The 57,671-nt window shown below is 42.1% G+C and carries 48 protein-coding genes and 2 riboswitches; of the genes, 12 read left to right on the plus strand and 36 right to left on the minus strand.

Annotated elements, in window-relative coordinates; genetic code table 11:
- Positions 1-257 (plus strand): hypothetical protein (locus tag CLNEO_RS12840; RefSeq protein WP_157723585.1); only part of this gene is annotated, 257 nt, incomplete at its 5' end.
- A gap of 256 nt (positions 258-513) precedes the next feature.
- Here CLNEO_RS12840 and CLNEO_RS12845 read toward each other — a convergent pair.
- The 5 genes from CLNEO_RS12845 to CLNEO_RS12865 all read right to left on the minus strand — a co-directional run bounded on the left by CLNEO_RS12845 (position 514) and on the right by CLNEO_RS12865 (position 5,498).
- Positions 514-939, minus strand: coding sequence for an adenine nucleotide alpha hydrolase family protein (locus CLNEO_RS12845; RefSeq protein ID WP_066089822.1), 426 nt, complete (start codon positions 937-939; stop codon positions 514-516).
- 104 nt (positions 940-1,043) lie between these two features.
- A complete protein-coding gene (locus CLNEO_RS12850) occupies positions 1,044-2,642 on the minus strand; it encodes a CTP synthase (RefSeq protein ID WP_066089825.1) in 1,599 nt (532 codons plus the stop codon).
- A 416-nt stretch (positions 2,643-3,058) separates the two neighbouring features.
- Entirely contained in the window at positions 3,059-3,502 is a 444-nt protein-coding gene (locus CLNEO_RS12855; RefSeq protein ID WP_066089828.1) for a hypothetical protein, read from the minus strand.
- A 27-nt stretch (positions 3,503-3,529) separates the two neighbouring features.
- Positions 3,530-4,333 (minus strand): peptidylprolyl isomerase, encoded by an 804-nt coding sequence (locus tag CLNEO_RS12860; RefSeq protein WP_083532015.1) that lies wholly within the window; start codon positions 4,331-4,333, stop codon positions 3,530-3,532.
- Positions 4,334-4,439: 106 nt separating this feature from the next.
- A complete protein-coding gene (locus CLNEO_RS12865) occupies positions 4,440-5,498 on the minus strand; it encodes an undecaprenyldiphospho-muramoylpentapeptide beta-N-acetylglucosaminyltransferase (RefSeq protein WP_066089831.1) in 1,059 nt (352 codons plus the stop codon).
- Positions 5,499-5,647: 149 nt separating this feature from the next.
- Between CLNEO_RS12865 and CLNEO_RS12870 the strand changes: the two genes are divergently transcribed.
- The 3 genes from CLNEO_RS12870 to CLNEO_RS16805 all read left to right on the plus strand — a co-directional run bounded on the left by CLNEO_RS12870 (position 5,648) and on the right by CLNEO_RS16805 (position 7,427).
- Entirely contained in the window at positions 5,648-6,160 is a 513-nt protein-coding gene (locus tag CLNEO_RS12870; RefSeq protein ID WP_066089834.1) for a hypothetical protein, read from the plus strand.
- A gap of 62 nt (positions 6,161-6,222) precedes the next feature.
- Complete coding sequence (locus CLNEO_RS12875; RefSeq protein ID WP_066089837.1) at positions 6,223-6,633, plus strand: HIT family protein; 411 nt, start codon at positions 6,223-6,225, stop codon at positions 6,631-6,633.
- A 329-nt stretch (positions 6,634-6,962) separates the two neighbouring features.
- Positions 6,963-7,427 carry a lysoplasmalogenase family protein gene (locus CLNEO_RS16805; protein WP_408605487.1) on the plus strand — a complete coding sequence of 155 codons (465 nt, stop codon included), beginning with the start codon at positions 6,963-6,965 and terminating at the stop codon, positions 7,425-7,427.
- On the opposite strand, the gene CLNEO_RS12880 is transcribed toward CLNEO_RS16805, so the two are convergent.
- Together CLNEO_RS12880 and cls are read right to left on the minus strand one after the other, a co-directional pair.
- Positions 7,333-8,124: an acyl-[acyl-carrier-protein] thioesterase gene (locus tag CLNEO_RS12880; protein ID WP_066089840.1), complete on the minus strand. Its 792-nt coding sequence runs from the start codon at positions 8,122-8,124 to the stop codon at positions 7,333-7,335. The two genes, CLNEO_RS16805 and CLNEO_RS12880, sit on opposite strands and share 95 nt — an antisense overlap.
- Positions 8,125-8,143: 19 nt before the next feature.
- Positions 8,144-9,616: a cardiolipin synthase gene (gene cls, locus CLNEO_RS12885; protein WP_066089843.1), complete on the minus strand. Its 1,473-nt coding sequence runs from the start codon at positions 9,614-9,616 to the stop codon at positions 8,144-8,146.
- 199 nt (positions 9,617-9,815) lie between these two features.
- On the opposite strand from cls, the gene CLNEO_RS12890 reads away from it, so the two are divergent.
- Positions 9,816-10,268: a hypothetical protein gene (locus CLNEO_RS12890; RefSeq protein WP_066089846.1), complete on the plus strand. Its 453-nt coding sequence runs from the start codon at positions 9,816-9,818 to the stop codon at positions 10,266-10,268.
- Between the two features lie 413 nt (positions 10,269-10,681).
- On the opposite strand, the gene CLNEO_RS12895 is transcribed toward CLNEO_RS12890, so the two are convergent.
- The 8 genes from CLNEO_RS12895 to CLNEO_RS12930 all read right to left on the minus strand — a co-directional run bounded on the left by CLNEO_RS12895 (position 10,682) and on the right by CLNEO_RS12930 (position 20,751).
- Positions 10,682-11,149, minus strand: a complete 468-nt coding sequence (locus CLNEO_RS12895; RefSeq protein ID WP_242864209.1) for a TspO/MBR family protein — start codon at positions 11,147-11,149, stop codon at positions 10,682-10,684.
- A 279-nt stretch (positions 11,150-11,428) separates the two neighbouring features.
- On the minus strand, positions 11,429-12,451 hold the full coding sequence (gene add, locus CLNEO_RS12900; protein ID WP_066090053.1) for an adenosine deaminase: 1,023 nt from the start codon (positions 12,449-12,451) through the stop codon (positions 11,429-11,431).
- A gap of 198 nt (positions 12,452-12,649) precedes the next feature.
- A complete protein-coding gene (locus CLNEO_RS12905) occupies positions 12,650-14,137 on the minus strand; it encodes a DUF1846 domain-containing protein (RefSeq protein ID WP_334292159.1) in 1,488 nt (495 codons plus the stop codon).
- 184 nt (positions 14,138-14,321) lie between these two features.
- Positions 14,322-15,029 (minus strand): ComF family protein, encoded by a 708-nt coding sequence (locus CLNEO_RS12910; protein WP_066089854.1) that lies wholly within the window; start codon positions 15,027-15,029, stop codon positions 14,322-14,324.
- The gene (gene recD2 / locus CLNEO_RS12915; RefSeq protein WP_066089857.1) at positions 15,026-17,278 is read right to left on the minus strand and encodes an SF1B family DNA helicase RecD2; all 2,253 of its coding nucleotides are present in this window, start codon (positions 17,276-17,278) and stop codon (positions 15,026-15,028) included. Before recD2 ends, CLNEO_RS12910 begins: the two co-directional genes overlap by 4 nt.
- 433 nt (positions 17,279-17,711) lie before the next feature.
- Complete coding sequence (gene metK / locus CLNEO_RS12920) at positions 17,712-18,890, minus strand: methionine adenosyltransferase (protein WP_066089859.1); 1,179 nt, start codon at positions 18,888-18,890, stop codon at positions 17,712-17,714.
- Between the two features lie 164 nt (positions 18,891-19,054).
- A riboswitch (SAM riboswitch) is annotated at positions 19,055-19,156 on the minus strand.
- 339 nt (positions 19,157-19,495) lie between these two features.
- Positions 19,496-20,011, minus strand: coding sequence for a DNA-deoxyinosine glycosylase (locus CLNEO_RS12925; protein WP_066089862.1), 516 nt, complete (start codon positions 20,009-20,011; stop codon positions 19,496-19,498).
- On the minus strand, positions 20,008-20,751 hold the full coding sequence (locus tag CLNEO_RS12930; protein WP_066089865.1) for a DNA alkylation repair protein: 744 nt from the start codon (positions 20,749-20,751) through the stop codon (positions 20,008-20,010). Before CLNEO_RS12930 ends, CLNEO_RS12925 begins: the two co-directional genes overlap by 4 nt.
- A gap of 462 nt (positions 20,752-21,213) precedes the next feature.
- Between CLNEO_RS12930 and CLNEO_RS12935 the strand changes: the two genes are divergently transcribed.
- Positions 21,214-21,597: a metal-dependent transcriptional regulator gene (locus CLNEO_RS12935; RefSeq protein WP_066089868.1), complete on the plus strand. Its 384-nt coding sequence runs from the start codon at positions 21,214-21,216 to the stop codon at positions 21,595-21,597.
- Between the two features lie 673 nt (positions 21,598-22,270).
- On the opposite strand, the gene CLNEO_RS12940 is transcribed toward CLNEO_RS12935, so the two are convergent.
- Positions 22,271-23,743, minus strand: coding sequence for a polysaccharide deacetylase family protein (locus CLNEO_RS12940; RefSeq protein ID WP_066089871.1), 1,473 nt, complete (start codon positions 23,741-23,743; stop codon positions 22,271-22,273).
- Positions 23,744-23,767: 24 nt separating this feature from the next.
- Entirely contained in the window at positions 23,768-24,535 is a 768-nt protein-coding gene (locus CLNEO_RS12945; RefSeq protein WP_066089874.1) for an EFR1 family ferrodoxin, read from the minus strand.
- 184 nt (positions 24,536-24,719) lie between these two features.
- Between CLNEO_RS12945 and CLNEO_RS12950 the strand changes: the two genes are divergently transcribed.
- Both CLNEO_RS12950 and uraA read left to right on the plus strand, forming a co-directional pair.
- Positions 24,720-25,145, plus strand: a complete 426-nt coding sequence (locus CLNEO_RS12950) for a GTP pyrophosphokinase (protein ID WP_201032936.1) — start codon at positions 24,720-24,722, stop codon at positions 25,143-25,145.
- A 560-nt stretch (positions 25,146-25,705) separates the two neighbouring features.
- On the plus strand, positions 25,706-26,962 hold the full coding sequence (gene uraA / locus CLNEO_RS12955) for a uracil permease (RefSeq protein ID WP_066090060.1): 1,257 nt from the start codon (positions 25,706-25,708) through the stop codon (positions 26,960-26,962).
- A 219-nt stretch (positions 26,963-27,181) separates the two neighbouring features.
- Here the strand turns inward: uraA and CLNEO_RS12960 are convergent, their stop codons facing one another.
- Positions 27,182-27,655, minus strand: coding sequence for a pyridoxamine 5'-phosphate oxidase family protein (locus CLNEO_RS12960; RefSeq protein ID WP_066089877.1), 474 nt, complete (start codon positions 27,653-27,655; stop codon positions 27,182-27,184).
- A gap of 178 nt (positions 27,656-27,833) precedes the next feature.
- On the opposite strand from CLNEO_RS12960, the gene CLNEO_RS12965 reads away from it, so the two are divergent.
- A complete protein-coding gene (locus CLNEO_RS12965; protein WP_066089881.1) occupies positions 27,834-30,353 on the plus strand; it encodes a heavy metal translocating P-type ATPase in 2,520 nt (839 codons plus the stop codon).
- Positions 30,354-30,583: 230 nt separating this feature from the next.
- Here CLNEO_RS12965 and dusB read toward each other — a convergent pair whose 3' ends face one another.
- The 18 genes from dusB to ispE form a co-directional block, all read right to left on the minus strand.
- Positions 30,584-31,552, minus strand: coding sequence for a tRNA dihydrouridine synthase DusB (dusB, locus tag CLNEO_RS12970; RefSeq protein WP_066089884.1), 969 nt, complete (start codon positions 31,550-31,552; stop codon positions 30,584-30,586).
- A gap of 398 nt (positions 31,553-31,950) precedes the next feature.
- Entirely contained in the window at positions 31,951-32,718 is a 768-nt protein-coding gene (locus tag CLNEO_RS12980; RefSeq protein ID WP_066089888.1) for a type III pantothenate kinase, read from the minus strand.
- On the minus strand, positions 32,706-33,506 hold the full coding sequence (locus tag CLNEO_RS12985; RefSeq protein ID WP_066089891.1) for a type III pantothenate kinase: 801 nt from the start codon (positions 33,504-33,506) through the stop codon (positions 32,706-32,708). The genes CLNEO_RS12980 and CLNEO_RS12985 overlap by 13 nt, the downstream gene beginning before the upstream one ends.
- Positions 33,507-33,567: 61 nt before the next feature.
- The gene (locus CLNEO_RS12990; RefSeq protein ID WP_242864210.1) at positions 33,568-34,212 is read right to left on the minus strand and encodes an ECF transporter S component; all 645 of its coding nucleotides are present in this window, start codon (positions 34,210-34,212) and stop codon (positions 33,568-33,570) included.
- A 242-nt stretch (positions 34,213-34,454) separates the two neighbouring features.
- On the minus strand, positions 34,455-34,802 hold the full coding sequence (locus tag CLNEO_RS12995; RefSeq protein ID WP_066089894.1) for a DUF6145 family protein: 348 nt from the start codon (positions 34,800-34,802) through the stop codon (positions 34,455-34,457).
- Positions 34,795-35,775: a biotin--[acetyl-CoA-carboxylase] ligase gene (locus CLNEO_RS13000; RefSeq protein WP_066089897.1), complete on the minus strand. Its 981-nt coding sequence runs from the start codon at positions 35,773-35,775 to the stop codon at positions 34,795-34,797. The genes CLNEO_RS12995 and CLNEO_RS13000 overlap by 8 nt, the downstream gene beginning before the upstream one ends.
- Positions 35,776-35,825: 50 nt before the next feature.
- On the minus strand, positions 35,826-36,227 hold the full coding sequence (locus CLNEO_RS13005) for a thioesterase family protein (RefSeq protein ID WP_066089901.1): 402 nt from the start codon (positions 36,225-36,227) through the stop codon (positions 35,826-35,828).
- The gene (gene ftsH, locus CLNEO_RS13010; protein ID WP_066089903.1) at positions 36,227-38,152 is read right to left on the minus strand and encodes an ATP-dependent zinc metalloprotease FtsH; all 1,926 of its coding nucleotides are present in this window, start codon (positions 38,150-38,152) and stop codon (positions 36,227-36,229) included. The genes CLNEO_RS13005 and ftsH overlap by 1 nt, the downstream gene beginning before the upstream one ends.
- A 366-nt stretch (positions 38,153-38,518) precedes the next feature.
- Positions 38,519-39,049, minus strand: a complete 531-nt coding sequence (hpt, locus tag CLNEO_RS13015) for a hypoxanthine phosphoribosyltransferase (RefSeq protein ID WP_066089906.1) — start codon at positions 39,047-39,049, stop codon at positions 38,519-38,521.
- Positions 39,046-40,410, minus strand: a complete 1,365-nt coding sequence (gene tilS / locus CLNEO_RS13020; protein ID WP_066089910.1) for a tRNA lysidine(34) synthetase TilS — start codon at positions 40,408-40,410, stop codon at positions 39,046-39,048. Before tilS ends, hpt begins: the two co-directional genes overlap by 4 nt.
- A 284-nt stretch (positions 40,411-40,694) precedes the next feature.
- The gene (gene spoIIE / locus CLNEO_RS13025; RefSeq protein ID WP_066089913.1) at positions 40,695-43,097 is read right to left on the minus strand and encodes a stage II sporulation protein E; all 2,403 of its coding nucleotides are present in this window, start codon (positions 43,095-43,097) and stop codon (positions 40,695-40,697) included.
- A 270-nt stretch (positions 43,098-43,367) separates the two neighbouring features.
- Entirely contained in the window at positions 43,368-46,025 is a 2,658-nt protein-coding gene (locus CLNEO_RS13030; protein ID WP_066089916.1) for an S-layer homology domain-containing protein, read from the minus strand.
- A gap of 146 nt (positions 46,026-46,171) precedes the next feature.
- Positions 46,172-47,431, minus strand: coding sequence for an amidohydrolase (locus CLNEO_RS13035; RefSeq protein WP_066089920.1), 1,260 nt, complete (start codon positions 47,429-47,431; stop codon positions 46,172-46,174).
- A 10-nt stretch (positions 47,432-47,441) separates the two neighbouring features.
- The gene (locus tag CLNEO_RS13040) at positions 47,442-48,251 is read right to left on the minus strand and encodes an MBL fold metallo-hydrolase (protein WP_066089923.1); all 810 of its coding nucleotides are present in this window, start codon (positions 48,249-48,251) and stop codon (positions 47,442-47,444) included.
- Positions 48,252-48,734: 483 nt separating this feature from the next.
- Positions 48,735-50,099, minus strand: coding sequence for a glucose-6-phosphate isomerase (locus CLNEO_RS13045; RefSeq protein ID WP_083532023.1), 1,365 nt, complete (start codon positions 50,097-50,099; stop codon positions 48,735-48,737).
- Between the two features lie 30 nt (positions 50,100-50,129).
- A complete protein-coding gene (locus CLNEO_RS13050) occupies positions 50,130-51,230 on the minus strand; it encodes a G5 domain-containing protein (protein ID WP_066089926.1) in 1,101 nt (366 codons plus the stop codon).
- Positions 51,231-51,910: 680 nt separating this feature from the next.
- Positions 51,911-52,585 carry a GntR family transcriptional regulator gene (locus CLNEO_RS13055; RefSeq protein ID WP_066089929.1) on the minus strand — a complete coding sequence of 225 codons (675 nt, stop codon included), beginning with the start codon at positions 52,583-52,585 and terminating at the stop codon, positions 51,911-51,913.
- Positions 52,560-53,480, minus strand: a complete 921-nt coding sequence (gene ispE / locus CLNEO_RS13060; RefSeq protein ID WP_066089932.1) for a 4-(cytidine 5'-diphospho)-2-C-methyl-D-erythritol kinase — start codon at positions 53,478-53,480, stop codon at positions 52,560-52,562. Before ispE ends, CLNEO_RS13055 begins: the two co-directional genes overlap by 26 nt.
- A 239-nt stretch (positions 53,481-53,719) precedes the next feature.
- A riboswitch (FMN riboswitch) is annotated at positions 53,720-53,832 on the plus strand.
- A gap of 306 nt (positions 53,833-54,138) precedes the next feature.
- On the opposite strand from ispE, the gene ribD reads away from it, so the two are divergent.
- The 3 genes from ribD to CLNEO_RS13080 all read left to right on the plus strand — a co-directional run bounded on the left by ribD (position 54,139) and on the right by CLNEO_RS13080 (position 57,459).
- Entirely contained in the window at positions 54,139-55,239 is a 1,101-nt protein-coding gene (gene ribD / locus CLNEO_RS13065) for a bifunctional diaminohydroxyphosphoribosylaminopyrimidine deaminase/5-amino-6-(5-phosphoribosylamino)uracil reductase RibD (RefSeq protein WP_066090069.1), read from the plus strand.
- A 361-nt stretch (positions 55,240-55,600) separates the two neighbouring features.
- Complete coding sequence (gene ribE / locus CLNEO_RS13075; RefSeq protein WP_066089938.1) at positions 55,601-56,242, plus strand: riboflavin synthase; 642 nt, start codon at positions 55,601-55,603, stop codon at positions 56,240-56,242.
- 11 nt (positions 56,243-56,253) lie between these two features.
- Positions 56,254-57,459 carry a bifunctional 3,4-dihydroxy-2-butanone-4-phosphate synthase/GTP cyclohydrolase II gene (locus CLNEO_RS13080; RefSeq protein ID WP_066089941.1) on the plus strand — a complete coding sequence of 402 codons (1,206 nt, stop codon included), beginning with the start codon at positions 56,254-56,256 and terminating at the stop codon, positions 57,457-57,459.
- The last annotated feature ends 212 nt before the right edge of the window (positions 57,460-57,671 follow it).

The raw sequence follows: 57,671 nt of genomic DNA on the forward strand, positions 1-57,671 counted from the left end.
CACTGCCCAAGACAGGGCAGACAGCAAGCTGGCTTTTGCGTAGCAAAAGTGATGACCACTCACTGCCAAAGACAGGGCAGACAGCAAGCTGGCTTTTGCGTAGCAAAAGTGATGACCACTCACTGCCAAAGACAGGGCAGACAGCAAGCTGGCTTTTGCGTAGCAAAAGTGATGACCACTCACTGCCCAAGACAGGGCAGACAGCAAGCTGGCTTTTGCGTAGCAAAAGTGATGACCAAACCCTTGTGGGTGTTTGAGGGCAAAACCCTCAAGATTTTGACTTTGTCTTCAGACCTTCAAATACCAATTTTGTAAGGCTGAAGGGGTTGGAAAACGAAGAGTTTTCCAAAATCAATTCCGCAGGAGGGACTTTGCCCATCCGAGGAGAATAGTGAGTTTCAAGACCTTTGGGTCGCAGGAACTCATCTATTGAACCTCTGTCTACTTGAAAAAAGCTTAAAGGAACTGAGCTTTTTTCAAAGGGAGCCGATTTTAACGGCTCCCTTTTTGTTTTTATATGATCATACGATGAAGCTGTATCTCTTCTTTTACCACCACATGCAGCCTAACTGTCTCAGGGATAACCTCAACAATACGATCCCATTCACCAAGGGCCTTTTCCTCCTTGCTTAGAGGTGCCTCACCCAAAATCACACGGGTGATTTCTTCCTTCTCAATAAAGCCGCCTACGCAACCTGCTACGTCATTATCACATTGTACATGTATACACGCGCCTAGTCTGCTGCCGTAATCAATCAACTCCTGTAATCGTTTTAAAGTGTCCTTTCCGTCAAACACGCTGGTTCCCTTTTGAACATGCAAAATATGTAATTCTCCGTCATTTGCCAATGCCAACGAAAAGCCATAGTCAATTAATCTTAAGGCATTCTTTTGTGCGGTAGCCAGTACCAATACCTTTTCTTTTTTTTCTGTAATCATTGGAACTCCTCCTTATAGTATAGAGTATTTCCCCTTTTATAATTTCATTCTAACAGAAAAATCTTAGAATACGGCAAGAATTTGTTTAAATCTTTCTTACAATTCTATCTCTTTGTTTCCAAGGATGCGCCCACAAAATCCCTAAATAAAGGATGTGGTCTATTTGGTCTTGACTTAAACTCAGGATGGAACTGCACGCCAACAAACCAACGGTTATTTTGGTTTTCAATCATTTCAACCAATCTGCCGTCGGGCGAAAGCCCCGTGATAGAAAGCCCAGCTTGTGTCAAAGCATCCCTGTAGGTATTATTAAACTCAAAGCGATGACGGTGTCTTTCCCAAATAATGGGCTCTCCGTAGGCCTTTCTTGCAAAAGTATTTTCCCCAATATGGCATTCGTAAGCACCAAGGCGCATGGTTCCACCTAGGTTTTTGATATCCTTTTGATCAGGCATCCAATGAATCACAGGGTGAGTTGTTTTTTCATCCACCTCTGTAGTATTGGCTGTTTTCCAGTCTAAAACATTTCTTGCAAACTCAATGACCGCACATTGCATACCTAAGCAAATGCCAAAGAAGGGAATGTCCTTTTCTCTTGCGTAGTGGATTGCCTCCATCTTTCCTTCAAGCCCTCTGGTGCCAAAGCCGCCGGGAACCAAAATCCCCTGGCAGGTGCCTAAAACCTCATCCACATTTTCCGCCGTTAATTCCTCTGAATCAATCCAATTAATGTTTACCTTGGCTCGGTGATAAATGCCCCCATGGTGCAAGGCCTCCGCAACGGAAAGATACGCGTCTTGCAGCTCCACATATTTTCCCACCAAAGCAATGGAAACCTCCTCTTTGGGATGGCGCTCCTTCTCCAGCATATCCATCCAGTCCTCCAGCTCCATCTTTTTTTCAACCATGCCAAGCTTGCGACAGGCAATTTTTTCCAATCCCTCCTTCATCAGCATCAAGGGCACCTCATAAAGGCTGTCGGCATCAAGATTTTCAATGATACAATCCTCATCCACATTGCAAAACAGGGCAAGCTTATCCTTCATATCCTGGCTGATGGGGCGCTCCGTACGGCAAACAATAATATCCGGCTGAATTCCAATGGAAAGCAGCTCCTTTACGGAATGCTGGGTAGGCTTCGTTTTCATTTCCTTCCCCTTGGATAAATAAGGGATTAGCGTAACGTGGATATAGAGACATTTTTCCCGTCCCAATTCTCTGCCAACCTGACGAATGGCTTCCAAAAAGGGCGTGCTTTCCATGTCACCTACAGTACCGCCGATTTCCGTAATAACCACATCCGCACCCTCTCCTGCGGCATACACACGGCCCTTAATTTCATTGGTAATATGAGGGATCATCTGCACCGTAGCCCCTAAATATTCTCCACGTCGTTCCTTTTGCAAAACAGACCAGTAAATTTTCCCAGTGGTTACGTTGTTGGTCACCTTTAAATTTTCGTCAATGAATCTCTCATAATGGCCCAAGTCCAAATCCGTTTCGCCGCCATCTTCGGTAACAAATACCTCGCCATGCTGATAAGGGCTCATGGTTCCCGGATCCACGTTAATATAAGGGTCAAATTTTTGAATCCGAACACTATAGCCCATTGATTTCAAAAGTCGGCCTAAAGATGCTGCTGTAATGCCTTTTCCTAAACCCGAAACCACACCACCTGTTACAAACACATACCTTGTTTCCATCGTCTCTCTCCTTTTTTTGTGCCAATCCTCAACGTCTTAGACCATAAAAAATCCTTTTTAAAGCTTTTTCAAAGTCTTATAGTTATAAATATTAATAACCACATTTTGCAAAGTGGTCAAACTGTCGAAAAACCTATTTTATAAAACAGAATCCGCAGGATGAGCCTTGCTCATTCCAGGACAATAGGGCGTTTCAAGACCTTTTAGTCACAGGAACCCATCTATTTGTCCTCTGCTAACTTGAAAAAAGCTTGAAGAAACCGAACTTTTTTCAAAGTGGTCAAATGATCAAATAAAAAACATTCACCTAAACCTTTTCTTTCTATAAAAAAGGCTGAATCCAAATAATTCCTTCAACAAAAAGAGAGACTGCAAGCCTGGTTTTATCCCTTCTTGCAGTCTCCTTTGACTCCAATTTATTCTGTTGCATTGCCTTCATTTGAATCCTGGCCACTTTCCTTGGCTCCTTCTTCAATTTCAACAACAGGCAACCCATTCTCATAGGAAAAAACCGCAGTTGTGTTATTTTCTAAAGCAACACCTTGCCAAATTCCCTCTGTTCCATCCAAAAATTTCATTTCAACCTGCCAGCCGTTCTCTGCTTTTGGCAGTTCACCGCGAAAAGACACAGGCATTACATAATTTTGCTTCCAAACCTCTTCCTGGAGCAAATTATCCGACCAGTCAGCTTCCTCGTCGGGACGTACTCTTAATATTCCAACATCTTCTCCTGTCTGGTTCACAAAGTCAATGGAAATATTTTCTTCATTGGCAACAGGTCCATTTTCGGCCTCACTACAGGCAGTCAACCCCAATATTATACCAAACAACACTGCCCCAAGCCACAGTTTCTTTTTCATCGCTTCTTCTCCTTGCTGTAAAACTACTTAACCTTGTGACTCATAATTTACGATTTCCACTTTTTCTATCACAACATCCTGCAAAGGCTTCTTGCTTTCAGCATCCACCTCAGTGGCAGCAATTTTATCTACCACATCCATCCCCTCAAATACCTGCCCGAATATAGTATAAGGCTTGCCAAAAATATTTTCAAGCTCAATACTACCGCCATGCTCGGTATAATAATCCAAAACAGCATCGGGAAATAGGTCGTTTAAAGTATAAAATTTTTCCCCTAAGGTAATGCCCACATCCTCATTTCCGTCCCTTGTTTGGCGAATGGCATCAACACCCTGTTCCGTTACTTGCTTATTTTGCACAATAAAAAACTGACTGCCATTGGTATCGGGGCCGCTGTTTGCCATTGCCAAAGCACCACGGTAAAAATGGAGGTTTGGGGATATTTCATCCTCAAAAGCCTCTCCCCAACTGCTTTTGCCGCCTCTTCCTGTTCCTGTAGGATCTCCGCCTTGAATCATAAATCCTTCAATCACTCGATGAAAAATCACACTGTCATAATAACCGGACTTGACCAGTGTTTTAAAATTTTCCACAGCCTTTGGTGCCTCTTGGGGATAAAACTGTAGCTTGATTACCCCTTCCGATGTGGTGATTACCGCAACCTCGTCACCCTCCTTAGGCATCTGTGCCTGTAAAAAGGTGTCAGAATCCTGAGCATTATTATCATTTGCATCCTGTACTTTATTTGTTTCCTTTGCATCCTTTGCAGAACAGCCTGCTGTAAAAAGCAGCAATGCTACCGCAAAAACGAAAGCAGCATATTTTTTCATGTCGTATCCTCCTCGTTATTTACCGTTACCATTGTTTCCACAAATCACATTTTAGCATTTTATATTTTTTATCGATATGTGTCAATTTATTTTTCTTAATTATTTATTAAAACTTGCGAATTTGTGTCAAAACACCTTGTGTTCCGTCGGACAAACCACTTTTTTCCATTTTTTGGATATATTTTTCCCTGTTTTTATAAAGAGAATTAATGTTTTCCAATAAAGCCATTGGTGTCATTTCCTCCTCCGGAAGCACTCGGGCAAAGCCCTGTTTTGCAAAAGAGGCGGCATTTAAAATCTGATCTCCTCTGCTCGCATTTTTGGAAAGTGGAATCAGCAAATGAGGTTTTTTTAACGCCAAAAATTCGCAAATTGAGTTGCTCCCCGCACGAGATACGATGATATCTGAGGCTGCAAATAAATCCGCCAGTCCGCTGGAAACATACTCAAACTGCTTGTAACCCCTCTGCTGCAAAAGGTTCTGCTCCAAGTTGCCTTTTCCACAAAGATGAATAATATGGAAATTTTGTAAAAGCTGCGGCAGCTGTGCCCTTAAACACTGATTGAGCTTCACTGCCCCAAGGGAGCCGCCCATCATTAAAAGCACCGGCTTTGTACCATCGAATCCGCAAATTTCAAAACCTTTTTCTTTTTTTCCTTCAAACAATTCCCTGCGAATAGGAGCGCCTGTATGCACGCCTTTTTTCTTTGAAATATGCGCCAGTGTTTCCGGAAATGTGGTGCAAATCACCTTTGCCCAAGGCATAGCAATTTTATTGGCTAAGCCCGGGGTAATATCCGATTCATGGATGATTATAGGCACACCCATTGCCTTTGCCGCCAAAACCACGGGCACCGCCACAAACCCGCCCTTAGAAAAAACCAAATCCGGCCGAAGCTCTTTCATAAGCTTTTTTGCTTCCACAACACCCTTCACCACACGAAACATATCGCTGAAATTTTGCTTTGAAAGATAACGACGCAATTTCCCCGTAGGAATACTATAATAAGGGACTTTTTCCGCCTCAATCAGGCCGCGCTCAATGCCCCCTTCAGAGCCGATATAAACAACTTCCCATCCATCCTCTTTTAAAAATGGTAACAGCGCCAAATTGGGCGTAACATGCCCCGCCGTTCCACCGCCCGTTAAAACGATTTTTTTCATGGTTTCCCCACCTTTATTTCTTCTGATTTTCATTTATATAGCTTATCAGAAATCCCTTTGTGTATCCATAGTTATTTTATGCTCTTTTAGGCAAGAAAACAAACCTTTTCGCATAAGATGATAGAAAAAAAGAAAAAGGAGCCTGACCAATGTATCCATATAACAAAAAAACACAACTCTATGACAAAGCACTTGTTGTAAAAGAAAGGGTAAACGAAGTACCCCAAGAAAACCAAATGTCCGTCTTAGCCGAAGATCAGCATTTAATGGAACTCATCAGCATGGCACAGCAAGACAGCGGCGATATGGCGGAACGCTATTCACTCCTCATGGCCGACCCTGATATGGCGCCTTCCGCCAATATTTTAAGGGCAATGTATCTGGATGAATTAAAACATATTAATCAGCTAAAAGATGCCTATTTCATGATTACAGGGGAAAGAGATGATGCGCAAATCATGGGCAATCCGCCAGACACCACCGGAATGGAATTATTGGAAGATACACTGCTTTTGGAAATGGATAACGGTAATTTTTACCGCAACTTGTACCTAACCATGCCTACACAGGAATTAAGAGATATTTTTTATGAAATATCCACAGATAAAATGAGCCACAGCAACGCTTTAGCATATTTATTTTCTAAATATTATAGAGCTTAATGCTGGGCAAAGCCCTCCTTTCGTGATATACTGAGAATAAAAATTGAAAGGATGGACTGCCCATGAGCGACTGTATATTTTGTAAAATCATAAACGGAGATATTCCCTCTGCCACCATATATGAAAACGAGGAATTCAAAGTAATTTTAGACAGATTCCCCGCCAATGAGGGTCATGTTTTAATCGTTCCAAAGCAGCACTATTCGAATATTTTTGACATTGAGCCTGCCCTGGCGGGCCGTTTATTTGTGCTTGCAACAAAAATTGCAAGGGAAATGAAAAATGTGCTGGGCTTTGAACATTTGAATGTAATGCAAAATAACGGCACCGTTGCCGGGCAAACCGTATTTCATTTCCATCTGCATCTCATCCCCCGCTATGAAAACGATGGCATTAACATCAGTTATACACCTATGGATTTGACGGATGCACAAATCGAAGCCATGCGCAAAAAATTGGAAATAAACCTGTAATTCTATTCATGACGCAAAAAAAATTTGTATTCAGTCGGCCCTAGTCGGCTGAATGCATTTTTTGAAAGCCAGAAAAAACATATCATCAAAGTCCAATTGCTCCTTTTAAATAACTTAAAGGAGCTGTTTTCATTTTCGGATATTTTCCTTTCGCATTGTTCTTTCTCTTTTGGGGAAAGCTGAGATTGAGGTGTTACTTTATGGACAAAACAGATTACGGCACGCTTATTCTTTTTTTATTTTTGTTTTTATTCATGACCTTTTTCAGCCAAAGTCCTTATGTTAATCTGGCTAGGTTTCTGGTAATTTGCCTGTGTCTGATTCCCGCTATGCGCCACGGCGTTTTAACGGCGGCGTTTTTCACCGTAATCAGTGATGGAGTTTTGCTTTTTACCCCTTATTATAAAATCGGCATTTATTTTTTTTGCCTTGTCCATCTATGTTATATTTCCTTCTTTCTGGACAAGAAACCACCTCTTTTACTATTTTTCTTTAGCTTAGCTTTGCTCGCCTTCCCCCTTCCCATATTGGGAGCATGCTACGCAATTCTTTTTTTGATCCACATCCTTCTTGCCTATTCTCTTTGTACGCAAAAAAAGGCAAAACCTTTTTGTCAGCTATACCTTTTAGGTCTTTTCCTTTTTCTTTGCTGCGACATCTTAGTGGCAGTGGGCTATTTTACTGCACCCCAGCCCGTTCTCATCTGGATATTTTATGCACCTTCTCAGCTGCTTTTGGCTTTTCGTGCCAGAGGGTTGCAACCTCAGCCAAAATCGTTTGTTCCCGATCTGTAATAAAGGTCAGAACTTCCTTGCCGTCATCCTGGCTATGTATGAATGTTTTCATAATAACCTCATCACCACGCACGCATTCCTTACGGTAAACAATGCGCACATCCGCCAGCTGCATCCTGTCATATATTTCATCCGGTACATCGTCCATGGCCCACTCCAAATACTTCACATTATTTGCATGGCCATTGGTATCCGTATCTCTTCTGGTGATTACCAAGGGGCGAATGGCAGCAACTGCGCCTTCAACTTCCTTTGGCATAAAAAACTTTTCCCCAGGAATTGCGGACTCTTGTCCAGAATGATAGCGTAACACCATTTCATCGGGAATATTTGCGGGCTTACGCTTTTCTAAATCCATAAAAATCCAGCGAGAAATGCCCTTCATGATAACTTCATTTTTCTGATCCAAAACCCTAAAGCAACGGATTGCCTGCATTCTGCGGCATTTTTCACACCATGTTTGAACGGTAATGGTTTCTCCTAGCTTGGGCATTCTCTCTACTTCCAAATGCCAGTTTATCACAGCCCAGCCCATCTGTTTTTCCGTCAAATACTCCACCGGATACCCCAAAGAATCCGAATGATTAATTGCCCCCTCTTGTAAATGGGAAAACAACGCAGCAGGCGTTATCAATCTATTTCCATCCACCTGAAAATAAGATATTTTCCGGCGCTCTTCATAACCAATTTGTTCCACTTCCACTTCCTCCGTTTCCTTAAAGCATGGGCGAGATTAACCTTGCCACAGCTTCTTTTACCTTAAACCATCGTCTTCTTCTGTAATACCAATCCTTGGTTATTTCAACCGAGCTCTCCAAATCATGCATAAAATCAGCCTCCAACGACTTTGTTAGTCCAGCGTCAAACATAAATGCATTTACCTCAAAATTCAAGTCAAAACTACGTACATCCATATTGGCTGTACCAACGGAGGCAACCAAGCCGTCAATGCATAGGGTTTTTGCATGAATAAAGCCCTTTTCGTATTGATAACAACGCACTCCAGCCTCCAATAACTCCCCCAAATAGGACATACTTGCCCAATACACAAAAATATGGTCAGGATTGCCGGGAATAATGATGCGCACGTCAATCCCCGACAGAGCCGCAACGCGCAAAGCCTCAAAAATACCATCATCAGGTACAAAATAAGGTGTGGTTAAATAAATATGATCCTCCGCCTCATTCATCATTTTAAAATAGCCGTTGCGGATGTTTTTCCACTGGGTGTCAGGCCCGCTGGATACGATTTGGGTTTCCACGCCATCCCACTGTTCTCGTTCAGGAAAATATTTGTCCTCAAGGGCAACCTTACCATTTTTTGCGGTAAAATTCCAGTCCATCACAAAACGGATTTGCATCTGATCCACCGCATCCCCTTCAAAACGAAGGTGGGTATCTCTCCACGGGCCATAGCGTTTTACAATGCCTAAATATTCGTCCCCTACGTTAAAACCACCAATATAGCCGATTTCACCGTCAATAATGCAAAGCTTTCTATGGTTTCGATAATTTAAGCGCACAATAAAAGGGGGCAGAAAAGCAGCCGTATATCCCCCCACCTCGTGCAGCTTATCGAAGAATTTTTTCGGCAGTGCCGAATTCCCCATACCATCATATAAAATACGTACCTCTACACCCGCCTTGGCTTTTTTTACCAATTCCTCCACCAAACGCGCGCCAAGCTTGTCTCCTCGCCAAATATAATATTCCAGATGAATAAATTTTTTGGCCTTACGAATATCCCGCACCAAGGCTTCAAATTTATCTTTTCCTGCGCTAAAAACAGTAACCTTATTATTAAAGGTCATCCAATTACCGGAATTTAAGTGGAGATAGGCCAAATCCGTTAAGTATTCCGCCTCAACCAAGCGCCCGCGGCTTTCAATCAATGCTTTTTGCCGCTGAATTTTTTCTATGCAATGGCGATCATGAAATAAATATTTGTAATAAACCTTTTGATCATAAACTTCCTTCTCGCAAAACATTTTTTCCCGTTTGCCGTTTTTCCCAAAAATCAAGTAGCTTAAAAAGCCAAAAATCGGAATAAAAAATAACACCAGCAGCCACGCCCATGTGCTGGCGGGATTTCTTCTCTCGAAAAAGACCATCAGCCCGGCCAAAAGCACGTTGATCACTAAGATAAGCAATATCAGATAAGCCACCACCGTGAGAACCTGTGAACTCATGAAAGTCTCCCCCTCTTATGTATCGAGTTTCTTGTAGTATACTATATTCTTCCAAAAATATGCAAGGTGTGGCGTGTATAAAAAATGTGAAATTTTCTTTTTTTCTACTTCCCTAAAAACGAAATCAATGTTAGAATAGATAAGTATGAAATGCACATGCGTAAACTTTTGTTTGCGTAAAATTAAGGAGGAACGATTTGTGAATTATTCAGATGTGTTGATTATTATTACTGTGGTATTAGCCATTATTATTGCTCTTTTATACTATTTTAATAAAGTTAATATGCGCAAAATGGTACAAGCACAGGACTTTATAGACAGCAACCGCGCTACCGTTCAGATTTTTGTCATTGATAAAAGACAGGAAAAGCCCTCTCCTTCTAATTTGCCAAAAGTCGTATACGACCAAATGCCCAGAACCACAAAAATGCGTAAAGCCAATTTGATTCGTGCAAAAATTGGGCCTCAAATCACTACGCTTATTTGCGATAAACCGGTTTACAATGTAATTCCTGTGAAAAAAAGCGTTAAGGTTGATTTGGCGGGAATGTATATTGTTGGAATTACCGGCATGAATCTGGAGAATAAAAAGAAAAAAACACTTACCGAAAAAATGTCCCTTAACTTAAACAGCAAAATCTCCAAAAAATAATACTTGGCCTTTAAAACCTCTTTGCAGCTTGCAACAGAGGTTTTTCATTTTTACAAAACAATAACCGATACCAATAAGATGAAAACCCTAATTAAGTATCGGTTTACGCCTTAAAATGCAACTATCTTTTTAGGGTGGACTACCTTCTTAAAAGCTTACCTTCAAGCTTTTTTAATGGTAAAGAAGATAAACTGATGTATTCCTGGGCTCAAAAGAGACTAAAACTTCAATTTCCTCCTATGGACAAAGGCACCCTGAGGTTGCATTGCATTAACGTTCTTTTTCACACTCAGTAACCACCGACCAGGCACCGAAAGTATAAAGACAGGGTTTATAGGAAGAAGAACAGCAGTCTTTTCCCAAACCTTTCCGTTGTATAAAAATGGCTTTGTGTTTCGTTTGGAAAATGTTTTTTAGCGGTTTAACCACCACGTACCAAGGTTTAAATATGCCGCAAAGCATAGCCACAGGATATAAGGAATTTGCAGCCTTGCCGCCAGAGGCGAAATTTTGCCAAATGCTTTTGTCATCGCCAAAACCAAAATCAAAAGGAAAAGCAACCACACAAAGGCAAAAAATCTCCATTCAAACGTAAAATAAAAGAAGCTCCAACAGAAATTAAACGCAAGCTGGATGAAAAACAGCATTAGGGCCTCTTTTTTCTTATCGTCGTTAGAGCAGTATACAATGGCGGCACCAATGCCCATTAAGATATAAAGAATTGTCCATGCAACGGGAAAAACCCATGACGGCGGGGAAAGGGGCGGTCGGTTCAAAACCTGATATTGACCCATGGCCTCCATATTCAAAAATCCCGATAACACACCAACTCCTAGCGACAATAAAACAAAAAATAATGCAACCGCTTTTTTATTGCCCATCATTCTTCCTCCTTTTACAATGAATCATCATGTCTTGGTAAATTATATTACATGCACAAAAATTCCATTCAAAAAAGTTGTTTCTATTTTGTATCTCTTAAAACATAAAAATTAATATTGAAGCCTTTTTTCTCTACAAAGGCTTAATTTCCAACAAAAAATGCCTCCCCAGCACCCTAGCAAGAAAAGTTTGTACTGAAAAAGCATTTTTTGAAATATATGCGTAGGTTAAAAGTAACATACACGCCTGTTTATATTTTCCGCACCAAAAAGGTTTCCTTACGCCCCCTTTTTGCAAGCTAAAATCCTTTTTTTTAATGATTCCTTTTCCCCTTGAGATTGAAAAGAAGCGTCGGCGGCATACAAAAGCATTTGAAGAATGTCATCCTCTGTAAAGCCCATATCGTGGATACAATGGTCGTATTCCTTGTCTAAGGTTAAATCAAACAATGTCATATTGTCTGTATTTATGGTGACACGCATCCCCAAATCGTACATCTTTTTTACATAGTGCTCACCGTAGCCCATTGTACTTTGACAGCATACATTACTGGTAGGGCAAATCTCAAAGGTTACTCCCTCTTGTATTGCTCTTTGACATAATGCCGCATCCTCATAAACATGATGACCATGACCCAATCTTTTCGCCCCAAAATTCAAAGCATCCTCAACGGTTTCAGGGCCTTGGCTGTCTCCTGCATGGCAGGTAAAAGGAACGTCCATCTCCCTTGCCAAATCAAAAACAGGCGCAAAGTTTGAAAGGGGCACAATACCCTCTGCGCCCGCCAAATCAAGGGCAACAACACCTTTCCCCAAATATTCCTTTGTCAGGCGCACGGTTTCTAAGTTTTCCGCCATATTTATCGCTTCCGCCCCGATGCTCATGGCGCACAAAATGATCCCAATACCGATTTCTTGGTGTTCCTGCAAGGCAGCTTCTCGGCCGGCTAAAACCCCATCGATTGCGTCCCTTTGGTTAAGTTCCCCCCTTGTGTGAAGCTGTGGCGCAAAACGGATTTCTGCATAAGCAACACCCTCCTTTACCAGCCAATCAATTAACTCCTGCGTTACCCGTTTTAAGGAAGCCTTGTCCTGCAAAATTTGAACGGGTATTTCAAACCGCTCTAAGCACTCATTCACATCCTTGCAATTTTTGGGCACCATAATCAAAGGAATGAAGCTTTCCAAATCCTTCGCAGGCACTTCAATCCCCTGTTCTTGTACTAATTCCCAAGCTGTTTGAGGCAAGATTGAGCCATCCAAGTGTAGGTGCAAATCTATTTTGGGGTAATTGTATTTCATATCAAATCCTCCTTTGTTTATTGTTTTTATCATACTGGATTTCCCCCTTTTCTGTCAAAAAAAATAGAAAAATTCCCTTTCATTAGCCATTTATATCATCTAACGAAAGGGAATTTATATTTTTAGACTTCAATCAGATCAATTTTTAAGCACCGGTAGGTTCGGAACAGTGTTCCGAGAACTTCCTTTTGCTTTCATTTATTTTTTACCGTGAAACAGCTTTTTCGTCTGATATTTCGGCTCACAAGTCAAATTCACACCAAGCTTTTGGAGTACATTTTCATCCACATTGGAAAGAATTACCGAAGAATGCACCTCGGCGCACTTTAATTTTTCTAGCTGCTGCAACGCCAAACTTGCTTGTTCATCTGTTGTGGCACTGATGCACAAGGCAATTAAAACTTCGTCCGTATGCAAACGGGGATTATGGTTTCCAAGGTTATTCACCTTTAGCTTTTGAATCGGCTCAATGACCGTAGGAGAAATTATCTTTGCCTCCTTAGGGATACCTGCCAGCTTTTTGAGGGCATTGAGCAGCATTGCCGAAGATGCGCCCAATAAAGGTGTGGTTTTTCCTGTCACAATGGTTCCGTCAGGCAGCTCCATTGCTGCACTTGGCCCATTGGTTTCCTGGGCTATTTTAACCGCCGCTCCCACCACAGGTCGATCCGCCACAGAAACACCCACCTGCTTCATTAATAATTCCAGTCTAAAAATTACATCCTCATCCAGGTCGCCCTTTCTCTGCTCACAAAGGGCCTTGTAATATCTGCGGATAATTTCATTACTAGATGCCTCTCGTACCGCTTCGTCATCGATAATGCAATTTCCAACCATATTTACCCCCATATCGGTAGGTGATTGATAAGGGGATTTCCCATAAATTTGTTCAAACATTGCATTTAAAACAGGAAAAACCTCCACATCTCTGTTATAGTTAATGGTGGTTTCGCCATGTGCCTCCAAATGGAAGGGATCTATCATATTGACGTCGTTTAAATCCGCCGTAGCCGCTTCATACGCCACATTCACAGGATGGCGCAAAGGCACATTCCAGATGGGGAAGGTTTCAAACTTTGCATATCCAGCCTTTATCCCTCTTTTATGCTCATGATACAGCTGAGAAAGACAGGTTGCCATTTTTCCGCTGCCCGGGCCGGGTGCTGTAATTACAATCAAGGAACGCTCCGTTTCAATATAATCGTTCTTCCCGTAGCCATCATCGCTTACAATCAGGGGAATATTGGCAGGATAGCCGGCAATGGGATAATGCTTATAAACCTTAAGCCCCAATGCTTCCAGCTTCTTTTCATAGGCAATCGCCGCTGCTTGTCCACTAAACTGTGCCAAAACAACACTACCCACATATAAGCCATACCCACGGAAGGCATCAATCAAGCGCAGCACATCCATGTCATAGGTGATTCCCAAATCACCACGCACCTTGTTCTTTTCAATATCCCCCGCATTGATTACGATTACAATCTCTGCATCCTCCTTCAACTGAAGGAGCATATTCACCTTGCTATCCGGCTTAAAACCAGGAAGCACACGAGAAGCGTGGTAATCATCAAACAGCTTCCCACCAAACTCCAAATACAGCTTTCCACCAAATTGCCCAATACGCTCTTTGATCCTCTCAGACTGCATTTTTAAATACTTTTCATTGTCAAAACCAATTCGCATCATTGCTTAATTCCCCCGCGCTTTTTTGTCCATTTTTTTCACTACGGTATTAAATTATACTATTCTTTTTCATATTATACAAATAGAATTTATTGAAAATCCTTAACCTTGGGCGCTTGTTCAACAAAGTCTTTTCTCATTTTAAATTTGGCTTTGAAAGGAAAATCCTTTTACCTGTAAGCGCTTACCTTGTTACAGAAAGACAAAATATCTCCACTTTTTTTGCGCCCTGGCGATATAAGGCACGGCTGCACTCATTTAGTGTTGCACCTGTGGTTAAAATATCATCCACCAAAAGAATACATTTGTCCTCACAGTTTTGAGCTGTAAAAACATTCCTTAGATTTTCCCTGCGCTCCTTGGCGGATAGCTTGCTCTGAGGTGTTGTCGGTTTCGTTCTGGTGAGAATGTTCTTTTGATACCCAATCCCAGTACTCTCATGAATGCTGCTGCAAAGAATTTCCGCTTGGTTAAAACCCCGTTCTTTTTCTTTAAGAGGGTGCAGGGGAACACTGGTCATAAAATCTATTTCCTCTATCCAATCCTTGTGGTAGGAGCGCAAAAATTCACCCATCAGCCGACCAAATATCTTGCCATCCTTCTTTGCACCGTCAAATTTAAACCGGGCAATCCCGTCCTTCAACGCTTCATAATAAAAAGCCGAAATCCCTCGTTCAAATACAGGATTATTCTCTAAGCAGGAATGACAAACCTCACCAAACTCCAATTCTTTCCCACAAAATTTGCATCGGTTTCCTTTTAAATACGGGATGTTTTCTCCGCAGCTTTTACAAAGCCCCATCTCCCATTCCTCTATGGACAATAGCTCACCGCATAAAACACAATAAGGAGGATACAGCACATTTAAAAACCTCTCCACAAAGCTTTTCATTGCTGCACCTCCTGTTCATGCATGAAATCATATAAATTGCGTATTCGTTCAGCCAAGCCTGTATATCGCCCAATCTCTCGGTTATTTGCAATCATGCCGTTTACCGTTTCCCGCAAGCCTACCAGCACCACCAATTCCTTCGCCCTTGTTACAGCGGTATAAAGCAAGTTCCTGGTCATCAGCATGGGGGGGCCGCTATAAACGGGCAAAATCACCACAGGATATTCACTCCCCTGAGATTTGTGAATGGTAATGGCATAAGCAAGCTCCAACTCCTCCAACTGGGTAAAATCATAGTCAACAACCTTTCCGTCGTCAAACAACACCTGAAGGATTTCGTTCTCCTCATCAATTTTTATAATTCGCCCTGCATCACCATTATAAATTCCCAAGCCCTCATCCGTACGCTTTCCCGCTTTGTTAAAGGAGCGCCACACAATATTATAATTATTTTTAATCTGCATTACCTTATCGCCCTCTCGGAAGGTTGCCTGGCGAAACTGCTTTTCCTTCTTTTTATGGGAAGGAGGGTTTAAGGTTTCCTGTAATACTTGATTTAAACTTTGCACTCCAAGAATTCCTTTGCGCATGGGGGTTAATATTTGCATCTCAGCCAAGGCATCATGCCCCGTATACTTGGGTAAGCGGCTTTTCACCAACTCCTGTATTGTCGTCAGCACCTCTTGGCCGTAGGCACGGCGCATGAAAAAGAAGTCTGTTCCGTTCTCATTTAAAACAGGCTCTTCCCCTTGATTAATTCGGTGGGCATTCATAATAATTGCGCTTTCTTGTGCCTGTCGGAACACATGGCGCAAGCGCACCACACGCAGGCGCTCGCTGCGAATCATATCCTTGAGTACATTTCCAGCACCAACGGACGGCAGCTGATCCATATCACCCACAAAAATAACCGCAGTTTCGTTTTGCACCGCCCGCAGCAGGGCATGCATCAAATGCAAATCCACCATGGAGGTTTCATCAATAATAATGACATCCGCCTCTATGGGATCATCCTCGTTTTTATCAAAAACCTGCCGACGGTTATCGTCACTAACAAAGGTAGTTCCTAATAACCTATGAATTGTTTTCGCCTCCACACCCGTTGCCTCTGTCATTCGTTTTGCGGCACGTCCCGTGGGTGCTGCAAGCACCACTTCCTTACCTTCCTTTTCCAGCAATCGAAGAATGGTATTGATGGTTGTGGTTTTCCCTGTGCCGGGGCCGCCTGTAATAATCAGCGCTCCGCCCGCCATTGCCTCCATTACCGCCTGCCGCTGCTCGGGAGCCAATAACACCGCGGTTTCTTTTTCTACCTGCTGAATCTGCTCCTCAAGGGTATTCAAATCTGTACCTTCGCAAACCATGGATAATTCCAACAAGCGTTTTGCCACTGCCATTTCTGCATAATAATAGAAATTTAGGTAAACCCCGTCCATCTCTCCCATTTTTTCCTGCCAAAGCTGGCTTTCCACCTGCAACTCTCGAATGGCATTTTCCACCATCAATGAATGAAGCTCCAAAAGTGCAACCGCCTCGGCAATCAGTTTATCCTTAGGTAAAAAACAATCCCCATTTGAAGCCGCTTGGTTTAATACGTATTTTACCGCCGCCTTAACACGGTTGGGATCGTCCTCGGCAATTCCTGCATTCGCCGCCATTTTATCCGCCATTTTAAAGCCGATTCCAAAAATATCATCGGCCAAGCGATAGGGGTTTGTTTTTACAATATCAAACGTCCTGCCCTTATATTTTTTATAAATTCGCATGGTATACGCTGGGGAAACTTCAAAGCCCTGTAAAAACATCATAACCTTACGAAGTTCGTGCTGTTCTCGAAAAATTTCGGAAATCCGCTGGGCCTTTTCGTGGGTAATGCCCTTTATTTCCGTGAGCAAATCCGGTTTTTCCTCAATCACATAAAAAGCGGCATCACCAAAGCGTTCCACAATTTTTTTGGAGGTTTTGGGCCCCAGGCCTTTGATTAAGCCGGAACACAAATACTTTTCCATGCCGCCTTGAGAGGTGGGCATGAATTTCTCATAAAATTGAACCTGCAATTGCTTCCCATAAGCGGGATGGTTGCTCCAATTTCCCCGTACCTCCAAGCTCTCTCCCGAATGAACCATAGGAACAACACCTACGCAGGTAATTTCTTCTCCTTGGGAAAGCACTGTAAAAACTGTATAGCCATTTTCCTTGTTTTGGAAAATAATATCTGCAACCTCGCCCTTTAGCACAACGTCCTCCAAGCAACACCCCTCCTTTGCGAAAAGACAAGTTCTCGGGATGCAGTCCCGAACCGTAAAATCAAGTTCTCCAAAAATCAAATTCTCGGGACACCGTCCCGAACCCTGCAAGCCTTTGTAAAGGCTTGACCTAAACTTTATATTTGCAAAAATATACATTTTTGCTGAAACTAGCAAAAAATGTATTCCTTTAACGATTTTCTTTACGTTACGTTGTTTGTATTATCAAAATAGCAAAAAGTTAAATTATAAAATATAAGCTTTTAATTTTTTTAATATATTTCCTAATACTTAGAAATTTTGTTCAAAAAAACAATACAAATTTTTTTTAGTATATCACACCAACAGGAAAAAGGGAACTGAAGTTCTTACATTTTTTTGCAAAAAAAGGTGCCGAATATCTCGACACCTTTCATGAATTCAAAAAACACAAAAATTAAAACTTATCTTTAAATACGTTAACCTTATCCAGCTTCTCCCATGGAAGGTCTAAATCTGTACGTCCAAAATGACCATAAGCTGCAATTTGCTTGTAAATTGGTCTTCTTAAATCGAAGTTCTTAATGATTGCCGCAGGGCGCAAATCAAAGTTTTTCTGAACAATTTCTGTAATTTCTTCATCGGAAATTTTGCCTGTTCCATAGGTGTTCACCAGAATAGAGACTGGCTGTGCAACGCCGATTGCATAGGCCAACTGCACCTCGCACTTCTTTGCAATGCCACTGGCAACAATGTTTTTTGCAACGTGTCTTGCTGCATAGCAAGCAGAACGGTCAACTTTTGTGGGGTCTTTGCCGCTGAAGGCACCGCCGCCGTGGGCTGCATAACCGCCGTAGGTGTCAACAATAATCTTTCTGCCTGTCAAACCGCTGTCGCCCATAGGGCCGCCGATAACAAAGCGTCCTGTAGGGTTAATATAATATTTTGTATTTTCATCCAAAAGCTCCGCCGGAACAACTTTTTTCACAACATGCGCAATAATATCTGAGCGAATTTCCTCGTTTGTTGCATCGGGATCATGCTGAGATGAGATAACCACCGTATCCACCCTTGCAGGCTTATCGTCGATATACTCCACCGTAACTTGAGATTTGCCATCGGGACGCAAATATTTCAATGTACCGTTCTTTCTTACTTCTGTCAATCTTCTTGTCAATTTATGAGCCAAGGATATGGGCAAAGGCATCAATTCCTCTGTTTCATCACAGGCAAAGCCAAACATCATGCCCTGATCCCCTGCGCCTGTGTCAAATTCACTGTCATCTTCCCCTGTTTTATGCTCCAGTGCCTTATCAACCCCCATTGCAATATCCGGTGACTGGCCATGGATAGAAGTAACAACCGCACAGGTTTCACTGTCAAAACCAAATTTTGCACGGTTATATCCAATTTCATTTAAGGTGTCTCTAACAATTTTTTCTACATCTACATATGCACTGGTGGTGATTTCACCCATTACAAAAACAATACCTGTTGTTGTTGCTGTTTCGCAAGCAACCCTCGCATTGGGATCCTTTGCCAACAACGTATCTAATACGCCATCGGAAATCTGATCACAAATTTTATCGGGATGTCCTTCCGTAACAGATTCGGATGTAAATAATCTTCTGCTCATTTTTTTCCCTCCTGTAATAAAAAATAGTTTTCCTTGTGAATAGAATGCAGGGAGAGATGTTTCACTATACTGCCAAATCATAAAAAAATTTGACAAAAAAATCGATTGTTAAAAATCGTTATTTTTTGGCAATAAAAAAACCCTAAAATCAGGGTATTATTACATTCTCATCTTCCGTTTAACAAACGGGGGAATTGGCACCGATGCGTAAAACGCCGGTTGCCGGGTGTCACAGGGCCCTGTCCCTCAACCACTCTTGATAAGTACTCTATTCACATTGTATGATGCATTATACCAATGTTTCAGTCATATGTCAATATTTATTTCATGAACATTCATAAAGAATTTTTCAGGCTGAATACAAAGTCAAAATATTGAGGACTTTGCCCTCAAACACCCACAAGTATTTCACCCTTGAACCGTCTAAACCCGTATAGAATTAGGGTTATATAATAATTTTCGGTCTTGCTTTTTTAAAAATCAAGTGGGTTTGGGTCATCACTTTTGCTCCCCAAAAGCCAGCTTCGCTGTCTGCCCTATCTTGGGCAGTGAATGGGTAACGCCCAAGGTTTGTCTACGTTCTGGAATATTCATAATAATATCTGTCAATCATTTTGTAAATAGGGTTTCAATTTGCTTTCCCAAGCATCCGTCAACCTTTGCAAATTCCAAGCGGCATTGGCAGGGCTGGTAGATGGCAAAAGAATCATGGGGATTCCCGTTTGCCTATACTGGTGCTTTTGATAAAGACGAAATGCCGTACCTCCGTTTCCAAGCACAGGAATTCTGCCTGCTGTTTGTATTATTTCACTTAAATCGGCGGGCACAACATTACGAATAGAGCTATCGCTGCTGCCTTGAATATCACAGCTTTCTATAACATCGTAAAGGGCAATGCCCTTTGACAGTAAAAACGCCTTTTTCTCCTCAACGCTTTCGGGCAGAGTGACAGCGGTTATCTGAGCAAGTACCCGCCAAAAACGGTTTTGGGGATGTCCATAGTAAAAGTTATTTTCCCGGGATTTCACAGACGGCGCCGTCCCCAAAATCAACACTTTGCTATCCTCATTATAAATGGGCAAAAAACTGTGAGTTACACGCTCCCACGTCTGCGCCTTCATAAGCACACCTCCCCCCTTGCTGTCTGTGTTTTTTTCCATTCCGAAAGCCAAGCCTTATCCTCCGGGGTAACCCGAAAGGACTCCCGTGCCTTTTGCACAAACTTCGCCTTTACCTCATAGGATAAGCTATTTCCCTCTAAATATTGATGCACCATTTCAGGGTTCTTTGCCCAAGCAGTGGCTAACAGCCACGCCTGCGCCATCTGCACATAATAAAAATCGGAATCCACCTGATCTGTTTTAAGCAAAACCTCTTGTAAATAGGGCTCCTTCAAATAATGGCTTAGCATTATAATCAACCCAACGCGCACAACCCAAGGGTTTTCTTCCTTTAGATATCCCTTTGCATGTTCAAACAAAGCATCCTGATTTTTCGCCGCTATCTTCTTTAAAGATGCACAAAACACATCACAATGAGCCCAATTTTCCACAAACTCATAAGAATAAATGTCACAATAACCTAAAAACTCTTTAAACTCCATAGGCACTTGGGCAGCCACAAGGCCATAAAGCAGCCGTTCCTCATAGGTATCCTTCTTACAGACAGCAAAAAAATCCTTTCCCGCAAGCTTTGCAAGCTCCTTGGCTTTTTGCCGCAAAACAGGTATACGAATACCAATTACAGGCAATGCTGAGCATAAAAGCTTTTCATGAAATAAACGATATTTTTCGTCCTGCAAGGACAGAAGCTCCTTGTAAAATGATTCATAAGCCTCTGCTGTCCAACCATACTCTCTCATAAAACCATCCTTTCTTTTGGGTAAAAGAACAAGCGACCTTCTTGTGGGAGAAAGTCGCTTGTCCTTAAGGGTCGTCATTGCCATATAACGAAAACAATTTGGGGGGCGTTTTCGCTACATTCGGTAAGGCAATAACAAGAAGAGATGAAAAGTTTGATTCAAAATAGTTTGACGTTAGGAGAAAGCATCAAACTACAGAAGCAAGCAATAGTAAAATTTGCCACTGAAGGCAAACGATTCAAAAAAGGCGTCAAAACATTTTATTGTCTTTCGACGCCCCTGTCGGACTATGTATTTATATTGCATCATTTTTGTCAACTTGTCAATGAAAATTTTACTGGTTTTTCGTTTTGTCTATTTTTTACATGCTAAAATTGTAAGAAATAACAAAACCATTGTCAAGCTTCATTTTTTTTGTTACCATAAAATAAAAAAACAAATAATAACTTAGGGGGAAAAAAAATGAAAGTCCAAGAATCAATGGAAGATTATCTTGAAACGATATTATTGCTAGAAAAGCAAACAGGCTATGTGCGCTCCATTGATATTGCTACTGCCCTAGGTTTTAGTAAACCCAGCATCAGCAATGCTATGAAAAAACTAAAATCAAACGGATATATTGATATGGAGGACCGTGGTAGTATTAAGTTGACTGAAAAAGGTAAGTCTGTGGCTATGGGAACTTATGAGCGTCATTGTGTAATTTCACAAATATTAATGGGCTTTGGCGTTTCTAAAGAAACTGCCTTAGAGGATGCCTGCCGCATTGAGCATGTGATTAGTAACGAAACCTTCGAGGGCATGAAGGAATTTTTAAAATCCAATCCATCCAATTCTTCGAAGTAATGGGTATTATAGAACTATTTTTGCTTCAGTTGAAAATGGCCCCATTGCTTGGCATAAGCTTTGCCCTGCAATATGGGCTGTTATTTTTATAAAGGTAATTCCTTGTATTGCATTTTTCCTAAATCGGAGCAAATAATTCAACAGTTTTGAACTTCTTGGAAATCCCCTCTTGAATAATAGAAAATAACGTGCTACAATCTCTCTATAGTTAGCAACTACTAACCATTTGTAAATTGTCAGGAGGTTACTTATGCCGCTTCTGTTAGCAGAAATGGGGATTCCATATACAATTGTGCGAATTGCAGGAAGGGAAAAAGAACGACACTACTGTCGTTGTCTGCGAAGGTGAGGAGACTAGGGAAAATATGTCTTTACTAAAGCAATCAGAATGTGATATTTTTCAAGGATATTATTTTTATAAACCCTTTCCCTTGGAGGAATTGGAAACCGCCTTTCTGTCCCAAGCCACGGAAGCAGGTTAATCGCCCTCCTTCAAAATTTTAGTAACCACATTTGTCATAAACACGAAGCCCCATTGCCTAAACTCTTCGGCAATGGGGCTTCACATTTGTTTCCTTTGTAAAATAAAAGTTATTACAAAATTCTGTTTTTCAAAGCTCACACCACGAATGGCAATTGCTTCTTTATTCCATTTCTTTTTTGAAACATAAATTTATTGAAAATAGGAATACCCGTAGAATTTCCCATTTTCCGGCTGTACCCCATGCTTGTACTCCAAAATTTCAGAAACCGTCACCAGCTGGTATCCCCGCTCCAATAAATAAGGAATCAGCCGTTCTGTTGCTGCCGCACTGGTTTCATAAATGCCATGCATTAAAATAACCTTCCCATCCAAACTGCCTTCGCTGCGAATCACATTCATAATGGCATCCGCATTTTTACTCTTCCAATCCAAAGTATCCACCGACCAAGTTACCATTGATAACGGTATATTTGCCTTCACAAAATCATTGCAGTTGCCGTAAGGCGGCCGAAACAACGTAGGTTCTGCCCCTGTTGTTTTACGAAAGGCTTCCGCCGTCTTAGCTACATCCTCTGCAATTGCCTTGGCAGAAAGGGTGTTAAAATTCTTGTGGGAATAGGAATGACTTCCAACCTCGCATCCTAATGCCAGCTCTCTTTGCACAGTTTCGGGATAGGCCTCTACCAGTTTGCCAAGATCAAAAAATGTTGCCACCACACCATTTTCCTCCAAAGCATCCAAAATGCGTCCTGTTTGAATGGGATTTGGGCCATCGTCAAAGGTTAAAGCAACCATTGGCTTATTAGGATCAATTTCCCGTTCCGGTTTGGTCACAGGCTGTATCGGCTGGGCTTCATCCTTCTCAACCACAGGCGGTGCTTCAATTCCAACCCCATTTAACAGCCCGGCAAGCTCACTGTAAGGAATGAAAAGGTCTACCCTGCCAAGGCTGCCCGGAAATACATCGTAGCGATGAAAATAAAACAGAACGCCCTCGCTGTTTAGGGCAAAGTGTTCAAAACGGCCGCCCTCCGGTGCCAGCGTAGTTTTATAATCGCCAAAAATCCTGTCTTTATAGGGTGCATGAGTGGTAAAATACTCTATCGTATAGGCCGAAGCTGCTTCCAAAAAGCCATCCTTTCTGATGTCCTTTTCGTCAATACGCTGCCCGGTGTTGATGTCAAAATGGAAAATCTCCACCTGCTCTACTGGCAAAATGTTCTCTCCAAGCTCTTGCGTTTCAAAAAAAACAATACAAACTTTGTCCTCACTTACAATGTAGCTGTCATAATCAAGATATAAAAACTTATCGCAATCATTTTGGGTTAAACGTCTTTTGGCTTTTTCATCCTTTATATCATACTTTTCGGCAAACTCTGCCTTAAGCCCTTCCACAAATTCTAAAATTTGGTTATTTATCTCCTCGTTTGCCATACGAGGATACTCTAAAACATAGGCAAGGGGTGCCGCATATTCTATGATTGATTCTTTCTCGCCAAGGGGCTCTGTGCTTTCCCTTTTTTCAGGCTCTGCTGGCATCGCCGCCTCAGCCTGCAATACCAACGGCTCGGCAGCCGCAATCGTACTTCCCTGCCCGCAGCCGCAAAACGCCACACAAGCAGCCAATGCCGCTAGGCAAATTATCCATTTCCTTCTCCTCATTATCGTGTATCTCCCCTCTAAAAACTATTTCCAGCAAGGATTGACATACTGGCCCTTCTCTTTTGTTTTTTTGCCGTATTGAATTGCCCCCTGGGGACATCGATTGAAGCAAGCTAAGCACATATTGCACCTATCCTTTATCCAACTGGGAGTCCCATCTTTTAATTGAATGCAATGGGCTGTGCATATCCTTTCACACAGACCGCATGCGATACAATCTTGGGTTACATAAAATGGTTTTGTTAAGGTTGCAAAGCACTGAAAAGCGGGACTGATTGCGGCAGTTAAAAAACCGGCCGCCTTCCCTTTTTTTACACGAAAAAAGCCTTGCTTTTGCTGCAGTAGCGCTTCTAAAATCCGATCCCATGTTTCCTGCGCCCTATGTAATATCTCCTCCTGCTTTTCCTGAAAATTGACCCCAGGTGTGACAAAATAATTATTGGGCATAATCACGGAATAGCCGCTTGCCAGTACAAGCCCCTTTTTTGTCAAAGCATCCTCCAACACATCTATGGCATTACCAGCCGCACCACCGCAGGTACAAACTCCAAAGGTATAGGGCTGTTTTTCCCAATGCAAAACCAGCTTCTTCACAAAATCCAACACAGCCTTTGGCGGTGCCCAAGCATATATAGGAAAAACAAAGCCCAGTTTTTCATTCTCCACTAAAGAATACTCTGTTTCGTTTTTCTCCACGGCCTGCGTAATATCAATCAAGGTTTCACCCAATTTTTCTGACAAAAAACGAGCAGTTGCATATGAATTTCCTGTTCCACTAAAATAAAATATCATTTCCATGCCCCCAATTCCCTTTTTATTTATCATATCATACTTTCGTATGGAGATATTAAAATTTTTATTAATTTTTGTAACATTTCGCCGACGGATTTTTCCATTTTCTGCTCTATTTTATTGTTTTTCCTTGCTTTATGTGCTACACTTTTTTAAACTAATCCAAACAAAGGAGTACATAAATATGCTGGAAAAAGCAATAATTCTTGCTGCAAACGCCCATATGGGGCAGTTAGATAAAGGAGGCAATCCATATATTTTGCATCCCGTTCGTGTTATGCTTGGATGTAAAACCATGGATGAAAAAATTGTAGCAATCCTCCATGACACTTTAGAAAACAGCGACTTAACAGCCGATGATCTTCTAAAGGAAGGCTTTTCAAAGGCAATTGTGGATGCCGTCGTTTGTCTTACCAGAAAAAAGGGGGAAGACTATATGGATTATATTCAAGAGGTTGCGAAAAACCCCTTGGCAAAAGCAGTAAAGCTTTCTGATTTAGCTGATAATATGGATTTAAAACGCCTGCCGGGATTAACGCCAAAGGATTTTCAAAGACTGGAGCGCTATTTGCGCGCACAACTGATTTTAGAAAAGGAACTGAAAAACTAAGATACAGCGCGTAGACAAACCTTGGGCGATGACCCCTCACTGCCCAAGATGGGCGGACGTCGAAGACGGCTTTTGCGAAGCAAAAGTGATGACCCCTCACTGCCCAAGATGGGCGGACGTCGAAGACGGCTTTTGCGAAGCAAAAGTGATGACCCCCAATCCCCTAAAACTCTTTTAGACATTTAAAAGCAAAGACCTCCAAGTTTTCACTTTGTCTTCCGTATGGATTAAGGTTGAGGTTTTCATAAAAACTTGAAGGCCTTTTTAAATGCCTTTCTCGTTCTCTTTTCTCCTTTGTATAAAAAACCAAAAATAAAGCTAATTTTTATTTTTCTTATAATCTAGTAGATTAAGCCTATAAGCCTTTCCCATTTTTTATTTTTTTACAGCATAACGACAGTTTTCGCTAAATAACATCATTTTACATTGCATGGACAAAGGGAGGGTGCTATAATTTTTCAGGCACGAAAAATAAACCCATGGTTTTTTATTTTTGTGTCCAAAAAGCTATTATCTTTATTATTTTTTCTATCACTTTCATTTATTTTAAGGAGGTTATTATGGAAAACCGCAAAATCATACAAGTAGATGAAAAGGTTCCCTTTTCCCTGCTCGCACCCTTATCCTTACAGCATATGTTCGCCATGTTTGGTGCAACCGTTCTTGTTCCCTTCCTGTTTGGCATTAACTCCTCTGTTGTTCTTTTTATGAATGGTTTCGGCACATTACTCTTTATTTTTATAACGCAAGGAAAAGCCCCTGCTTATTTAGGCTCAAGCTTTGCATTCCTGGCACCGGGGCTTTTGATTATTGACAAATTTGGTTATCAATATGCCTTGGGCGGATTCGTTGCAGTCGGCTTTTGTGGTTGTATTGTTGCCGCAATCATTGGTAAGTTTGGCTCCGATTGGATTAACGTAATTCTTCCACCTGCGGCAATGGGCCCCGTAGTTGCTTTAATTGGCTTAGAGCTGGCAGGTACCGCCGCAAATACAGGAGGTCTATTAGCAGAAGGCGGCCCATCAAGTGCAAATGTAATTGTGTTTTTAGTTACTTTGGGCGTTGCTGTTTTTGGCTCAGTTTTATTCCGAAAGTTTTTCGCCGTTATTCCCATTCTAATCGCCGTTGTTTGCGGTTATATTACAGCTTATTTTGTGGGTCTGGTGGATTTTGGTGCCGTGGGTAATGCAAGTTGGTTTGCACTTCCTAATTTTTCATCTCCAAAATTCAGCGCAGAAGCAATCGTCATTATGCTCCCTGCCCTTTTGGTTATCATTTCCGAACACATTGGCCACCAGATTGTTACAAGTAAAATTGTTGGCCATGACCTATTGAAGGATCCAGGTTTGCACCGTTCCTTGTTTGCTGACAACTTTTCCACCATGCTTTCCGGCTTTATCGGCTCCGTTCCAACCACAACCTATGGAGAAAACATTGGCGTTATGGCAATTACAAAAGTATACAGCGTTCGCGTTATTGCCGGTGCTGCCATTCTTTCTGTCATTTGTTCCTTCATCGGCAAATTAACAGTATTAATCGGCACAATTCCCGGTGCCGTAATCGGCGGAATTTCCTTCCTGCTTTACGGCATGATTGGCACCTCGGGCTTAAGAATTCTTGTGGATTCCAAGGTTGATTTTGATAAATCCAGAAATATTGCATTAACCTCTGTTATTTTCGTTGTTGGTCTTTCCGGAATTTCCATTAATCTAGGTAGTGTTGCATTAAGAGGGATGTCTCTTGCTGCTTTGGTTGCTATGGGATTAAGCTTACTTTTCTATATTTTTGACAAAATGGGTCTTATGAACGATAAATAATTCAAAGGGTGTGGACAAAGCAAAAACCTTGAAGGCTTCGCCCTAAAACACCCACAAGGGTTTCACCCTTGACCCGTCTAAACCTGCATGCATATGCGGGTTTAATAAAAGTTTTTGGTCTTGCTTTTTTCAAAAAGCAAGTGGGTTTGGGCAAAACCCAAGGTTTTTATACACTCTAAAGGGGATTTCAAAAATGAAATCCCCTTTTTTAATATACCGTTATTTTTTCTTATTCTCTTTTCCCGAAATATCCCCAATATCAACACGGCATACGCCTGTAATTTTAAGCCTTGGCATAATATAAGCCAGATGATCTTCAAGCATATCAGGGCTATAGCGTTTACAAATCAGCTGCAATGCTAACAGCTTTTCTTCCTCATCCTCAATGATTTTTGCCGCTCCCTCCACCACGGCGCTTTCGTAACGAACGGTGTAAAGGTCTTGCTCCACCTCTGCTTTACTCACAAAGCTCATACAAACCTTGGGATTTTCCTTTATATTATCAAGCTTTCGGCCTACCAGGGCACAATGAAAATAAATGCTGTTTTCATATAAAACATGACTTACCTGAACGGCATAGGGATCCCCATCCAAACTCGCTGTACTCAGCGTTGCATACTCGCTTTTCTCAATAATTTCTCTTGCTTTTTCCTCTGAAACCATTCTATCCTTGCGGCGCATTTCCTTTTTCATAAAACCCCTCCTGAATTTACCATAGTTTAACATACTATTTTTGAAAAGAAAACTGATTTTTTTCCTATATTTTGCACAAAATTACAATGCACCTTATTGAAAACCAATGTTGACAATACCTTATAAATGGAATAAACTTTTTATAGTTAATTTTTACTAACTACTTGGGGGTGAAAGAATGAAAGAAAAATTTAACATCACAGGAATGTCTTGTTCTGCCTGCTCCGCCCATGTGGAAAAAAGCGTAGGGAAACTGGTAGGCGTACAGACTGTTAATGTAAACCTTTTACAAAACTCTATGACGGTCACATTTGAACCTGATGTTATAGACAATAACGACATTATTCAAGCAGTCAAAAACAGTGGTTATGGCGCCTCTCCTGTGGGCGAAAAAGCAGATGTGCCGGCAGCTAAAAGTATTGCTGCGGATGAAATGAAGCATATGAAATTTAGGCTCATTTCCTCCTTCTGCTTTTTAATTCCCCTGTTTTATATTTCCATGGGGCATATGCTGGGTGCGCCTTTACCGGAAATCCTCTTAGGTGAAGAAAATACCCTGATTTTTGCATTGGTGCAATTATTTTTAACCCTTCCCGTTTTGGAGATTAATAAAAAGTACTTTTCTGTTGGGTTTCAAGCCCTTTGGAATCGCTCGCCAAATATGGATTCTCTCATTGCCATTGGCGCTGCGGCGTCAGTTATTTACGGTGTTTTTGCTATTTTTTCCATGGCTTTTTACATGGGCCGCGGGAATCTTATGCAGGCGCATCATTACAGCATGGAGCTGTATTTTGAATCCGCCGCAATGATACTTACCTTAATTACCGTAGGGAAATATATGGAAACACGCTCCAAGGGGAAAACCTCTGAGGCCATCAGCAAACTCATGAATCTTGCGCCGAAAATGGCAATGGTCTTAAAAAACGGGGTGGAAACAGAAATTCCCATTGATGAGGTTCGAGAAGGCGATGTCCTTGTGGTACGCCCGGGACACAGCATTCCTGTGGATGGAACCTTAATCGAAGGCTTTTGCGCTGTTGATGAAAGCGCCATTACCGGCGAAAGCATCCCCGCTGAAAAGCAAGTGGGAGATTCCGTTATTGGGGCAACGATAAACAAAAGCGGATATTTTAAAATGACGGCCACCCGTGTTGGCAAGGATACCACTCTTGCACAAATCATTACCCTTGTGGAAGAAGCGGGTGCTTCGAAAGCTCCCATTGCAAAGCTGGCGGATCAAGTAAGCGGCATTTTTGTACCCATCGTAATCAGCATTGCGTTGGTAGCTGCAATTGTATGGCTCATTGCAGGGCAAACCTTTGCCTTTGCTTTATCCATCGGCATTGCTGTCTTGGTCATCTCCTGCCCCTGCGCTTTGGGCTTGGCAACACCCACGGCAATTATGGTTGGAACAGGAAAGGGTGCGGAAAACGGTATTTTAATAAAATCCGCCGAAAGCCTGGAGATTGCCCATCGATTGGACACTGTGGTATTGGATAAAACAGGCACTTTAACAGAGGGAAAGCCTACGGTAACCGATATTTTTCCTGCAAAAAGCATTTTAAAAAATCCATTTCTACGCTTGGTATCCTCTTTGGAGGCACTTTCTGAGCACCCCTTAGGAGAGGCTGTGGTAGAATATGCTAAAAAACAGGAAATCAGTTTTTTTGAAGCAAAAAATTTGATTGCAACACCGGGCCAAGGAATTGAAGCCGAAATTGATGGTACTATCATCTGCGGTGGAAATTTGAAAATGATGAAAGAAAAGAAAATTGACATAGGCGATTATTTGCAAAAAGGAGAGGCCCTTGCAAATGAAGGAAAAACACCTTTATATTTTGCAAAAAACGGTAAATTTTTAGGCATGTTAGCATTGGCAGATACTTTAAAGGAAAGCAGTAAGGACGCCGTGGATGCCTTTCATCAAATGGGCATTGATGTAGTCATGCTTACAGGAGACAACCAGCGTACCGCCAATGCCATTGCCAAAAAACTGGGCATTCGTGCCATTGCCGATGTTTTGCCCCAGGATAAGGAGCAAGAGATTCGCCGTTTGCAGGAATCAGGGAAAAAAGTGGCTATGATAGGGGATGGAATCAATGACGCCCCAGCCCTTACCCGAGCCGACGTAGGAATTGCCATTGGTGCCGGAACGGACGTTGCCATAGAATCCGCCGATATTGTCCTAATAAAAAGCGATCTTTTGGATGCCGTTGCCGCAGTGGAGCTAAGCCACGCAACCATACGAAACATCAAGCAGAACCTATTTTGGGCTTTCTTTTATAATACGCTGGGGATTCCCTTGGCAGCAGGTGTGCTTTATCCAGTCTTTGGATTAAAGCTTAATCCGATGTTTGCAGCTGCTGCCATGAGCTTTAGCTCCGTTTTCGTTGTAAGTAATGCTTTACGGCTAAAATTATTTCGTCCCAAAAAGCATACTGCAAATTCCAATGAAACACAATTAAATCAAATACAAGTGGAGGAAACAAGTATGAAAAAAATATTAAAAATTGATGGTATGTCCTGCGGACATTGCACAGCACGGGTTGAAAAAGCCTTAAATAGCATTGATGGTGTCACTGCCCAGGTTAGCTTGGAGGGTAAAAGTGCTACCGTAAATCTTACAAAGGACATTGACGATGAAACATTGATTTCCACCGTTACCGATGCCGGGTATGAAGTAGTGGATATTCTATAACCATTTGAAAAAAGCCCATAATACAATATGGGCTCAGCCTGAAAACAAAGTCAAAGTTGAAGTCTTGAGGGCTTTGCCCTCAAACACCCACAAGGGTTTCATCCTTGACCCGTTACAAACCGCATGAACATGAGGTTTGTATAAAAGTTTTTGCCCTTGCTTTTTCAAAAGCAAGCAGGCATTTTCATCACTTATGCTACGCAAAAGCCCATAATATAATATGGGCTTTTTTATTGATTCTGTTTCCTTAAATATCCCTGCAACAAACCTTCCATTTCTTCTCTGCTTTCGGTATAATTCAGCTTCCCCCTCAATTCAGCAGATCCCGGCAACCCCTTCATATACCAAGACATATGCTTACGCATTTCTCTGATGCCGATGTATTCGCCTTTATATGCAATCAACATTTTTGCATGGCGCAAGGCTTTTTCAACCCTTTCCCCCGCTGTAGGCTCAGGTAGAATCTCTCCTGATTTCAGATAGTGCAATATCCTTTGAAATATCCACGGATTTCCTTGGGCACCCCGTCCCACCATAATGGCATCACAGCCTGTATGCTCAAACAAATTTTTGGCATCCTGAGGCGTAAACACATCTCCATTTCCAATAACAGGGATACTTACGGCCTCCTTTACCTGGCGAATAATGTCCCAATCCGCCTTGCCACTATAATATTGCTCTCTCGTTCTACCGTGCACCGCCACCGCAGCAGCGCCATTTGCCTCGGCAATTTTCGCAATTTCAGGGGCATTAATATGCATATCATCAAAGCCCTTGCGGAATTTTATAGTCACAGGCTTATTTTGTGCCTCAACCAATGCCTTTACAATCTCTCCCACACGAAAAGGTTCCTTCGTCAAAGCACTTCCCTCTCCGTTTTTCACAATTTTCGGTGCAGGACAGCCCATGTTCACATCAAGAATATCAAAGGGGTATCCCTCAATTTTCCGCCCCATTTCCCCTAAAATTTGAGGATCTGAGCCAAAAAGCTGTATGGCTGTGGGGCGTTCTGCCTCCTCAACCATCAACAGCTCCGTTGTATTTTTATTGTCATATAAAATCCCCTTAGCACTCACCATTTCCGAATAAACCAAACCGCAGCCCATTTCCTTACACAATAATCGAAACGGCAAATCCGTTACTCCAGCCATAGGTGCCAAAAACACATTATTTTCAATTTCAACCGTTCCAATTCGCATGATAACACCTCATATCTTTCTTTGGTTTTTTATCATACCAAACATTTTTATTCTTTGCAAGAAAAAAAGGACAAGCGTCCTTTTCGACTGAAGACAAACCTTGGGCGCCGCCCTCTCACTGCCCAAGATAGGACAGACGGCGGAGCCGGCTTTTGCGTAGCAAAAGTGATGACCACCTGCTTGCTTTTTGAAAAAAGCAAGACCAAAAACTTTTATTGAAACCGCATAGCTATGCGGTTTCTAAAGGGTCAAGGTGCAATGGCAAAGAAGTGTCATCTGTCCAAAGGACAGCTTTGCGCAGCAAAGTGCTAAGGTGAAACCCTTGTGGGTGCTTGAGGGCAAAGCCCTCATGGTTTTGACTTTGTCTACGTTCTGAAAAAGGACAACCGTCCTTTTCCTCATCTATTTTTATGATATAAAATTCTCAAGCCCTTTAGCGTTAACACAGGGTCCAAAATATCAAATATCTGCTTATCCGGATCAATTACCCTTGCTAAGCCCCCCGTTGCAACAACCTTCAATTCGGAAAAGCCAAGCTGCTCCTTCAATTGCTTAATGATGTACTTGGTTTGCCCGATATGTCCAATGACCAAACCCGCCTGAATACTACCTACCGTATTTTTCACAATAATGGATTTTGGCTTTTTAATCTCAATCTTGGGAAGCTGTGCTGCTCTTTGATACAAGGCTTCTGCACAAATGGAAATACCAGGTGTAATTAAACCCGTAATAAACTCGGATTTTTCGTTAATGACATCAAAGGTATTGGCTGTACCATAATCAATGACCACTGCCGGGCCACCATAAATCTCATTGACAGCAACCATATTGACAATGCGATCCGCCCCAACTGCCTTTGGGTTGTCCCGCTTGATGACGATGCCCGTTTTCATCCCAGCACTCACAATCATAGGTTCAATGTTGAAGTATTTCCGAATCCCCTGGGTCAGGGAATACATAATATCGGGAACAACAGAGGAAATAATCACAGCTTCAATTCGCTTTACATCAAAGCCTGCCGCTTCGAAAAGATTATACAAAAAAATCCCTGTTTCATCTGCCGTTTTATTGCTTCCGGTGGCCATACGCCAGCACTTCACCAGCTTTTCTTTGTGATATACACCCAAAACATAATTTGTATTCCCAACGTCTATTACAAGAAGCATTTGCTTTCCCCCTGTCGCCTGTTCTTATTCTTGTTGTATATGAGCCGCAACCCATGCAATGCAAGAACAGGGTCATAAACATCAAATATTTCTTCCTTCTCATCTATAATTTTGGCAAGGCCTCCTGTAGCAATTACCTTTATATTAGGAAAGCCAAATTCTTCTCGGATGCATTTAATCATATAAATTGTTTCTCCGATATGACTGACGACAAGACCTGCCTGCATACTTTCAACGGTATTTTTGGTGATTATGCTTTCGGGTGCAACAATTTCAAACTTTGGCAAATTCGCCGCCTTTTGATATAAAGCCTCTGCGCAAATTTGAAGCCCGGGCGCTGTAATTCCCGTTAAAAATGTCCCATCCTCACTGATTACATCAAAGGTAGTTGCCGTGCTGTAATCAATCACAATGGCCGGTCCACCATATCTTTCATAAGCCGCAACCAAATTTACAATACGATCCGTTCCCATCTCCTTGGGATTTTCCATCCTAAGGTTAATGCCTGTTTTCATTCCTGAACGAACAATCATGGCTTCACGCCTTAAATATTTGCGGATGCCGTTGGTCAGGGAGTACATCACATTAGGAACAACGGAAGAAATAATCACCGCTTCAATTTCTATGACCGAAATATTGGCATGCTGAAAAAACCCACGAATTAAGATACCCGTTTCATCGGAGGTTCGGCTGCTTACCGTAGATAACCTCCAGTTTGCCACAAGCTCTTCTCCGTCAAAAACGCCGATCACTGTGTTGGTATTACTAACATCAATTACTAATATCATGCTTCCCTCTCCTCAAAACCAAACATAAAAGGCGCGAGCTAACCCGCGCCTTACGATAGCCTTAGTTTGAACGAATCTTTTTATATAATACTTTTCTAAGTGTTTTGGAAACCACACCGCCCACAATGCATGTTGCCGGCACTTCAAGCAAACCATTCACGCCAACAAAAGCAAGTATAAATGCAAAAACATTTAAGTTGCCTAGGCTTGTGTTAATGGACTGAATATATTCAGTATTCCAGAAAAACAGCATCAATGCACCCATAAACAATATTGTATTAAATAATGCCCCAAGAAAACCACCGATAAAAAAGGAAACGGTTTTAGAATGGTCTAATTTTTCGATGCCTTTAAAAACAATTCCTGTAAGCCATCCCATCAAAGCTCTTGTAGGCACACAAACAAGAAACGTCAAAAAGGGATTAATCCCCAAAAGAACCACTCCAAATTGGCTCATTCCAAAGCACTGATAAAAGCTGGTTAAGCCGAACACTGTACCTAAAAGCAGACCTGCCCTGGGTCCGATAATCATTGCCCCAATTGCAACGGGAATGGTAATTAAAGAAACCTCTAAGCCCGCCGTTCGCAAAAATCCCAAAGGGGTAAAGGACATCAGCAAAATGATGGCAATCATCATTCCCGTCGTTGTTAAATCCTTTACAGAAAGCTTTTCCCCACTTTTTACTGCCATAGCCTGTTCACTCATTGTAATGACTCCTTTCATTCTCACTCCTATGCTCCGCATGGCGGAAGATATAAGATTACTAGGTTTTATTTGGGTTCACATTCTAATCATTTGAAGTATATCTGGTTGTTCATCACCATAACATCTTTCCCTGATATTTCTTAGAAAACTCACCTTGAACCATTATAACAGCTAATGAAATAATTACAATATATTTTTAGGATTTTTGTTAATTTTTGTACAATGTTTCACCATTTTTCGACTCATTCCAAAAGCTGATCCTTTAATTTTTCTCCTTCATCTGTAAAATAGATGGTGAACCATGCCGATAAAGATGCAAGGAGCTGTTTTTGGGTACGAAAAATCTCCTTTACCTCCAACTCCGCCCCGATCTCATCAAAATCAAAATCATCTTCACGCTTCACCGTTTCAAAATATATTTCACCATTTTCCCGAAAACCCATAAGGAAAGTGCAAGTCAGCTTTTGCGCCGTTGTAACGCAAATAATTCGGATTTCCTCCTGAATTCCTTCGGGAAGTTTCTGAAACATGGGCTCCAAATAATATTTTTGTTTCTCGTAGCTTGCCGCCGCCAAAATAAAGTTACTCACCTTGTTTCCCTCCTCTTATAGAAACCTCTCCCGAAAAGACAACCTCTTGTTTTCCATTATCCTTTCTAATTACAACCAATTCGCCCTCGGGTGTAATATCCACCGCTTGGGCAAAAAAGGTTTCCTTACCCAAAACCTTAACCTCTTGGTTGATGGTGCTGCACTTTTCCTTATACCTAAAAAGAAATGGCGCAAAGCTGGAATGGGAAGCAATAAATTCTTCATACAAACTTTCAAAATTCACTAAAACCCTTTGCAAAATGTTTTTTCTGGAAAAAGTTCTTCCACTTTCCAAATAAAGAGAGGTAGCGATATCCCCTAGTCCCTCCGGGAACTCGGTGGTGTTCACATTGATGCCAATGCCAACAATTACAAAATGTGTCTGCTGCATTTCGCAATCCATCTCCGTTAGGATTCCAACCAGCTTCTTTTCATTTAACAATATGTCGTTAGGCCACTTAATTTTAGGAGAAAGCCCTGTTTCCGCCTCCAATGCCTGGCATACGGCAAGTCCTGCTAAAAGGGTAAGTACCGATGCCTCAGAAGGAAAGATATTGGGCCGCAGCAAAATACTCATCCAAATACCGGAACCGGCAGGTGCTTCCCAGTGACGCCCACGCCTACCCCGCCCGGCGGTCATTCGCTCGGCAACGGCAATGGTTCCCTCGTCTCCCCCATCCAGGGCAATCTCACGCAAGCAACCATTGGTGGTGGTCGTTTCCTTATAAAAACAAATGGTTCTTCCCAGTTTTTTTGTTGAAAGCCCTTGGGCAATTTCCTTTTCATTATACATGGTATCGTGTAAAATCAATCGATATCCCTTATTTGTAACGGCTTCTATTTCATAACCTTCTTCCCTCAGCTTTTTTATTCCCTTCCAAACAGCAGCCCGACTAATACGCAACTGCTCTCCAATGTCTTGACCGGAAAGGAATCCTTGCTCTCGACGTAAAATTTCTAAAATTCGATACATAAATAACCTCCGTCAAAAAAAGAGCGTCTTTGAGACGCTCTCATTCTATCTTACCCTTTTGCCTTGCTGCTTACACGGCTCATGAATTTTTGCAAATCTATTATTGCACGGCCATGTGTGCCTTCACAAATTTTATCAACTTCATCGTAGCCCTTAATTTGGAAGGTTAAAAGCTTACCGTTTACCTCGGTCAGTTCAACTACGATGCGTACCTTCATGCCAACAGGAGTCGCAGCCATGTGCTTAAATTCAAAGGATGTGCCAACGGTTTCCCAACCCTCCGGTAAAAAAGGCTTTACCGCGCCAATTGCGGTGCCCTCAATCCATGACAATAATCTGGGGGATGCAAACACCGGCACGTTATCGTTTCCGAATACGGCTGCTGTATCTGTTTCCTCAACAATATATTCTCTTTCAAAGGTGATTCCGGGTACAATGTTGTTAAAATCCATCAGTCTTGCTCCTCTCTGTCTTCTCTTATGTTTTGTAAGTCGGTAATTTCCTCTATTTCCTCCGTTGCAATGCCTAAGATTTCATTCCGCACCTTTTGGTCAAACAATGTGCGGAATTCATCGCCTGTTACCTTTTCTTTTTCAACAAGCAGCTTTGCGGAAGCATGCAATACCTCTATGTTTTCTTTTAAAATCCGTATTGCTTCGTCATATGCATAGGTTATAATACGTTTTACTTCTTTATCAATGGTTGTAGCAATATCCTCGCTGTAATTGCGCTGGTGTCCCCAATCTTTGCCGATAAACACCTCATTATTGTCATCGCCAAACTGAATAGGGCCCAAAAGCTCACTCATGCCATATTTGGTAACCATATTTCTAGCCATTGCTGTTGCACGTTCAATATCATTGGAGGCGCCTGTGGTGATATCCTTAATCACAATATATTCCGCCGCACGACCACCCAATAGGCTGACAATTTCCTGCTCCATGAATATCTTTGTCATATACATTTTATCTTCGCCGGGCAAGGGCATGGTGTAGCCCCCCGCCATTCCCGTAGGAATAATAGAAATGCTATGAACAGGATCCAGCTCACTTAATACTTCAAATAAAATGGCGTGTCCGCTTTCATGGTATGCCGTAATATATTTTTCTTTATCAGAAATCACTCTGGTCTTTTTCTCTGTTCCAACGCCAATTTTAATCAGCGCTTTCTGGATTTCTTCCATGTCAACTTCCGTTTTGTCTGCTCTGGCTGTAAGCAATGCTGCCTCATTTAAAAGATTTGCCAAGTCAGCGCCTGTAAATCCCGCTGTTGTTTGGGCAACCACCTTCAAGTCAACATCAGGCGCCAAGGATTTGCCCTTTGAATGTACCCGCAAAATCGCCTCTCTGCCCTTTACATCAGGCCTGCCCACATAAACCTGTCTGTCGAAACGACCGGGACGCAGCAACGCAGGGTCTAAAATATCCGCCCGGTTGGTTGCAGCAATAATAATAACACTTTCGTTAATCCCAAAGCCGTCCATCTCAACGAGCAGCTGATTCAAGGTTTGCTCTCTTTCATCATGTCCGCCGCCAAGGCCGGCACCTCTGCGACGCCCTACGGCATCAATTTCATCGATAAAAACAATGCTTGGTGCATGCTTCTTCGCCTGCTCAAACAAATCACGCACACGGGATGCACCAACACCGACAAACATTTCAACAAAGTCAGAACCGGAAATGCTAAAGAACGGCACGCCTGCCTCACCCGCAACCGCTTTTGCTAACAACGTTTTACCTGTCCCCGGAGGGCCAACCAAAAGCACGCCTTTTGGAATACGCGCGCCCAAATCCGTAAATTTTTGGGGTGTACGAAGAAAATGAACCAATTCTTCCAGCTCCGCTTTTTCCTCATCGCAGCCCGCAACGTTTTCAAAGGTGATTTTGTTTTCACCCTCTACACTCATTTTTGCCTTGCTTTTTCCAAAGCTTGCCATTTTCCCGCCACCGCCTTGAAGCTTGTTAAACAGCAGCATAAAAAACAGCACCATAACAATCATCATAATCAAAGACGGCAATATGGTAGAGAGCAAGCTCTCTTTTGGCACATCTTGGATTGTTACTTTAATTGCGTCTCCATCGGCAATCTTCTGATCTACACGCTCTTGGAAAGTGGAAATGCTATTAATATTTACAGAAATAACGCTGCCGTCATCAAGGGTCGCCTCAGCAGTACCAAAGTCACCAACCTCTTTGCTTCTGCTTAAAGCAAGCTCTTTTATATTGCCGCTTTCCAACTCGTTTAACAAGTCGCTGTAAGTATATGCCTTTTGTTCCCCCTTCGGAGCAGTAAACCCCTCGTTATTGAAGGCCAAAAAGGCCAGAATAATAACAAAAATTGCCGCATACAGCCCTATGGCCTTCCAGTATTTATTCAATAGATTCCCTCCTGTTGATTCGTAATGCGAATTTACTTATTCCTTCTTAATTTATCCGTACTAGTTTATAATTTTATCACATTTTCATAGAAAAGGCAACGTAGGTTTAGAAAAGTTTCACCAAAAACACCGCTTTTTCTATGGTAATACGTCATAATTCTATGCGTCCAAATGTGCTGTCAGATTTTTCGTCAGCCAAAACAAAAAGCACTGTGAATACTGGTGGTATTTGGGAGCATTTTTGTGCAGACTGATGGAAAAGATGCAAGCAGATGGATGTACATGCGTTAGCCGCAAATTGTGCAGTGTTACCCTGACAAAAAAAGAAAAAGAATTCCTAATAGGGAACTCCTCTTCCGGCATTATTTATGCTTCGTCAAAATGCAAAATGCCTACATAATTCAAATTTCTGTATCTTTGGGCATAATCCAAGCCATACCCAACCACAAATGCATCAGGAATGGTAAAGCCAACATAATCAACAGGAACATCCGCAACGCGTCTGTCCGGCTTGTCCAACAAGGTACAAATCTTAAAAGACTTTGGTTCTCTTTTTAATAAAAGATCTCTCAAATGGCTTAACGTTCTGCCACTGTCAATAATATCCTCAATCAAAAGAACATTTTTCCCTGAAATATCCTCATCCAAATCCCGCAAAATCTTAATTTTACCGGAGCTCTCCGTGCCGTTTCCATAGCTGGAAACATCCATAAAGCTCATTGTAACGGGCATTTTCAGTCGTTTGGAAAGCTCTGTCAAGGTCATTACCGCACCTTTTAAAACACAAACCAGCTCAACCTGCTCACCGCCAAAATCCTCATAAATCTGCTCAGCCATTTCTTCCAGTCTTTTGCTGATTGCATCAGCGCTGATCATCACTTCTACTCTTTCTTTCATTCCTTAACGAACCTCCGTATCTGAACTGTCAAAAAACGTTTTGTTGCCCCATCCACTTGATATGCCGCCGATGAGCGCTTACCCACTACCCAAAGAATTTGATCCTCAAAGGCAATCAGAGGTACTCTATCCCTCTCATCTCTGGGAATTTTGTCGTCAATCATAAAATCTTTCAGCTTTTTCCGCCCATTTCCAACGGCAAGGCGATCTCCCTTTTGTCTGGTTCGACAAAAAATCGCACAGCCTATTTTATCATAATCAAATACTTTCGTACAGCTATCTTCATTTTTTTCTGTACTTTTTTCCGTACAAACCCAAGTACGCACAAATAAATTGGCTTCGGCAACAAAAATTTCCTGTCCCATAGGCAGTGAATAGCAAAAACCCACGCCTTCCACCCTATCTTTTTTCATCGTTATTACATCATAATTTCTTTGCACAATCATTTTGTTTGGCAAATGCAAGCTTTTGCCGCTTTCTTGCTTCAGCAGTCCTTCCAGCAGTGCGAAATGAACGAAAGTCACATCTTTTTTTGCGCCTAATTTCTGAAAAGCTATGCCGAAAACTCTCTTTTGCATTACCCTGTGCATATTCGTTAGCGCACTTATATTAAGCCTTATCTCATGGTTTCCCACCTTTTCCCCAGCGCTGGAAAACAGCTCCATGGCTTGACCCTGCAAATATTCTTCTTCTTCAGCGAAAATTTCGGCGGCTTGGGCAATATGTGCCGTTGCTTTAGGATAAATTTCCATGAGCAAAGGCAAAATCTGGTTTCTAACCCGATTTCTTGTATAGGTATTTTCCATATTTGTGCTGTCTTGACAATAGCTCAGCCCATTTTTCTCACAATAGCCTTCGATTTCTTCTCTTGTGCAAAATAATAGGGGACGTACAATAAAATCCCTCACAGGGCGAATTCCCGTCAAGCCCGAACCCCCTGCGCCACGGCAAAGACGCATTAAAATGGTTTCTGCCTGGTCGTTTTTATTATGGGCAACGGCGATCACCCCACCGTTTCTTTCCTTCTCAAAAACCTGGTAGCGCAGTAAGCGTCCCGTTTCCTCCATGCCTAAGCCTCGCATTTGTGCTTCTTTTGCCACATCAAAATAATAAACCTTACAGGGAATACCCCATTTACGGCAAATTTCCTCCACAAAAGCCCTGTCGTGGTCTGCCTCTGCGCCTCGTAACCCATGATGGACATGAATTGCCGTAAGGCTCCAGTTTTGCCCCTGGGCAAACCCCTTTAATATATGCAGCAATGCAACAGAATCAGCTCCCCCGGACACGCCAACTACAATATTCCCTCCATAAGGACACATATGAAATTGTTCCATGGTCTGCCAAACTTTATTTTGCATATCACTTGCTCCCACGCTAAAATTCTTCCATATCATTGCCCTCAGTTTGAAGGCTTTTTAAAACAAATATGTATTCACTTTACACGATAATTGGGCAAAAGGCAATATTTATAGCCGCAGATTATCCTTCTTGTGCCTTTCTTCATGAAAAAACAAAACCTCCCCAATTTTTAAAAAACAGGAGAGGCTTTGTCGGCCCATTCATTTCAATCACTAATACTTAACTATATAAAGGAAATTATTACATTATCAGGATTTACCAAGCTGCAAAATTTTATTCTCTTTTACGCACTTTTTCTTTTTTTCCAAAACCGTCCCGCCAATACGGTCATATCATCCATTGGAACATCTTTTATCTCTTTTTTTGCCTCTCTGAGAATATAATCCGCCGCATCCTGGGGGTTGGACAAAGGAACTTTTTCCAATTTATCCTTGAGCCAACCCGCTGTAATATTTTCCCCACCCAGTGCCTCGGTAATGCCATCGCTGAGCAAAAAAACCATATCTCCATCCTTTAACAGCATTTCATTTTTCACAATCTGAACTTGCTGCAATATTCCTGCCGGCAAGGTATGGGCAGTTATGGTTAAAATGCGTTCGCCCCGGCTTATGTAGGAAGATACTGCGCCCAGCTTAATAAATTCCGCTCTGCCGTCAAATAAATCAACGGCGCAAATATCAAGGGTTGCATAGGTTTCCTCGCCTTTTCTCAACAGTAGTGCGGAATTTATCATTTTTACCGCTAAATCCCGTTCGAAGCCTGCCTCCGTAAATTGCTCCAAAAGCTCAATGGCCGTTCGGCTTTCCTCGGCGGCCCTTTTCCCCTGTCCCATCCCATCTGACAGCGCCATCAAAGCAATTCCTCTATCTGTTTCCAAAAAAGCGGTGCTATCCCCAATGGGCTGATTTTCCTCAGCAGAGGAAAAGGCCGTTGCCGTTGCTAAACCAAAGGAGGGTACCTCCGTAAAGCAAAGGGTGCATATGCCATCCTTCTGACAATGACAGGTATTTGCATCCTTTAAAACCATAGGTCGGTTCATGGTGCGCTTTACCAAGGGTAAGAGCTTACTTTTGCACACGCCGCGACATCCGCAGCCACGAAAAGAAATTTGCACTTGTCTGCCAAATCTGTTTTTTTCCTCCACGACACGCACATCCCGCAAACGAATTCCTTCCTTCCCGCACTCCTCTCGCAATAATTGCCCCGCCTGCTCCAAAAAGACATGTCCCACCTCAAGCTGACCGGAAAGCCCCAATAAAATATCGCTTACCGCCTTCATCTGCTGACTAACCAGTTCTCTGCATTCCGCCAAACGTCCCAGCCAAAGGCGATCTCTGCGGTATCCGTCATAAGCCTGGTTTACGGTATTCACAAAAACATCCCCCCGAGCGCACATTTGGGAAAAGGCTTCCGGTAGCTGTGATAACGTAACACGCCCTTTCTCTTCACAGTAGGATAAGGCAGAAAACGTCATGCTGTAGGTACGATACAACTCCTCATTCCAGCAATAGTGGGCCATTCCACAGCCTTTGCATGCCTTTTCCGCAATGTTATCCACCAGCTTTGAAACATCCTTTTTTTCTTGAAGTTCCTCTTGGTGCACAAAGGTTTTTGCCAAAGCGGCAAAGGCTTGTGAAAATGCAAGAAGCCGTTCCTCCAGAAGCTCCTTTTTTCGAATAAATTTATCCTTGCTCTCCTCTTTTTCCCACAAATTCCCTGTCATCCAAACAAGGTATTTTTTGGGGGTTACGAAAAAAGCGGCTGCACCCAATGCCCATCCCCCTGCCCATAAAGGCTCCACCAACGAAGCATCTGCATAAAACAAAAACAGCACAGGGGTTATCATTAGTGCAAGTACCAACGGAACCCGCCCCAAATCCTTCAAGCACCCAGCCATAAGCCCGCTCACGCCAAGTACTGTAAAAAACAATAAATCAACACCGCTGCAAAGATATAGCACTAACCCTAGCAGTATGCCTGCGGCAGAACCGCCCCCCATTCCGTCCCTCCAAGCACAAGCAGCCAAGAAATAGGCCAACAGGCAAGGAAGCACGCCTTGCTGTAAATAGGGTACCTCCATTTGAGAAATACCCGCCATGGCACCCCCAAAAAGAAATACCAAACCCAAGGTTTCCTCACGTGTGGGAATGGACACCTTCCTTTTTTCCCAAAGAAAAACAATTCCTCTTTGAGCCAATAAAGAAAGCCCCATGACCAAGGCACTTTCTATGCCTGCAACGGCAAAATAAAAAGTCAAACCGCCCTTACTAATTGCAAAAAAAACACCAGCAAGGGCCATGGCAAAGGCGCCCAGCAAGGCCTTTTTCAGCATTTCTTCTCGCTCCACAAACCTCCCCAAGGTGAGCTGAATGGCGCAAGCAGCAGCCAACGCTGCCCCTGCCTTTAGAGGAATATCTACGATGCACCCCGCCGCAACACAAACCAACGCGCCCCAAAATAAAATTCCTTCGCCAAAAAACAAAGAGAGGTATGCAATTCCCATGGGGCGCAAAATATGTAGCATTTCCGCCTTCCCCCAGCAAACACCCATAACGCATATCATAGCAAACCTTAATACATCCTTACCATGAATCAGCTTGGGTATTCTGGACGAATGAAAAGGTGCATCTTGGGACACCCCAGGCTGCGGAGCAATTTGTTCTAAAATAATTTCTGTTTTTTCCATGACTTTTCCCTCCATATTCTCTATTGTAAGAAAATATGACTGCTTTTTTTGTCAATCGCTGGAGGTATCGTATATTTTTTTTCGACAATTCCCTTGAAAAACTTCCGTATTTTTTTTGTGAAGCCTACGCTTTTCTACCTAAAAATTCGCTAATTTTTTTGCAGTGTAAATAAAGTGTTTTTTATGCAAAAAAAACTTGTGATTCATAGAATCACAAGCCTTTTTCACTTTTACTCTCAATTAATTCATTGCAATAAGATATCAACGAATTTATTTGTCCTGAGCGGTTATTCCTGTTATCTTACCACTGCTGTTTTTTGTCAACTTCACATAACAGGTATCTCTTTCACTTTTACAGTCACTCAGGAATTTTTTCAGACCGGTTAGATCATCCTTATAATCATCTTCATCGTAGTACCTACTGCTTATGTTATAACTTACATCCACACTGGAAGTACAATACCATGTATATTCTTTCCCCGAGCTGTCCTCAATGATGAGTCTGCTGCTGGAGGTGGCTACGCTGGTTAAATCGCCTTTTAGCGGCTTATCGTCCTCATCTTCGTCATCCTCATCCACAATTTTTGCCACTACCTTTGTTACCTGATTATTCGAGTTCAAATAGAGTGTTACGGAAATCACCTCGTCGCGATCCAAATCATCCAACGCATCTTCCAAGTCCCCTACATCCGAACTTTTTCCGCCTAAGGTTACAGTAACAGTACCCGATTTAAAATCGTAGGTTTTTGTTTTGGAGCTAACCTTCACCGAAATCTCCCACGCATCAAGATCAATAAGCGTACCCTTAACGGTTTCATCTGTATCGCTATCTTCTGATGTCGCCACAATTTTTGTCACCTCATTACTGCTGTTAAGGGTCAAAGTAACAGAAATTGATTCTTTGCTATTGAGCGCGGCCTCTAGGGCAGTGTCTAATTTAGTAACTGTAGTACTGCTGCCATCTAAAGTTACCTTTGCACTGCTGGTAATATCATAGGTATAGTTTACACCGCCGGCGGTGATTGTAATTGTATCTTTTTTAGGTTCAACAGTCTTTAAGGTACCCTTGGTTGCCTTAGTGTTTTTACCAATAATTTCTGTAACTGCACCTTTGCTGTTAAAAGTCAGCTCAACATCATAGCTATAATCCTTATAGCTGTTTTTCAAGGTGGTCAAAGTTACACTCTTTCCATCAATTTTAATGCTAGGACTGCTCAAATCATAATCATAGCTCTTGCTATTTACAGTAATTGTAATTTTTGATGTCGTCAGTGTCTTTAACGTACCTTTTGACAAAGCTGAATTTTTTGTGGTAGCTGCAATCTCTGTAACGGTATCATAACGGTCAACCGTCAAAGCAACTCTATAAGGATTGCTATCATATTTACTGGTTAAGGTTGCAAGGGTACTGCTCTTACCATCAATCGTAACATCCACATTTGTATCAATAGAATAGCTGTAGGTTTTTCCTGCTGCCTTTAATTCAAGGCGACGGGTGTTGATGAAATCTAAAGTTCCATGGGTTTCGTCCTCCATGAAATCAATATTGATATTTGTAACATAGCCCTTGCTATCCAACTTTAAAGTTACCGTGTAATTATTCTTTTTATAGTTGCTTGTAAGCGTAGAAAACAGCATGGATTTCCCATCATATTTGATTGTTACATCAGCCTCAGAAAGAGGATAGTCGTAACTCTTGCTGCCCACCTCAATGGTCAATTTCGAATCGCTCATATAGGTAAGATCACCGGAAAGAGGATTATTTGTACTGCTCATGGCTTCAATTTTTGAGACATTATCCGACTTATCAAAGGACAGTGTTACGTTATAATCATAATCTTCCATGGCGGTAATTAATTTAGCAACGGTGGATTTACTGCCGCCAATGGTAACACTAACACTGTCTGCTAAGCGGTATGTCGTTTCGTTGCTGCCATCCTTCACAGTAATTTTGCTGCTTGTCAAAGCCTTTAGCTTATAAGTTTTGCTCGTTGCAATTCCTTTTATAGATTTATTAATCACAACCGCACTTAAGCTATCATTGCTATAAGTAACAGTAACGGTATCACCAATGCCAATGTCCTTTAAAGCAACGGTTTCTCCGTCATAGGTCACCTTCACAGAAGTACTCTTTCCAAATACATTTACACCTTCACCGCTATTTGCTTTTACACTTAAAAAGATATCACCATTGCTTAATACCATGCTATTAATTACCGTTCCCGCCAAGGTGCCTGCTGTTGGCGCAGAAGGAGTTGTGGTAGCGGAACCATTCAAAGTGTTATAGGTAATTACAGACAGTACAGCCATTTCCGCACGATTTATTTTTGCATTGGGATTGAAATTATTATTCGTATCCCCAACCATTACTTTCTTGGAGTTTAACAGTGCCAAATACGGCACAGCAGCGCTGGAAACCTGGCCTTTGTCTTTATAAGAAAGCGTTGCGCTGTTGTTGACAGTATAAACCAAGCTTAACGCTTTACCAAACATTAATCCAACTTCTTCTCTGCTTGCATTTTGTGTGCCGTTTTTCAATTTCGTTAGATCACTGGTTTCGATGATTTTGTTTTCCAATGCATAGGCAGTGGCATTGTATGCCCATGTGGGAATATTGTATGCACTCATGACAGATGTCCATTTGCTGACATCTGTAGCAGATACATCCTGTTTCGTATACACCTTCATAATGGAGTAAATCATCTGCACAGATTCACATAATGTTACATTATTTTTTGGCTTAGAGTACTTTTTGCCATTTTCAGTATACCCGCTCATCAAACCCAGGGATTGCGCATCATCGATATATTTTGCCGCGCCCGACCAAGGCACTGTATTAATATCCGCAAATACAGAACCAAAAGCGGTCACCCCCGTGCTTCCAAACACTAAAGATATGGCCGTTACGACCGTCAAAAATTTTTTCATAAGTAAATGCCCCCATTCAACTTATCACTTTTAATCAAAACATATTATAATTTTACCAATTCAGGCTCACTAAAACTACTATAACATAAAAACATATAAAAAATCTTTTCAAAAATATTAAGTTTGCTAAAATCTTCCCCTTTTTTTTAATTTTTTCGACGCAGGGTGGAAAGATAATCCTTTTTTCTTCGTTCAAACTCTTTTGGATAAACCCTGCAGGTTTTTTCCATAAGCAAATCATAAATTGTGCCCAGCATCACCTTAGCTGAGGTGATATAACAATTTTCATAATCAGCAATGGCAAAGGTATCATCATGAAAACGGCCTTTTATACCAGAAAATCCAAATTGAATGGTAGGGATCAGAAAGCCTAAATCCCCCACATCGCCGGATGCACCCGAAACAGGGTTTTCAACAATTTCCTCGGGCTTTGAAAATAACAGCATATTTTTCTTTACCGTCTGATTCAATGCCGCCGATTGCTTTAACGGTAAATACCCAGCTGTATTTGTGATAATGCACTGTAATTCCAATGCCTTTGCGCAAAGCTCCAAACAAGCATCCACCCGCCTGCAAGCCTCAAACAGTGTTTCATTGTCGTTGGCTCTGACATAGGTTTCCAATACGGTTTCTTCCGGAATGACATTAACGCTGCCGCCGCCTTCGGTCAAAACAGGATTTAAGCGCAATCCCCTTTGAGGGTCAAACTGATCCTTCAAAAAGGAAATGGCATTCATGGCTAAAATTGCCCCATGCAAGGTATTTCGCCCCAAATGGGGTGCTGCTCCCGAATGAGCCGCTCTGCCAACAAACACCGCTTTTTTTGCCATAAAGCCTGCCAAGGTTGAGCCCACATCAAATTTTGTTCCCACATCACCATTGGCATGGGCAGAAAGCACGCAATCCACCCCGTCAAAACAGCCTAAGGCTATCATATTCTGTTTGCCCGAAAGAAATTCTATCTTTCCATGGGCAATCAAGCCCTCACGATAGGAAAAATCAATATATTCTTCCCCAGGAGTAAAGAAAAAGCTAACCTTGCAATCCGTCTGCTCCATAATACCCGAAGCCAGCAAAGCCTTTATCACGGACAAAGCCATGGTGGTCTGTATGCTATGGCCGCAGGAATGAATATTCCCCAATCCGCCTTTTCGCGGCAATGCATCAATATCCGCCACAAAGGCAATGTGATAGCCGTCCCCTTTTCCAAGGGTGGCAACCACACCCGTCACTGCAACCTCCTTTTGATAAGGAACGCCCCATTCATCCAGTAAATTTGTTATTTCCTTTGCTGTTTTCACCTCCGAAAAGCCCAGCTCGGCACACAGAAAAAAATCCTCACCTCTTTGTAAAATTGCCTGTTTTTCATTTTCTATCTGGGACAGCAATTTTTCCTTTGTAAGCATTTTTTCCCTCCTACTCCCAATTTAAAACCAGGCCTACGCCAACTTCTTCCACCTTGCAACACTGATTCAACGCAGCCCTTACCCGAAAAGACGTACAGTGACAAGGATATAAAAATTCTATTTTTTCTTTTTCCAAATACGCAATGGTTTCTTTTGTTCTCTCGTCTATGTCAAAAAGATGGAAACCACCTAAAATTCCTAAAATCTTTTCTTTTTCCAGAATTTTTTTTGCATAGGCAATGATATTACAAATTCCTGCATGGGAACAGCCTGTAATAATATAAATTCCATCCTCTGTCGAATATGCCAAGGCTGTATCATCTTGAATCATATCGGGCTTTCTTCCGTTTTCCTCCTCCAATTTACCGATGGAGTAAGGCTTTTCAAACGGAATCTCCCTAGGGATTCCCCCCAAAAAAACAAGCCTCTCCGTAAGCCAATAAGGCTCTTTTGTTTCAATGACGAAAAAACGCTCACGCACCACTTCCTTCTCTAAAGGACACCCGATGGAAAGCTTTTCAAAATAACGGGGGAGCAGCGCATGGGGATGACAAATTAATTGGGGGGTCATTCCTTGGCAAACGTCCAATAGGGGAGCCAACCCCCCTGTATGGTCATTATGCCCATGGGAAAGAACTACAGCATCCCCCTTTTTTACATCAATGGACATATCCCTTGCATTTTTCAAAAACGCCGCAGAATAGCCCACATCAAATAAAAAGGCTTTCCCTTCCGCCTCGATCCAATAGGAAACCGCAGGTTCCCCCAAATAATAATCATCAATATATGTGTGGTTATCCATCAACACAGTAACCTTCATCCTATTCCCCCTTCCACATTTTCCCTACCATTATACTTTAACTATTGCAGAAAAACAAGGCGAGAAGGAGGCTACATTTTTATGACGAATAGGGTATGAAAAAAGTTCCAATTTTTTTGGCTATTATTGTATTCTTCATTATTTATTTGGCCCATCGTTCTTTTTTATAAAAATACAATCTTTCCCATTCTTTTCAAAACTTTTCCCATTAAAAAGAGTGCAGCTCAGTAACTGCACTCTTCAGATTGTGGAAAAAATCAAGACCTTTCGTACTTTGTTCCCAAACACTCTCAAGGGCCTCACCCTTGACCCGTTATAAACTGCATAAATATGTGTTTTGTACACAAGTTTTTTGTCTTACTTTTTACAAAAAGCAAGCCGGTTTGGGCGGCCTCAAGGTTTTTCCATCCCCACTCTTTTTGCTATGAAATATTCGATTGTTTTTAAATAACATCCCTTAAAGCAGTGCTCCATTTATTTTAATCACCTTGCCTCCAGCTTTGCCGTAAGCTCCTCATATCCCGGTTTTCCAAGCAAAGCAAACATATTTTTCTTATATGCCTCAACCCCCGGTTGATCAAAAGGATTAACATCCAGGAGATATCCGCTGATGCCAACCGCTTTTTCAAAGAAATAAACCAACGCACCAAAATGCCATGCATCCATCCGCTCAATTTCAACAACCATGTTCGGCACACCGCCATCCATATGGGCAAGCATGGTTCCTGCAAATGCCTTACTGTTTACAAATTGCAGCTCTTTTCCCGCCAAGAAATTTAGGCCGTCCCCATCTGCTTCATCAAAAGGAAGGATTGCCGGTGTTTTCGGCTCCTTACTCCAAAGCACTGTTTCAAAAAAATACCTTCCACCCTCTTGAATAAACTGACCGATAGAATGTAAGTCCGTTGAAAAATTGGCAGAAACAGGAAATACACCCTTACCGTCCTTCCCCTCGCTTTCTGCAAAAAGCTGCTTAAACCATTCCCCAAAGGAGGTCATATGGGGCTCATAATTAGCTAAAATCTCTATCGTTTTTCCCTGTTTGTAAAATAAATAGCGCATTGCGGCATATTGATAGCATTCGTTTTGCCAAATATCCGCCTTTGCATAGGCTTCCATGGAGGCCCTCGCCCCAGCCATAACTGCATCAATATCCACACCCGCTACCGCCATGGACAATAAGCCCACCGCTGTCAGCACGGTAAACCTACCGCCAACGTCATCAGGGATGACAAAAGTTTCGTATCCCTCTTGATTGCACATTTCCTTTAATGCTCCTTTTGCCCCATCCGTTGTGGCATAAATGCGCTTTGCCGCTTCTCCTTTGCCGTATTTTTTCTCCAAAAGCTGCTTGAAAATACGAAAGGCAATAGCAGGCTCCGTTGTCGTTCCCGATTTGGAAATGACATTGATGGAAAAATCTCTGTCACCTAAAATCTGCAAAATATCATTTAAGTATGCAGAGCTGATATTGTTGCCTACAAAATAAATATCCGGTGTATCTTTTTTCAACTCATTATAGTAAGGGCTTTTGATAAAATCCAAAGCTGTTCTTGTTCCCAAATAAGAGCCGCCAATCCCAATTACGACTAACACACTGCTGTCCTGCTTAATTTTTGCCGCCGCCTTTTTGATTCTTTCAAACTCCACTTTATCATAATTTTGGGGCAAATCCACCCATCCAACAAAATCGTTGCCTTTTCCGGTTTTATTGTGGAGTGCCTCATGGCAACGAACTACCTCCCCCGAAAGTGCCGATAATTCCTGTTTTTGCACTGCTTCCCCTTGCACTGTAAATTTAATTCCCACTGATATTCCTCCTTCTCTTTGTGAAAGGCATACCTCCATATTCGGAAAGTATGCCCTTTTTGCAATATATTATAAGGTTCCTCTTACGATGATTTCAGGAACAGGCTCAGTAATAATTTCTTTTGAAACTTCCTTTTCCTCCTGCACAAACCCGTTGATTCTAGTAATTTGAATCGTGCTTTTTTTCTGCCCTGCACGTCCCTGCTGAATCACCTTTTGATAGCTTTTAAGCTGGGTATTGTCAGTTTGGTATTCATAGGTTTTCGGCTCAACCGTAGTTAAAACCTGGGTTTCTATAGTTTTCACAGAAATCTTCGGCTTGCTGATAGGCACATTGATGACCTGCCCTACCCTAATCACCACTTCTACGGTGAGTCCCTCATTTAATTTCATTAAATCCTCCAAGGAACAATCATAATTCACGGCAATTTTATATGGCGCATCCCCGGACTGGACGGTATAGGTTCCCGTTACGGTTGTAGTGGATTGCAAAATAGAAATAGCATCATTTTCCGAAAGAACCTCGTCGGAATCAACATAATCTGCTACAATCGCAACCTTTTCTACCCACTCCACCGTTGCCTCAACCCCCTCGGCAGGAAGGTAAGGCTCTTTTATGGCATCCAAAACCTTGTTTGCCTGTTCTTCATTTGCCAAAACAACCCCTTTGGCTCCATCAATCATAATGATGGCAGCATTCACTTTGTAGGTTACCATGTTTCGCAGCTTGGGAATCAAATGCTCCAGTGTACAAACGTCCTTTTTATGGCTCTTTCTAATATGAATCCGTTCCGTCTTGATTTCTTCGTTAATTTTCACCTGGGCGCCTACAATCCCCGCAAGCTGGGTTTCGAGGGTATCTGTAATGGTTTGCGCTGTAACAGCGCGCCCCTCAAGTACTCCCACGCTTTCTGTGCCAACAAAAACCTCCGTTCCATTTTTGCGTAGCAAAAGAAAAAGGAGCACGAGAAAAGCCAAAATAACAACACCGAAAATCATCTGCCTTCTTACAGGCAGGCTCCGTTTTCTGTTTTTCGGTCTATCCGTATTTTGTGGCTTTTGCGGCCTTTTACTCTGATTTGAATTGTTCTGCCTTGGTGCTCTTGGCTTTTTTGCTCCATATAAAACCCGCTCATCTCTGCGGGGAAAATTGTCTTTTCCTTCGGTCACCGATACGCCACCTTCTTTCTCGTTAGTAATTCACCTAGGAACCCCCGATATAATGGAGGGCGCACAGCCATTGGAGGAATTTTTTTCAATTGGCAGGAAAAACATAGTAATAGCACCGCTATGGCTATACTTTTAAACAATGTCCAAGTGAAAAATTTACAAATTAGATGTGCCCACCAAATAAATCCGTAATTCCCTAAAACTATTATTATTGTAAATTATTCGACAGCGGATTGCAAGCAAAAGACATCAGAAAGAAAGAACTGTTGACAAACTGTTAAGTAATATTTCACGAGATATCTTCTTTTCCTTCAAACAATTGTTAAAAGCAAATTCCTAAGGAAGCGGTGATTTAATGGAGGGTGTGCAGATAGTCGAGGAAATTTTTCAATTGGCAAGGAAAAAAACACAGCAATAGCAGCGCTATTTCGAGGCTTTTTGACGCTGTCCCAGTGGAAAATTTACCGATTAGCTATGACACGGAATGAATCAGCGCTTCCCTAACACGCATATTTTATGAAAAAGCTTAGGAAAAATAAATTGATTGATTCTACAAAAAAATAAAACCGATTACCAAAAATGCAATCGGTTTTTTCCTCTATTCAAAATAAACAAATACTAAAGTTTTTTAATACGCCAATCTATCGCCGCTTTCCGCCGCCCCCTAGGGCAACGAAATATTATTTGCTGTGAATGGAGCGTAAAATAAACTCCGTATGGTATTTAATATGTCCATGGGCAACCGTTGCACCCTCCTCAGCATCATGATTTTCAATGGCACGCAAAATCCCTCTATGATGGGCAATAATAGCAGGAATTGTACTATCCACTTTTAAATGGGCCATGCGGTAACGGTAAAGCTGAACCCGTAAATTTTGATATATTTGCGTTAATTTATCATTTTCTGTGGACTCTAAAATTAAATCGTGGAAATCCTCATCCAATTGAATAATTCGTTCCACATCTCTTTCTTCCACGGCACGTTCAAATTCCGCCTCCACACTTTTTAATTGCTGCAATGCTTCATTTTTCATTTTCTCACAAGCAATGCTTGTTGCCAGGCTTTCCAGCGCATCTCTAACCTCCAGGATATTGATAATGTCCTTTTCGCTCATATCCAGTACCTGAGCTCCCTTTCTGGGCACAAGCTCTACTAGATTTTCCAGGGCAAGCATACGTAAGGCCTCTCTTACGGGTGTTCTGCTCACGCCAAGCTTGTCTGCCAGTTGGTTTTCCATCAATCTTTCTCCGGGAACCAATTTCCCTGTCAAAATGGCATCCCTAAGGGTATTGAAAACAACATCTCTTAAAGGCAGGTATTCATTGCTGTTAATGACGAATTTCGTTTCTTCCATTCCCATCTTCTCCTCTCTTCCCCTCGTTAACATGATAAATCCTTGTAGCCACAACTTCCTTCAAACCGAATTTTTTGCGAATGGATGTCGCCGCCTGTTTTGCATCTTCTTCTTCTTTAAATAATCCAAAAACCGTGGGGCCGCTTCCGCTCATCAAGGCACCCTCCGCACCAAGACGAGCCATTTCTTCCTTAATCTGAGCAATTTTAGGATACATGGGAATGGTCACAGTTTCCAAAACATTTGCTAATAACCCACCCATTTTCGTAATATCCTTCTCAGCCATTGCCTGTATCATCCCTTCCGTATCAGGATGATTTTTTAACCCCTTCCAGTCTAACCCACTGTAAACCATAGCCGTAGAAACGCTGACCGGAAGCTTTGCCAACACAACGTAACACATAGGGCATGCGCACTTCACCGGCGTCAAAATTTCCCCCACACCCTCAGACAGCATCGTTCCTCTTTGAACGCAGTAAGGGATATCTGACCCCAAAAGAAAAGCCAAGTGTTCCAATTCCTTCATGGAAAGCCCCAACCCAAACAAGCGGTTCATTCCCACTAAAACAGCCGCACAATCTGCACTCCCTCCGGCTAGGCCTGCCGCCACAGGAATCCGTTTATCTATTTCGATATAAACGCCCTCTGTAATGTCAAACCTTTCCTTCATCAGCTCTGCCGCTTTGTATGCCAAATTACGGTTATCCGTTGGCAGCCAAGGCAGACTGTTTTTTATGATAATCTCGTTTTTGCGGATGCGCTTCATGTAAATTCCATCGTAAAGACTTACCGTTTGCATAATACTTTTAATCAAATGGTAGCCATCTTCACGCTTGCCTGTTACATCTAATGTTAAGTTAATTTTTGCTCGTGCTTTTAATCTCAATTCTCTCAAAATATGCCCTCTTAAATAATACTGTATACATTGTTTCTCTTATTGTATAATAGTTTTCGCAAAGTTACAATTGCCATGTTATACAAAAAATGTCCCCTTGTTCCTATGAAAAACGCTAGTAAAGAAAATTTAATCCACCTTTTCATCTCCTTTCTTCTTTATTATTTAGATATTATTTTTTCTTTCAAATTCCTCTTGCAATTTGAAATAGGAGGTGTATAATGGTGTCGTAAAACATAATAACTCTTCAGGGCAGGGTGAAATTCCCGATCGGCGGTAAAGTCCGCGAGCGTAAGCAGGATTTGGTGAAAGTCCAAAACCGACAGTATAGTCTGGATGGAAGAAGAGCAAGCATCAGGTGGTAATTTATTTTAATTTGCCACTTAAATACAGCGATTATTTGTATGCCTTTTTTGCATACCCCAAAAACCTTTGATAGGTTTTATTGGTTGTTTTTTTGCTGTATCAAAATGTTTGTTATGCCCTGTATGAGCCTATTGGCACATACAGGGCTTTTATTTTGAATTTGGGGTTGCTATTTGAAATATATTTTATTTTTAAAATAATCCCTTTTCCCTCTATCAAGAGGACCCCTCTTCCGTCCATTTTTTCGGGAACTCTTTCCCGCCTTTCCCCTGAAGGAAAGGAAGTTCTCCCTATGTTAAATGAAAAATATATGAAACGAGCCATTTTTCTGGCAAAAAAAGCACTGGGCTACACCAGCCCCAACCCTTTGGTGGGCGCTGTCATTGTAAAAAATAATAAAATTATCGGCGAAGGCTATCACCACAAAGCCGGCGAACCCCATGCAGAACGTATGGCACTGGCCGATTGCAAGGAAAGCCCCAAGGACGCAACCATATACGTCACCTTGGAACCTTGCTGCCATCAAGGGCGTACACCACCTTGCACCGATGCCATCATTGAAGCAGGCATTCAACACGTTGTCATTGGTTCCCCCGATCCTAACCCATTGGTAAAGGGCAAGGGTGTGGAGATTTTGCGAAAAAGCGGCATTACCGTAACAGAGCATTTTTTGAAAAAGGAATGCGATGCAGTAAATGATGTATTTTTTCACTTCATATCAACAAAAATGCCCTATGTAGCATTAAAGTATGCCATGACCGCCGATGGAAAAATTGCAACCACCACAGGTGCCTCCCGTTGGATTAGCAATGAAGCCTCTCGCCTTCATGCCCATAGCCTGCGCCATCAATACAGTAGTATTTTGGTGGGCATTGAAACCATTTTGCAGGATGACCCACTGCTAAATTGCAGAATAGAAAATGCAACCCAGCCCCGACGCATTATTTGCGACAGCCGACTGCGAATTCCCTTGGAAAGCCAAATCTGTAAAACAGCTAAGGAATATCCAACCATAATCGCCTATGCAAATGATCCCTTTGAAAAGGAAGCCGCCTTGGAAGCCTTAGGGCTTACTCTATGGCGTTTGCCTGATGAAAACGAAAGGGTTTCATTGCCCAGCCTAATGAAAAAATTAGGCGAAAACGGTGTGGACAGCGTTTTGGTTGAGGGCGGCGGAACCATTCATTTTGGGTTTTTAGAGCAAAACCTTGCCCAAAAGCTATATATTTATTTTGCCCCTAAAATTTTCGGCGGGAAGGATGCCAAAACACCAGTGGGCGGCATGGGAGTTCTTGAACCAAAGGATGCTTTTATTCTAAAGCTTTTGCATAGCCAAACGCTAGACGGGGATATTTTATTAGAGTATGAAATTGAAACATCAAGTGCAAAATAAAAGGTCAAGACCTTGGGCGCCAAGGAAAACAGAGGATCAAGACCTTGGGGCTTTGCCCTAAACCCTACTTGCTTTTTGAAAAAAGCAAGACCAAAAACTTTTATACAAACCGCATATACAGCGGTTTTGGGGGGAACAGCCATCCTTGCAAAAACGAATGTTTTTGCATATAAAGGTTTCGCTCAAGCCTTTTTAAAACTGCACTGCCCAAGATAGGGCTGACAGCAAAGCTGGCTTTTTCGTAGCAAAAGAGCTTGACCCGCTTGCAAGGTTCGGGACAACGTCCCGAGAACTTGACCTTAATAACTTGACCTTAATAACTTGACCTTAAAAACTTATTTTTTAAAAAAGGAGGTGCCCTATGTTTACAGGATTGATTGAAGAAATCGGCGTTATCGATAAAATAACTTCACAAAATAGCGGTGGTCAGCTTGTAATTAACGCCAAAATAATACAGGAAGGCGCAATGCTTGGGGATAGCATTGCGGTAAACGGCGTTTGCCTCACCGTAACCAATTTAACCAAAACCACCTTTACCGCAGATGTCATGCCCGAAACCTTAAAACGCAGTAATCTGGGAAGCCTGAAAAAAGGTGCCCCGGTTCATTTGGAACGGGCAATGGCAGCAAACGGCCGCTTTGGCGGACATATGGTAAGCGGACATATTGACGGGACAGGCATTATCTCCGCAAAAAAACAAGAAGGCAATGCCATTCGTCTTTTTATCCAAGCCGACGCTGTTCTTTTGCGCCAAATCATCGAAAAAGGCTCCATTGCCATTGACGGCGTTAGCTTGACCGTCATTTCTGTGGATCAAGAGCAATTTTCTGTGGGAATTATTCCCCATACAGGCACACAGACAACTCTATTAGATAAAAAAACAGGTGATAAAGTGAATCTGGAAACAGATATTATCGCTAAGTATATACAACGCTTTTTGGAAAACAATAATGAAAAACAAAAACCATTAACCTTGGAATTTTTAAGAGAAAACGGATTTTAGGAGGAGAAAAAATGAACGCTTATCACACCATCGAAGAAGCCTTAGAAGAATTAAAGCAAGGAAAAATCATCCTTGTTACCGATGACCCAGACCGGGAAAATGAGGGGGATTTCATCTGCGCTGCGGAATTTGCAACACAGGAAAACGTGAACTTTATGGCAAAATACGGAAAAGGCTTAATCTGTATGCCTATGAGTGAGGAACTGGGACACAAATTAGGCTTACCCCAAATGGTTTCGGAAAATACGGATAACCACTCCACCGCCTTTACCGTGTCCATCGACCATGTGGATACTACAACAGGTATTTCTGCGGCTGAACGCTCCGTCACAGCCTTAAAATGCGTGGATGAGGACGCAAACCCCGCGGATTTTCGCAGGCCTGGGCATATGTTTCCCCTCATTGCCAGAAATGGCGGTGTTTTAAAAAGAGAAGGCCATACCGAGGCCACCGTGGATTTAATGCGCCTTGCCGGCTTAAAGGAATGTGGCCTTTGCTGCGAAATCATGGCAGAGGATGGCACAATGATGAGAACACCCCAGCTTTGGAAGCTTGCTGAGGAACATAATTTAAAATTCATTACCATTCACGATTTACAAAACTACTGCCGCCGCCATGAAAAACATGTACATTGCGAGGCCGTTGCCAGCCTGCCTACGCCCTACGGTGAGTTTAAAATTTATGGCTATGTAAACGACATTACAGGAGAACATCACGTTGCATTGGTAAAAGGCGAAATCGGCAATGGGAAGGACCTCCTATGCCGTGTTCACTCCGAATGCTTGACGGGTGATGTATTCGGCTCTTGCCGTTGCGACTGCGGACAGCAGCTTGCCGCTGCCATGCGCCAAATTGAAAAGGAAGGCAGAGGAATTCTTTTATATATGCGTCAAGAAGGCAGAGGCATTGGCTTAATCAACAAGTTAAAGGCATATGCTTTACAAGAACAGGGACAGGACACCGTAGAAGCGAACATTTCCCTTGGCTTTGCAGCGGATTTAAGGGAATACTGGATTGGCGCACAGATTTTACAGGATTTAGGCGCAAAGGAATTACATCTTCTCACCAACAATCCTGACAAGGTTTACGGTTTAGACAGTTTTGGCGTGCAAATCACAAAGCGTGTATCCATTGAAATTGCACCCCAAGAGTTTGATTTGGAATATTTACGCACTAAGCAAGAGAAAATGGGGCATATTTTTTCCAGCACACTCTAAAAATAAAAGTCCTCGTTACGCTGTCCCGACAGACTGAAGACAAAGTCAAAATCTTGAGGGCATTGCCCTCAAACACCCACAAGGGTTTCACCCTTGACCCATCTTAACCCACATAAAATGCGGGTTGTATAAAAGTTTTTGGTCTTGCTTTTTTCAAAAAGCAAGCAGGTTTGGGTCATCACTTTTGCTTCGCAAAAGCCAGCTTCGCTGTC

It is taken from the genome of Anaerotignum neopropionicum (assembly GCF_001571775.1).
In the GTDB taxonomy this organism is placed as follows: domain Bacteria; phylum Bacillota; class Clostridia; order Lachnospirales; family Anaerotignaceae; genus Chakrabartyella; species Chakrabartyella neopropionicum.

Coding starts and splice junctions, on each gene's coding strand:
- CLNEO_RS12845 (WP_066089822.1), bottom strand. CDS start 939: ATGATTACAGAAAAAAAAGAAAAGGTATTGGTACTGGCTACCGCACAA.
- CLNEO_RS12860 (WP_083532015.1), bottom strand. CDS start 4,333: ATGAAAAAATATGCTGCTTTCGTTTTTGCGGTAGCATTGCTGCTTTTT.
- CLNEO_RS13040 (WP_066089923.1), bottom strand. CDS start 48,251: ATGAAGGTTACTGTGTTGATGGATAACCACACATATATTGATGATTAT.
- CLNEO_RS13030 (WP_066089916.1), bottom strand. CDS start 46,025: ATGAAAAAATTTTTGACGGTCGTAACGGCCATATCTTTAGTGTTTGGA.
- CLNEO_RS12980 (WP_066089888.1), bottom strand. CDS start 32,718: ATGCTTCTTGTAATAGACGTTGGGAATACAAATTATGTTTTGGGTGTA.
- CLNEO_RS12950 (WP_201032936.1), top strand. CDS start 24,720: ATGCTGGAAAAAGCAATAATTCTTGCTGCAAACGCCCATATGGGGCAG.
- tilS (WP_066089910.1), bottom strand. CDS start 40,410: ATGCAAAATAAAGTTTGGCAGACCATGGAACAATTTCATATGTGTCCT.
- CLNEO_RS12940 (WP_066089871.1), bottom strand. CDS start 23,743: ATGAGGAGAAGGAAATGGATAATTTGCCTAGCGGCATTGGCTGCTTGT.
- CLNEO_RS13000 (WP_066089897.1), bottom strand. CDS start 35,775: ATGTATCGAATTTTAGAAATTTTACGTCGAGAGCAAGGATTCCTTTCC.
- CLNEO_RS12935 (WP_066089868.1), top strand. CDS start 21,214: ATGAAAGTCCAAGAATCAATGGAAGATTATCTTGAAACGATATTATTG.
- CLNEO_RS12895 (WP_242864209.1), bottom strand. CDS start 11,149: ATGGGCAATAAAAAAGCGGTTGCATTATTTTTTGTTTTATTGTCGCTA.
- CLNEO_RS12910 (WP_066089854.1), bottom strand. CDS start 15,029: ATGAAAAGCTTTGTGGAGAGGTTTTTAAATGTGCTGTATCCTCCTTAT.
- CLNEO_RS12960 (WP_066089877.1), bottom strand. CDS start 27,655: ATGAAAAAGGAAATGCGCCGCAAGGATAGAATGGTTTCAGAGGAAAAA.
- uraA (WP_066090060.1), top strand. CDS start 25,706: ATGGAAAACCGCAAAATCATACAAGTAGATGAAAAGGTTCCCTTTTCC.
- ribE (WP_066089938.1), top strand. CDS start 55,601: ATGTTTACAGGATTGATTGAAGAAATCGGCGTTATCGATAAAATAACT.
- CLNEO_RS12870 (WP_066089834.1), top strand. CDS start 5,648: ATGTATCCATATAACAAAAAAACACAACTCTATGACAAAGCACTTGTT.
- ribD (WP_066090069.1), top strand. CDS start 54,139: ATGTTAAATGAAAAATATATGAAACGAGCCATTTTTCTGGCAAAAAAA.
- CLNEO_RS13005 (WP_066089901.1), bottom strand. CDS start 36,227: ATGGATTTTAACAACATTGTACCCGGAATCACCTTTGAAAGAGAATAT.
- CLNEO_RS13080 (WP_066089941.1), top strand. CDS start 56,254: ATGAACGCTTATCACACCATCGAAGAAGCCTTAGAAGAATTAAAGCAA.
- cls (WP_066089843.1), bottom strand. CDS start 9,616: ATGAGTTCACAGGTTCTCACGGTGGTGGCTTATCTGATATTGCTTATC.
- CLNEO_RS12905 (WP_334292159.1), bottom strand. CDS start 14,137: ATGCGAATTGGTTTTGACAATGAAAAGTATTTAAAAATGCAGTCTGAG.
- CLNEO_RS12875 (WP_066089837.1), top strand. CDS start 6,223: ATGAGCGACTGTATATTTTGTAAAATCATAAACGGAGATATTCCCTCT.
- CLNEO_RS16805 (WP_408605487.1), top strand. CDS start 6,963: ATGCGCCACGGCGTTTTAACGGCGGCGTTTTTCACCGTAATCAGTGAT.
- hpt (WP_066089906.1), bottom strand. CDS start 39,049: ATGAAAGAAAGAGTAGAAGTGATGATCAGCGCTGATGCAATCAGCAAA.
- CLNEO_RS12850 (WP_066089825.1), bottom strand. CDS start 2,642: ATGGAAACAAGGTATGTGTTTGTAACAGGTGGTGTGGTTTCGGGTTTA.
- CLNEO_RS13035 (WP_066089920.1), bottom strand. CDS start 47,431: ATGCTTACAAAGGAAAAATTGCTGTCCCAGATAGAAAATGAAAAACAG.
- add (WP_066090053.1), bottom strand. CDS start 12,451: ATGAAATACAATTACCCCAAAATAGATTTGCACCTACACTTGGATGGC.
- CLNEO_RS12865 (WP_066089831.1), bottom strand. CDS start 5,498: ATGAAAAAAATCGTTTTAACGGGCGGTGGAACGGCGGGGCATGTTACG.
- CLNEO_RS12925 (WP_066089862.1), bottom strand. CDS start 20,011: ATGAAGGCGCAGACGTGGGAGCGTGTAACTCACAGTTTTTTGCCCATT.
- CLNEO_RS12930 (WP_066089865.1), bottom strand. CDS start 20,751: ATGAGAGAGTATGGTTGGACAGCAGAGGCTTATGAATCATTTTACAAG.
- metK (WP_066089859.1), bottom strand. CDS start 18,890: ATGAGCAGAAGATTATTTACATCCGAATCTGTTACGGAAGGACATCCC.
- CLNEO_RS13045 (WP_083532023.1), bottom strand. CDS start 50,099: ATGGAGGTATGCCTTTCACAAAGAGAAGGAGGAATATCAGTGGGAATT.
- CLNEO_RS12990 (WP_242864210.1), bottom strand. CDS start 34,212: ATGAGTGAACAGGCTATGGCAGTAAAAAGTGGGGAAAAGCTTTCTGTA.
- CLNEO_RS13055 (WP_066089929.1), bottom strand. CDS start 52,585: ATGGAAGAAACGAAATTCGTCATTAACAGCAATGAATACCTGCCTTTA.
- CLNEO_RS12965 (WP_066089881.1), top strand. CDS start 27,834: ATGAAAGAAAAATTTAACATCACAGGAATGTCTTGTTCTGCCTGCTCC.
- dusB (WP_066089884.1), bottom strand. CDS start 31,552: ATGCGAATTGGAACGGTTGAAATTGAAAATAATGTGTTTTTGGCACCT.
- CLNEO_RS12985 (WP_066089891.1), bottom strand. CDS start 33,506: ATGATATTAGTAATTGATGTTAGTAATACCAACACAGTGATCGGCGTT.
- CLNEO_RS12945 (WP_066089874.1), bottom strand. CDS start 24,535: ATGATATTTTATTTTAGTGGAACAGGAAATTCATATGCAACTGCTCGT.
- CLNEO_RS12855 (WP_066089828.1), bottom strand. CDS start 3,502: ATGAAAAAGAAACTGTGGCTTGGGGCAGTGTTGTTTGGTATAATATTG.
- spoIIE (WP_066089913.1), bottom strand. CDS start 43,097: ATGGAAAAAACAGAAATTATTTTAGAACAAATTGCTCCGCAGCCTGGG.